The organism is Allobosea sp. NPDC055594 (assembly GCF_053618995.1).
Genome location: NZ_JBSHIO010000006.1, coordinates 114044 through 169322 on the forward strand (window position 1 = coordinate 114044; position 55279 = coordinate 169322).

Below are 55279 nucleotides of genomic sequence, written 5' to 3' on the forward strand. Positions count from 1 at the left end.
GGCGATCGAGCCGGGCATGTCCTTGGCGCAGAGCGTCGTGCCTTCCAGCGGATCGACGGCGATGTGGACCTTCGGACCCTGCTTGTTGCCGACCTTCTCGCCGATGAAGAGCATCGGCGCCTCGTCGCGCTCGCCCTCGCCGATGACGATCTCGCCGTCGATCGGCAGGCGGTTGAGCTCGCGCCGCATCGCGTCGACGGCGGCCTGGTCGGCAGCCTTCTCGTCGCCATGGCCGCGCAGGCGGGCAGCGGCGACGGCGGCGCGCTCGGTGACGCGCACCAGTTCCATCGAGAGATAGCGCTCAATGATCTGGTCGGGCGAGATGCGAAGATCGACGGACATGGTGTTTCCTCTATTTTCGGCGGTCGGCGGCGCGGTAACCGGCAGCGGAAGCACTCCGCGACCGCCCGGCCGCCATCCTATTCGCGTTCGATGCGGATGACCTGAGGTGCTTCCGAAATATGACCATCGGCGCCGACCTTCTCCAGCGCGCCGCGGATCGCGCGCTCGCTGGTGGCATAGGTGATCAGGACGACCGGAACCGGCGCACCGGAGCGCCCGCCGGGATCGCGCGCCGCAGCGGCCTCCGAACGGCGCTGGACGATGCTCTCGAGCGAGATGTTCGCCTCGGCCATGCGGGTCGCGATCGCGGCAGCTGCGCCCGGCCGGTCGGCGACCGCCAGACGGATGTAATACCCGCCCTCATGGCGCTGCATCTCGGCACGAACCGGAGCCTCCAGCCGCGCGACCGGCAGGCCGAAGGGCAGGCCAGCGGTGCCGCGGGCGACATCGGCGATGTCGGCGATCACCGCCGAGGCGGTCGGGCCGCCGCCGGCACCCGGACCGACCAGCGTGATCTCGCGCACCGCATCGGCGTCGATGGTGACGGCGTTGGTGACCCCCATCACCTGGGCGATGGCAGACGACTTCGGCACCATGGTCGGGTGGACGCGCTGCTCGATGCCGGTCTTGGTGCGCTCGGCGACGCCGAGCAGCTTGATCCGGTAGCCGAGCTCGTCGGCCATTTTCAGATCGAGCGGCGTGATCGAGGAAATGCCTTCGACATGAATCGCTTCGGCGTCGATCTTCGTACCGAAGGCGAGGCTGGTCAGGATGGCGAGCTTGTGGGCGGTGTCGAAGCCCTCGACGTCGAAAGTCGGGTCGGCCTCGGCGTAGCCGAGCCGCTGGGCGTCCTTCAGGCAGGCCTCGAAGGTCAGCCCCTCCAGCTCCATGCGCGAGAGGATGTAATTGCAGGTGCCGTTGAGGATGCCATAGAGCCGGGAGACATTATTGCCGGCCAGCGCCTCGCGCAGCGTCTTCACCACCGGAATGCCGCCGGCCGAGGAAGCCTCGAAGGCGAGCGCCGCGCCCTTGCTTTCGGCGAGTTCGGCGAGCGCCACGCCATGGGCGGCGAGCAGCGCCTTGTTGGCGGTGACGACCGGCTTGCCGGCGGCGAGAGCCGCCTCGACTGCCTGCTTGGCAGGTCCCTCGGAGCCACCGATCAGCTCGACCAGACAATCGATTTCCGGCGAAGTCGCCAGCGCCACCGGATCGTCGAACCAGCTCAGGCCGGCAAGATCGATGCCGCGGTCGCGATTGCGATCGCGTGCCGAAACCGCGGTGACGCGCACCGGCCGGCCGCAGCGCGCAGCGAGCGCATTCTCCTGCCGTTTCAGGATGGTGGCGACCGCCGCACCGACGGTGCCGAGGCCGGCGATGCCGACGCGAAGAGGCCGGAAGTCAGGTGGCGGAGCGTGCATGGTCATGTCGCGCGGGGTCGCATGAGGCGTGCGGGGAGTCAACGGCGAAGGGCGATGGAATCCGCCGCGATGCGTCGGATTATGCCGATGAGGGCAGGTATTGCGATCGGACCGGACCACGCTCCGCCTCAGCCAGGCGCGGCGAGGCGCCCTCCTCCGCTCTCCCCCCATGCCGTCTTGCGACCGGCGGCTCACCGAAAGCGCGCTGATAGGCCCGCGAGAAGGCGGCCGCGCTGCCATAACCGATGCGCCGGGCGACCAGCTTGACGAGCCCTCCGCGCTCGAGCTCGCGCCGGGCCAGCACCATCCGCCAGCCGGCGAGATAGGCCATCGGGGTCGCCCCCACCACGCGCGGGAACAGGGTCATGAAGCGGGTGCGCGACATGCCGGCGATCGTCGCGAGGTCGTCGACGCGCCAGTCGCGCGCCGGCGCATCCTGCATGGCGACGAGCGCCGGAAAGAGCTGGGGATGCGACAGCCCGGCCAGCAAGCCCGGCTGGGTTGTGCCGCGCTCGATCATGTGGCGCAGCAGCAGGAGCAGCAGCAACCTGCACAGATTGTCGAGCGCGACCTGACGGCCACAGCGCCGCGCCGAGGCCTCGACCGTCAGCAGCTCGGCAACAGCCAGCAGCGTCGGAGCCGCCTCGAAAGCGAGCTCGACCCGGCTGGGCAACGCCGCGATCAGCGGATTTTCCCGGCCGCCGAAGTCGATCCTGACCGCGGCCAGCACCTCGCCTTCGCCGTCATGAGCCCCCGGCCCATGCGGCAGGAAAACCAGCGAGCGCAAGACCTGCTCCTGCCCGGTGACCTGCCCGGTCAGGATGAGATTGGCCGCGGCGGGCGCGACCTGCTGCGCGGCGACATCGAAGGCCGCGAAGAAGCTCGACAGGCGATCCCGCCCCAGATCGGAACTTTCGATCATGCCATTCGAACTTTCCATACTTGAGAATATGAACAAGGTCGGGCAGCTGCAACAGCAACCAGGAACAGCCCATGCTCATACCCCGCCAGCCCGCTCCCGCCCTTGCCGTCGACACGCTCGCTCATGGCCGCTTCGACCTGAGCACGGCCTCGCCGGAGCGGTTCACTCTGGTCTGCTTCTATCGGGGGCTGCACTGCCCGCTCTGCGCCACCTATCTGAAGGAACTCGAGCGTCTGGTGCCGGAGTTCGCCAGCCGCGGCGTGGAGACGATCGCGATCAGCAGCGACGGCCAGAGCCGTGCCGCCGAAATGGCGGAGAAGATCGGCGCCGAAGCGCTCAGGATCGGCTACGGGCTCGCCCTGGAGACGGCGCGCGCCTGGGGGCTGTACATCTCGGCCTCTCGCGGCAAGACCTCGATCGGTATCGAAGAGCCGGCGCTGTTCTCGGAGCCCGGCGTGTTCCTGATCCGATCGGACGGGACGATCTATTATCTCTCGGTCCAGTCGATGCCGTTCGTTCGGCCGAGCTTCGCCGAGATGGTCGCAGCGCTCGATTTTGTCATCAAGAGCCAGTACCCGGCACGCGGCGAGTTCACCGGTGCAGTCTGATCTCGCCTATTCGAAGCGGCAGATCACCTCTGCCGCGAGGCGCTTCAGCTTGCCCTCGCTGAAGCCGAGATAAACGCGCAGGACCTGATTGCCGAAAGCCGTGATCTTGATGGTGCGCAACGCCTCGAGGCTGTCTCCATGCGAGACAGTCGAATTTTCGTTGACCGGCTTCCAGAACCAGGGCTTCGGCGGGCGGATCACCGTCTCCGCCAGGATCTTCTCGGCCTCGGCCTGTCCCGTACCGATCGGCAGATAGCGTTCGACGATCCCGGTGGCGTCACGGCCGCATTCGCGCGCCTTGGTCGCCTCCAGCAGCTCCCCGATCAGAGCCGAATCGGTTTCGGTCGCGCGACCACGCGAGAAATCATAGGTCGCGAACAGGCAGACCAGTGCGAAGAGACCGAAGATGACCCCGATCACGCGGCCTTTCGAGACCATATCCCCCTGCCTCTCCTCAGCCAGCCATTCCGGCCGCTCCGGTTCCCATGTTTTCGCGATGCGGTCCAGCCCCGTCGCGCCCCGGCGCCGTTACGCCGCAGCGACATCGTCGAGACGCGGAATGCGCAGGGGGCGGCGCAACGCCGCCCCGGGGATCGATAGATCGGAGGGCGGCCGATCTCAGCCGGCCTTCGGGATCTGGATGACGTTGTGCAGCGTCTGGTCGGCGGTCTTGAGGAAGCGGGCGATATTGCGCGCCGCCTGGCGGATGCGCTGCTCGTTCTCGACGATGGCGATGCGGACGAAATCATCGCCATGCTCCCCGAAGCCGATGCCCGGAGCAACCGCGACCTCGGCCTTCTCGATCAGGAGCTTCGAGAATTCCAGCGAGCCGAGATGGCGGAATTTCTCCGGGATCGGCACCCAGGCGAACATCGAGGCCTGCGGCGCGGGGAAATCCCAGCCCGCCTTGGTGAAGCTCTCGACCAACGCGTCACGGCGCTTGCGATAGATCTCGCGCATTTCGCGGATGCAGTCGTCCGGGCCGTTCAGAGCCGCCGCGGCGGCGACCTGGATCGGCGTATAGGCGCCATAGTCGAGATAGGATTTCACGCGCGCCAGCGCGGCGAGAAGCCGCTCATTGCCCACGGCGAAGCCCATGCGCCAGCCGGCCATGGAGAAGGTCTTGGACATCGAGGTGAACTCGACGGTGACGTCGATCGCGCCGGGCACCTGCAGCATCGAGGGCGGCGGGTTGCTCTCGTCGAAATAGACCTCGGCATAGGCGAGATCCGAGAGCAGGATCAGCTCGTGCTTCTTCGCGAAGGCGACGAGATCGCGATAGAAATCGAGCGAGGCGGTATAGGCGGTCGGGTTCGCCGGATAGCAGGTGACGAGCGCGATCGGCTTCGGCACCGAATGCATCATCGCGCGCTCGAGCGCCGGGAAGAAGGCCGGCGTCGGCTCGGCCGGAACCGAGCGGATGACGCCGCCGGCCATCAGGAAGCCGAAGGCATGGATCGGATAGCTCGGATTGGGAACGAGCACGACGTCGCCCGGTCCGGTAATCGCCTGCGCCATGTTGGCGAAGCCCTCTTTCGAGCCAAGCGTGGCGACGATCTGCGTGTCCGGATTGAGCTTCACGCCGAAGCGGCGCTGATAGTAATTCGCCTGGGCACGGCGCAGGCCGGCGATGCCCTTGGAGGCGGAATAGCGGTCGGTGCGGGGCTTGCCGGCGGTCTCGACCAGCTTCTCGATGACGTGCTTCGGGGCCGGCAAATCGGGATTGCCCATGCCGAGATCGATGATGTCGACGCCCTTGGCTCGCTCGGCTGCCTTGATCTTGTTGACCTGCTCGAAAACGTAAGGCGGCAAACGCTTGATGCGGTGAAAATCGGTCATCTTGCTAAACGGTCCCTGGCCGAGCCGGCATTGAGGCGCGCCGAATGCGTCAAATCACATTCCTTGCGCCAAGATGCTCTAGCACTGCAACTTTCGGCGCGACAGGCCCAAAAACGCAAGAATCGTCGAAGCGCGACGCAAGGTCTCAGCCGCGGCACCAGCCTCCGCCGGAACGCCACGGCGAAGCTGCGCTCCAGCGCCATCGTCGCCGATACGTTCGGCTTTGCCCGAGACCTGACCGAACATTAATTTGCTCGCCAACGCCCCGACATGCGCCGGCGCCTATCTGTCGGGATGGCTGAGGCGAATCGCAGGCTGAAGGTTCGCAGTGCCCGTGCCATCGTCCTTGCAGGGCCCCGCGACCTCCCGCCCCGGCATGGCGAGGCGCGACCGGCATGAGATTATCCGCAACGATGCTCGATCGGATCGGCCAACGGCTCGCCGGGTTTCTCCTGCGCGAGCGGCCGGGCCGCGAGCCTTTCACGCCATCCGATCCCGAGGAACTGCGGCGCAGCTTGCGACCGGGAGATGTCGTGCTCGTGGCCGGCTCCAACCGGGTTTCGACGGCCATCAAATATCTGACGCATTCGACCTGGTCGCATGCCGCGCTCTATGTCGGAGACGTCCTCGGCCCGCCGAAGATCGGGGACGAGCCTCATACGCTCATCGAAGTGGTTCTCGACGCGGGCTGCCGGTCGATTCCCCTTTCCAACCTCGAACATTTTCACACGCGCATATGCCGGCCGGTCGGACTGACCGACGCCGACCGGCGCAGCCTGGTCGATTTCATGATCTCGCGACTCGGCATTTGCTACGACACGCGCAACATCATCGACTTGGCGCGCTACCTGCTGCCGACGCTGCCCGTGCCATCGCACTGGCGCCGCCGCATGATCGCACTCGGTTCGGGGGAGCCGACGCGGGCGATCTGCTCGACCTTGATTGCGGAAGCGTTCGAGCACGTCGGCTATCCGATCCTGCCGCGCATCGAACTCGGCCCGGCGATCCAGCGCGGCCCCAATGACTGGCGCCATCAGGAACTGCTGCATATCCGGCATTTCAGCCTCTACGCGCCCGCCGATTTCGACATCTCGCCCTATTTCCAGATCGTCAAGCCGGGGCTGGACGAGGGCTTCGACTACAAGGCTCTGACATGGGGCGACGGCCCTTGAGGCCGAACGCGCGACAGGACCTCCATGGGCCCATCACCGTCCGCCATCCGCGGACGGTGACCGGCAGACTCGCCCAGGCTCAGTTGCTTGGCTGCGCCTCCGCCGGCGCGGGCGGCGGCGTCTTGCCCAGGCTCTGCGCCTGCGCTCCGGCGGCTTCGTTGGAAATCCGCTTCGCTTCGAGCTCAGCCTCGAGCTTCTTGAATTCCTCAACGGTCTTGCGCTTGGCGTCGCGCGTGACCGCCGAGCCGACCGGCACGTATTTCGGGTCTTGCGGCCTGGTTTCGAGCACGAAAGGCTTGGGCTCGGCCGGCTTGGTGGCGAGATCGGTGAACTCCGCGACGCCGCGCGCAGCCTCACAGCCGCCGAGCAGCATGCCGAGCAGCGCAGCTGCGCAAACGACCTTCAGCGAGGTCCGGACCAGGGCTTGGGGCATTGCCGGGGCTCTCACGATTTTCCTTTGTCACTCTTATCAGTTAGGTCCTTAATGGGTCCGCAATGCGGAGTTCAACTCCCGCAGAACGCAATCGCAAGGGAGCGATACCATGAGGCCACCGGCCGGCAGCAAGGGCAAGAGTGCGCAGGCCCAGGCCGAGCCGCCGGTGCTCGACGCGCCGACGCTGCCGGATTTCGACGCAATGGCGCAGAACATGGGCAAGCTGGTCGAACAGGCCGGCAAGGTGACCGCCGCCTATCTGAAGCCGATCGAACGCGGCGAAGCCAAGACCGGCGCCGCCGACGAGGCCAGCGAGATGGTCAAGGTGCTCGGACGGGTGGCCGAGCGCTGGGTCAGCGATCCCCATAAGATCATCGAGGCCCAGGCCTCCATCACGACTGATTTCCTCAGCCTGTGGAGCGCGACGCTGAAGCGGCTGGGCGGCGAGCCGGCCGAGCCGGTGATCGAGCCGGAAAAGCGCGATGCTCGCTTCTCCGATCCCGAATGGCAGAGCCATCCGGTCTTCGATTTCGTCAAGCAAGCCTATCTGCTGTCGTCACGCTGGGCCGAGAGCATGGTCGAGCAGGCCGAGGACCTCGACCCGCACACCCGCGACAGGGCGCGCTTCTACGTCAAGCAGATCGCCGGGGCCCTCTCCCCCTCGAATTTCGTCGCGACCAACCCGGAGCTGCTGCGCGAGACCCTGGCCCAGAACGGCGAGAATCTGGTGCGCGGCATGAAGATGCTGGCCGAAGACATCGAGGCCGGCGGCGGCGAGCTCAAGATCCGGCAATCCGACACGCGCGCCTTCGAGGTCGGCGTCAACATCGCGACGACCCCTGGCAAGGTGATCTATCGGAACGAGATCATCGAGCTGATCCAGTACGCGCCCGCGACGCCGAAGGTGCTGAAGCGGCCACTGCTGATCGTGCCGCCCTGGATCAACAAGTTCTACATCCTCGACCTCAACCCCGAGAAGAGCTTCATCCGCTGGTGCGTCGAGCAGGGTCTGACGGTCTTCTGCATTTCCTGGGTCAACCCCGACCATCGCCATGCTCTGAAGGATTTCGAGAGCTATATGCGCGAAGGCATCTTCGCGGCGCTCGAGGCGGTCGAGCAGGCGACCGGCGAGAAGCAGGTCTCCGCGATCGGCTATTGCGTCGGCGGCACGCTGCTCGGCGTCACCCTCGCCTATATGGCGGCCATGCGGGACAAGCGCATCGCCAGCGCCACCTTCTTCACCACGCAGGTCGATTTCTCCAATGCCGGCGAACTCTCGGTCTTCGTCGACGAGGACCAGATCCGCACTCTCGAGGAACAGATGGCCGAGCGCGGCTATCTCGATGGCGCACGCATGGCCGGCGCCTTCAACATGCTGCGACCGAACGACCTGATCTGGTCCTATGCGGTCAACAACTACCTGAAGGGCAAGGCTCCGACCGCCTTCGACCTGCTCTACTGGAATTCGGATTCGACGCGGATGCCGGCGGCGAACCACTCTTTCTATCTGCGCAACTGCTATCTCGACAACAAGCTGACCAAGGGCGAGATGCGGATCGGCGGCAAGCTGCTCGACCTCGGCAAGGTCACCATCCCCGTCTACAATCTCGCGACGAAAGAGGACCATATCGCACCCGCGAAATCGGTCTTCATCGGCTCGCAATCCTTCGGCGGCCCGGTCGACTACGTCATGGCCGGTTCCGGTCACATCGCCGGCGTGGTCAACCCGCCGAGCAAGGTGAAGTACCAGTACTGGACCGGCCCCCGGCCCGAAGGCGCCTTCGAGGACTGGGCCAGGCAGGCGCAGGAGCATCCGGGCTCCTGGTGGCCGCATTGGTTCGCCTGGCTCGCGGAGCAGGCGCCCAAGCAGGTCGAGGCCCGGATCCCCGGCGACGGCAAGCTCACGCCGCTCGAAGACGCGCCGGGCAGCTATGTGAAGGTCAGGGCCTGACCCAAGTGCCCCCGCGGTCTGTGCGCGACCTTCGCGCCGACCCTGACCGAACGAACGCTCGCACGGGCCGGCCAAGCAAAGTGGTCTCGGCCCGCCGCTCCCGGCTCTCTGAACGAAAAAGCCGGCCCGAAGGCCGGCTTTCGCGTCGCTCTCTGGCGAAGATCAGTATTTGCGGACGACCGGGCGAACCGGAACCGTCTCGGTCGGATTGTCCCAGCGATAGGTGAGAGCGGCCGAAACGATGTGAACGTAGGGCTCGGCCTCGGCCGTGTAGGAGATCGCCCGCAAGGCCGGGTTCACGACCTGCTGGGGATGATTGCCGGTATAGTTCACCTTGGCCTTGTTGACGTGGATATAGGTGTAGCCGACATCGACCTTCAGCTTCTCGGTGAGCTGATAGCTCGCACCAGCGCTGAGCCAGAGCCGGTCATTGTCCGAGATGAAGATCTGGCGGTTGTAATCGTTGACGGCCGAGAGCTCATAGGCGACGCCGGCGCGGAGCGTCAGGTCACGGTTGTACTTGTATTCCAGACCCGCCGAGAAGTACCAGCTGTCGTCATACTGGAAGTTCAGGCTGGTGACCGGCGCCCCGGTGAGCTGGCTGACCACCGGGATGTTGCGGAACCGGCTCCAATTGGTCCACTCGACGCCAAGATGGGCCTGCCACTGGTCGTTGATGACCTGAGAAACACCGAGGACCACGGAATCGGGCAGGTTCAGATTGGCCTTGACCGGGAAGGCGGCCGTCGGCGTCGGCCCCGTCGAGACGCGCATGGTGCCTTCCAGCGTCTGCCGGACCGAGGAGCGATAGCCCAGGCCGATCGTGGTGCCGTCGAACGGCGTCAGCGTGAGGCCGAGGCGATAGCCGAAATCGATCGTGTCGCCTTCGATGATGATCGGCGCGGCGTTCGCGGCGATGCCATTGGCCTGCTTCAGACTGGCGTTGAACCACTGGATCTGCATGGCAGCGCCGACGGAGAGCCAGTCATTGACCTTGTAGCCGACCGTCGGCGCGACGTTGAAGGTCTGCACCTTCGCCGAACGGCCGAAAGCCTGCGCCGCATTGACCTGGTTGTCGGGCTTCGAACGCAGACCGAAGGGCGCGCCGGTGGTGAGGCCGATCCAGAACCGGTCGGTGAGCTGCCAGGCGGAATAGGAGGCCGGGATGAAGCCGCCATCGCCGCCGATATTGCCGGTTCCGAGCGGGCTGCCGCCGGCTGCCTGGATCGGCACGCGACCGCGCGGGGTCAGGACCGTGGTCGTCGAGGTCGGCTGATAATCGCCGCTGGCATAGAGATAGGTGAAGTTCCACTGGCTGTGGCGGCCGGGAAACATGGTGATCGTCGCCGGGTTCCAGGCCATGGAGCCCATGCCTATGCCGCCGGCGGCGGCGCCGGCATAGGCCATGCCGAGGCCCTCGGCGCTCTGTCCGCTGCGGATCGCGAAGGAACTGGCCGACGCGGCACCAGCCGCCAGCAGTGCGGCGAGCGAAACCGTTGCAGCGGCAGTGTATCTCCGAAGGCTCGTCATCGCGGCGTCTTTCCCCAGGCTGAGGTTCTTGTTGGCACCGCCTCGGCCATGCCGGACGGAATCTGACAGCCAGCATGCCGTGAGCCCCCGCCTGCCGCAATCCCGCCGCGTTCGCCGCAATTTCGCCATGCCTCGCCCTGGCTGTCGCAAGGGAAGCGCGAAAAACGGGCAGAAACAGCGGTTTTAGGGAGACCGAATCCGAGTCGGGTCGCGGAATAGATAGTTTATATAAGAACTATTGCCGGTTTTGCGTTGTGCACCGCAAAATGCGGCATTTTCTCCCCTCCACGGTCGATTGTTCTTTGCTGAACAGCGTTGCAAAAGCATCACAGCCACCGGCTCCCCGCCGAGCAGGCATGCCATGCGCGCGCGCGGGCTTGCGCAGCGCGCCCCGTCCGCACAGGATCGGCGCGGCCCTCGGCCCTTGGCGGCCGCTCACTTTGAAACGATTGAACTAGGGGGAAACGACGTGAAATTGGTTCGTTATGGTGCGTTTGGTCAGGAAAAGCCCGGTCTGATCGACGCGGCCGGAAAGCTGCGGGACCTGTCCGCGCATGTGTCCGACATCGCCGGTGCGGCGCTGAAGTCGGCCTCGCTCGGCAAGCTGAAGGGCATCGCGCCCGAATCGCTGCCGCTGGTCGAGGGCGAACCGCGAATCGGCGCCTGCGTCGGCGATGTCCGCAACTTCATCGCGGTCGGCCTCAACTTCGCCGACCATGCCGAGGAAACCGGCTCGCCGATCCCCAAGGAGCCGATCCTGTTCAACAAGGCGCCGAACTGCATCGTCGGCCCGAATGACGACGTCATCATTCCGAAGGGCTCCGAGAAGACCGACTGGGAAGTCGAGCTCGCGATCGTCATCGGCGACGGCGGCTCCTATATCGAAGAGAAGGACGCGATGGCGGCGATCGCCGGCTTCTGCGTCTGCAACGACGTCTCCGAGCGCGCCTTCCAGATCGAGCGCGGCGGCCAGTGGGCAAAGGGCAAGGGCTGCCCGACCTTCGGTCCGCTCGGCCCCTGGCTGGTCACCCCGGACGAGATCGCCGATGTGCAGAATCTCTCCATGTGGCTCGAGGTGAATGGCGAGCGCGTCCAGAACGGCTCGTCCAAGACCATGATCTTCGGCGCCGCCTATCTCGTCCACTATATCAGCCAGTTCATGCGGCTCGATCCAGGTGATGTGATCACCACCGGCACCCCGCCCGGCGTCGGCCTCGGCTTCAAGCCGCCGCGCTTCCTGAAGGGCGGCGAGACCGTGACGCTCGGCATCGAGGGGCTCGGCACGCAGAAGCAGAAGTTCAAGGCTTACGGAGCCTGATAAAAAAGCGCCGCCGGGGCTGTTCGACCCAGCCCGGGCGGCGCACGTCCCGACAACGTCTGGCGCAGCGGAGACAGTTCCGTTCGCGCCCTTGCCGAAGATCGGCATGCGGACGCGACCAAGAACAGGCTATGCGCGTCAGCCCGGCGCCCCTCATCCCCCATTTGGGGGGTCGAGACGAAAAAATTCACGAGCAAACCGCAGATGCAGATTTGAACTGCGGGGACCCGGCATGAAAATGGCCCGACTCGCGCCGGGCCATTCGTCAAATCGCCGGCCGATGCCGGGCCCGGTCAGGCCTCGGGCAGACCGAGCATCAGGCGGATGTTCTGCACCGCGGCCCCGGACGCCCCCTTGCCGAGATTGTCGAGCCGCGCCACCAACACCGCCTGGCCGAGCTCGTCGTTGCCGAAGACGCGCAGTTCGAGCTTGTTGGTGTCGTTCAACGCCTGCGGCTCGAGCTTGCCATCGGCGGTAGCCGGCAGCACCGAGACGAAGCTCGAGCCGGCATAGCGGGACGACAGAGCCTCATGCAGATCGGCAGTCTTCGGCTTGCCCGGCAGTGCGCCCAGATGCAGCGGCACGCTGACCAGCATGCCCTGCCGGAAATTGCCGACCGACGGTACGAAGATCGGCCGCCGCTCCAGCCGCGAATAAAGTTGCAGCTCCGGCAGATGCTTGTGCTTCAGGCCGAGGCCGTAGAGTTCGAAATCCGGCGCCGTGCCGGCCTCATAGGCCTCGATCATCGCCTTGCCGCCACCGGAATAGCCGGAGACGGCATTCACCGTGATCGGATGGTCGGCGGGCAGCAGGCCAGCGTCGACAAGCGGGCGCAAGAGCGCGATGCCGCCGGTCGGATAGCAGCCGGGATTGGAGACGCGGTTGGCGTTGGCGACCTTCTGCGCGAAGCCGGGCTCCAGCTCGGCGAAGCCATAGGTCCAGTCCGGCGCGACGCGGTGCGCGGTCGACGCATCGACGATCTTCGGCGCCTGGGTGCCGAGCTCGTCGGCGAGCGCGACCGATTCCTTCGCCGCATCGTCGGGCAGGCAGAGCACGACGAGGTCGACGCCAGCCATCATCTCCTTGCGGGCGGCCGGATCCTTGCGCTTTTCCGGCGCGATGCTCTTGACCACCACCTCAGGCACCGCAGCGAGGCGATCGCGGATGCCGAGCCCGGTCGTGCCGGCCTCGCCGTCGATGAAGATGGATTTCAGGTTCTGGCTCATCGGACCCTCGCAAGGTGTCTGGTGGAAGCGGGCGGAACTGGTTGGCTGGCTTTGGAATTCGCCCTTGTCGCAAAACCGGACATCACTTTTGCGACGGGCATAAAAAAACCGCGCTCTCTGGCGCGGTCGCGGGCGTTCGGACTTCTAGCCGAGCGTCATCGCGGGCGCGCCGGGGCGGCCTGTTCGGTGCGACGTCGGGTCGGGTTCATGGTCATGCGGCGTATATGTTCCCTGCCCGGCCGCCTGTCAATCGGCGCGACGCTTGACGAATGACAAGCGCTCTTCGATCAGCCGCAAGGACTCTTCCACCGACAGAACGGCCGTATCGACGATCAGCCTGTCGCCCGACCAAGGCTCATAGGCATGTGCCTCCACCGAGTTCCAGTCCGGGACCACAAATCCGGCGATATCAGGGGTTCGCTGCTCCACCCTGCGGCGATGCTCCGCCTTGTCGGAACAGAGGACTTCGATGTCGAGATGCGACACGGCTGATGTGCGGGCGAGCTCGCGCCAAGCTGCCCTGCTCTCGGACACAGGATTCACGCAGTCGGCCACCACGGCCTTGCCGAGCGAAAGGTTCCCACCCGCGATGGCGAGAGCGACGACATAACCCGCCGGCCCGATATCGCTGCCGGGGGACGCGGTGCGAAGCGCATGCTCAATGCTGTCGATACGCAGATAGGTCGCCGACTGCCTTGCCGAGAGCTCGCGGGCAAGGGTCGTCTTGCCACTGCCAGGAAGTCCACTGAAGACGATCAGCACAGGAGTATCCGGTTGGCGAGATTGATTTGCCCAGAGTTTCGAAGCGCTTGAGCCATATCCCTGCCAGGATGATTCAAGTGCCTCGAAATCCGATTCAGCGCGCGGCCTTCTTCAGCGCCAGCGCCTGAATGTAGTGCTGCGCCACCGCCGCCCCTGCGATCGCAGTCGCATCGGCGTGATCGTAGGGTGGCGAAACCTCGACGATGTCCATGCCGCGGAAGTCGAGATCGCGGATCGCCCAGACCATCTGCAGCGCCTGCGCCGACGAAAGCCCGCCGGCGACCGGCGTGCCGGTGCCGGGCGCGAAAGCCGGGTCGACCGCGTCGATATCGAAGGTGAGATAGGCCGCCCCTTGCCCGACGCGCTGCTTGATCCGCGCCGCAACGCCCTCGACGCCGAGGGCGTGGGCCTGGTAGCCATCGAGCACCTCGATGCCGCAATCGCGCGGCGCGACAGTGCGGATGCCGACCTGGATCGAGCGCTCGACATCGATCAGATCCTCACGCACCGCCTCGAGCACGAAGGTGCCGTGGCTGATCGCTCCGACTCCGTCATCCCAGGTGTCCTGATGCGCATCGAACTGCACGAGCGCCAGCTTGCCGTGCCGGGCGACATGGGCGCGCAGCAGCGGCAAGGTGATGAAATGGTCGCCGCCAAGCGTGACGAGATGGGCGCCGGTCGCGATGATCGCGGCGGCCTCGGTCTCGATCGCCCGGGCGCAGCCCTGAAGGTCACTGCGGGGCAGCATGCAATCGCCATAGTCGACGGCGGCCAGGATCTCGAACGGATCGACCCGCGACGGGTACTGCGCGTCACCGTCGAAAATCGCGCTGACGCGGCGCATGGCCTGCGGTCCGAAACGGGTTCCGGGCCGGTTCGAGACGGCCAGGTCGAAGGGGACACCCCAGATCGCGAGGTCGCAGCCGGCGACGTCCTTGCTGTAGCGCCGGCGCATGAAGGAGAGCGCGCCGGCATAGGTCGGATCATGCGCCGGGCCCTTGCGGCCGCCGGTGAAAGCGTGGTCGATCGTCGGGGTTTCGGCAGGTTCGGTCATGGTCGGTTCCTGAAGAAGGCTCAGCGGCGGCCGCTCAGCCAGACATGGAGACACCAGGGCAGGATCAGGGCGAGCCCGGTGAGAACGAGGCGAAGGGTCGTCCAGGCGATCGGATGCTGCAGCGCCCGGCCGTCGAGCTCGGGCACGCCATGGATCAGGCCGAGCGCGAAGGCCGGCGCCAGGAAGATCACCAGCGCATTGAAGATCCGCCGCCCGCGCGGCAGATCGGTGCGCGCCAGCGCCAGCAGAGCCGGCACGGCGACCATGCCGAAAGCGATCAGGACGAGCAGGACGCGCATGAGCAGCCTTCTGCCGGGTGAATGAGCAGCCGCTTTAGCACGCCGGCCGTCCGGTTCCAGCCATGAACGGCCGGAAGCGGGCGAACAACCTCTTCTGCCCGGCTATGGCATCGGACCGAAAAGCGGACTCCACTTTTCGGAAAATTCCGATGCGATAACAAAAAGATAGATCGCCGTAACCGCGTCCGAACGGACGCGCGGCGATCTAGCGCCCGCCGCCGACCCGAATGATCGAGCCGACCATGTAGGACGCCGCCTCCGAGAGCGCGAACAGCACCGCTTCGGCGATCTCCTCGGGCTGCGCGACGCGCTTCAGCGGGATCGTCGGGGCGATGCGGGCGACGCGGCCGGGATCGCCGGTCGAGACGGCGTGGATGTCCGTCTCGGTCATGCCGGGCGCCACCGCATTGACGCGGATGCCCTGCGGCGCGAGTTCCTTGGCGAGGCCGACGGTGAGGGAATCGACTGCCGCCTTCGAGGCCGCGTACCAGACATATTCGTCGGGCGAGCCGAGACCGGCGGCGATCGAGGAGATGTTGACGATCGAACGGTTCTTCGCGGCCGTATTGGCGAGCAGGGCCCGCGCCGCCTCGCGCGCCACCAGGATCGCGCCTGTGACGTTGAGATCGATGCAGGCGCGGATGACCTCCGCCTGCGCCGCGACGAGCGGGCTCGACTTGCCGGTGATCGCGGCATTGTTGACCACGGCGGTCAACGGCCCGAGCGCGGCCTTGGCCTCGGCGAAGACGCGGACGATGTCGGCCTCCAGCGCCATGTCGCCCTGCAGCGCCACGGCCTTGGCCCCCGCCCGCTCGCAGGCAGCGACGACCTCTGCCGCCGCAGCGGCATTGCCCTGATAGTTGACGGCGACGTCATAGCCGCGCTCGGCGGCGAAACGGCAGATGGCGGCACCGATGCCGCGGCTGCCGCCGGTGACGAGAAGGACGGGACGGGGCATGGAAAGCTCCTTGGCGCGGTCTCCGGCTCGGATCCTGCGCGTCATCGTGAATGGCGAGCCATCAAAACGAAAAAGGGCGGCTCTTGCGAGCCGCCCCGATGCATGGCCGGCAGAAAGCCGGCGAGTGCCTTGCCGATCAGCGCTTCGAGGACAGGAATGTTTAAAAACGCAATTATTACAGCTACTTACGAAGCGATAAATACCATGTCAATTCTTTGTCAATTCAACCGAAGCCGATTTGGCACTCATCCCCCCTCATCGGGCTTAGGCTGATCAGCACTTTCAGCTATAAATTTCCTGAAGCTCCCAGTCGGCCTCGCTTCGATCAGGGCGGAAATCGCTCGCTCCAACTGCATCGCCGAGCCATGCTTGCCAATTCGCTGTCGACGAATGAGTTCCGTGGTTACTGCAAAGCCGATAAAAGCACATTTCTCATTTGAAAGCGCCATTATCTTTTATCGCTTCCACTACTATAGAATTTCTTGATGATTTGCCTTATGATAAACGCCTTTGAACGAGCCGAATTACCTGCATCAAATTCTATTAATTTTAATATACCTTCACCTATTGAAATTGTTATTCTTTTCATTTTCGATATTTAATCATCCTCTACTATATCGATTGCATTACATATTTTTTCTTGAACTTCTCTTCCACCTGAAATTCTATATCCCTTCGAAACTGATTGCCTTATCACAGCTGCCAGATAAGGATCACATCTTAAATCAAGCGCATCAACTAACTGTATTATTGCGTCTGCGTCGAATTTCTCTAATACGATATACTTTATTTTCAAAAATCTCTCCTATTTTTGCATTAAGATTCACTCCTCTAGAATCTGTTGTTCTAGAAGGTTCATTTTTATCGTTTAGCTTGCCCATGATAACCCGCTTAAGCCTAGGTCTCCGGGCCGTTACTCTTCCTAAACTCCAGTTGTCAAAGGAGTAAATCAAGGAATCGTCAGTTCCGGCATGCTTTGCGCAATACCCGCAAACCTTTTCATAATCATCATCTATAGATACACAGCTATAATCATCTTCATTCGTAGAATTGATTAGTGAAAGCCATTTTTTCTGTAACACGTCGTTGCCAGTTGCGATTTTGGCCAGATAAGAATCCAATGAAACTAAGATATGATAATGACCATAACAACTACGACCGAATTTCGTCCTATTCTCAAAGAAAGCCATAAATGGAGGCCATTCTTCGTAACTTCGCATGAATACGTCTTCTGGCAACAGTACCTTGAAAAAATACTTCAGATATATCCCCGCAGCCTTGCAAAGTTTCTCGTAAGATTCCGCATCTCTATCGCGAGTTGAAATCCAATCAGAAAGCCGCTTCGAATTGATGGTTATCATTATGTTTGGCCGCATACCAACAGCCTGCTCTAATATGAATTTTGCAACATTCACATTTTGACTATTATTATATACATTGTAAAATTTCGAACTGATGTACTCCAGTTTGCAATCATGTTTTAAATCAATAATACTATCACTCAATATTTCACCAAACTCCTTTCATTATTATTTATCTATATTCATCACTCAGATGAGATGATAATTCATGATAATTTTGCATGACCACTTGTTCTATAGTCATGACAGCTAAAACTAGGCGCCAATGTCACGCAAAATTCGCGAAACAGAAACGTGCGACACGCGGTGCCCCCGCTGACGCAAAGCATCGGCGATTGCGCGAAGAGAACTACCCGAAGCCTTCATCTGGAGAGCGAGACGTACAGCAGATTGCTGCTCGACATCGGGAATGAGCTCCCCCTCATCACTACGAACGAACCCAAAAGGCACACTGCCTCCGAGATACCGGCCTCGACTCCTCTGGTCCCTCTTAACCTCCGCGATCCGCTCCCTTATGCGGTCACGCTCCGCTTCAGCGACGGCGGATAGGATCGTAAAAACCAGCCGCGAAATGCCGTTGCCCGTAACATCTCCGCCGAGATCGATCATATGGAGACCAACCCCGCGCTCTTTGAGCTTGCCGAGAACGTCAAGCGCGTCCAGCGCGGATCGGAACATGCGATCAAGCTTGGCAGTGATGACCACATCACCCGGTTTCAGCGAAGCCAAGAGCGCAGCGCCTTCCAGCCGATCACCAATCGGCTTGGCTCCCGAAACCCCTCGTTCAACGAAGAAGCGCTCGACCACCAGCCCATGCATCATGGCGTAGCCTTCGACAGAGCGCCGTTGCGCCTGAAGACTCTCGCCTTCTGAGGCCTGTCGATCCGTTGAGACCCTCAGATAACCATAGGCGGCCATCAACTGCGTCCCATCGTGATCATCATTGTTAAGGTGTAACACAACAGCATCCGCTTGTAAAGGTGCTTTAGCACCTTTACAAACCGCACGACGGTCAGAGCTCGCCTATTGCGTTTGCAACTTGCACAAAATTAACTTGATACTGACGAGAGCTGGACGAGGGTCCCCGGGGGGTGTCAATTTGGCCATCAGAGCAGTCATATCGCAAGACGAGCCCAAGCCCACCGACAGGCTAGAAGACTTCTGGGTGGGAGACCTCGAAATCGATGGCGACGACGGCGCGGGCGTTACCGTTAGCGGAATAGTCTCCACGCTTTCGGGAATCGACGCAGCAACTTGGTATCGACTGTCCGACTTTGTCGAGGCCGTCGAAAGTACCTCTTGGAACGAGCTTGAGGAGCAATGGACGTCCCTTCAAATAGAAGAGGACTCCGTCAAAGGCTCCTACTCAACTCCAATTCAAGTTCGAATGAGCGACGCCGTTAGCTCAATCTGCCGGGAAACGGCATCATTCCTTAAATCGTTCAACGATGATAGAATTTGGATTCGCTTCGAATGACTGTTTTTTTATCTCAAAGGGAGTTCTCTTCTCATCCTGAGAATCGTGATCTTCCACCGGGTCAATATTTTGTTGAGTACAATGACACCTCGCACCTCAGCAAAGATGAGTGGAGGCGCATAATTTCTGTATCTATTGAGTCTGACGGATCACTTCTGGATGATAGTGACTTTCATTTCAAACAGAAGGTCGACATAGATCGAAAATTCACAGAAATTACAAAATCAAAGCCATCAAAATTATCACAATCTGAGAATTCAGGAGAAATAATCACCTCCAACCAAGGCGATAAGATCGTCGACATACTATCGCAGAGTTTTTTGAGAACAGGAATTCTTGCGCCGAATATAAACACACAGACCGCAATACAAATTTGTGAACTTATTAAATCAAAAGGCGTAATCTTAATACCAGATACGAACAGTTTGTGCAATGGAACATTGCATTGGCTTCTTCGAGTATTAAGGGGCAGCTCAGTCTGGATTCTTCCTTTTGTTATGTCTCTTACCCAAATGCAGCAGCGAGAGGCTAATTTGAAAAGTCTCGCGCGAAATACGCGAGCATCCAATTTATCACAGGCGCTACGCTCACGGACTATGGTTAGCGCAGGGCTCGGTCTTCTAGAGCGGAATCGTCATCGCTACCAAGTTCTCGAACTCGACCCGTCACTCCTTCGGTATATGCGCGCCGGAGGGAAAAATGGATTCGACCAGGATGAGGGTGATGTACTTGAAGATCGTCTGCTTATCGAAGGCGTCCATGCGATCTTTCGGAACTCACGGACTAGAACCACACAATTGGTCGTTACTTCAGACGTTCTTCTTGCGCGCGTGCTCGGAGCCGAGGGCATTCCTTATATATGCCTGCCAGTTCCCGCAGTTAGCGAGCATGAGATACTGAACGTCCGCTACGACCCTTGGGCTCGAACCTACGTCGGCGCATCCCTGTCGGCTCAGCTATGGGATTTAGCGCATACATTCTCGGCGGTTCGCCTGACGGCCTCCGAAAAGTCCACTTCGCGCTTTTCACTCTCCTGCTACTGGGCTGGGAAGCAGCCACAGGACTGGACGGCGGAGCATTTGGAGTTGAAGAGCTTCAGCCATCCTACATCGTCGTTGGCCAAACCTCTTGGTGAGGGCGACGATGCGAAGGAGGCAATGCCTGCCGACAAGCCAAATGAGTCAACGTCCCAGCCCCAGCCATCGGCTGATATCCCCACCCCACCACCTGCAATAGCAGCTGGATTCTCGTCGGCGTCACTCCCTCAAGCTTCCCTGCAATCGACGTTAAGGATCGCCGGCCACATCTATAACTCGGGAGCAGCTGCTGTAGATTCCTTTATTTCAGACACAATCAGCCGTCACGGCGGGTCAAAGGGGAACATTCAGCGTAGCCTTGAGATACTGCTACGATCAAAAATTATTCAGTTTGACGGGGTTAGGATAAGTCCAACAGACGAACTAGATAGACTTGATTCCAATATTAGATCGTCGGACTTGGATAGCGTAAGCCAACAGCTTGAAAACTTTGAACCATATCGCTTATTGCTAAATCTTATTCGAGAAAGCGGCATTGTTGGACGTGACGACATTCACCCAGCGTTGGAAGCCGCTCTTCGAGAATCAGTAGCCCACGAGGCCGCCATTCGCTTGGTTCGCTATCCAATCCTGCTCGGACAGTGCTGGACAGATGGAACTGTCTGGCGAGATGGATCAAGTCGGCCTTCGGATGATGAGTTCGTCGAGGCATTTGGAAAGGCCTACGACGTCGTCGCAGGTGACAACATCGCAAAAATCTCCGATTTTTTGCCGGAGCTATGCCGAACCTTCCGCCTGTCACCGTGGGCCGCACAGCGTTTGGCACAGCGTCACGCTAGAAGGCTTTCAACGAGCTATTCATTCCAGTATGCCGTCGGTGGTAAGCCATCGAGCATAGACCAGGTCCTGACGGGATCGTTGGTCGACCTACACGAGATTCCAGTCCCTATGGACAGGATCGAAATTGGAGGCAGACCCGTTTTGACAGTCGGAAGGGTCAAAGAATGAGCTCACTCGCAGAGCTTTTGGGCAACGTTCCCGAGACTCGTCATCAGGGCGACCCCTTTTTCGCGCAGTACGGGTTTCAGAGGAATCCGTTCCCGGCGGCACGGACGATCATTGAGCAAGTTCTCTATAATCAGGTCGAAGCCCGCGACAAGTTCGTTGGCTTGGTTCGAGACGTACTCAGCTCCGATGCCCCACAGCGTCGGGCTATCGGAGTTATGGGAGGCACGGGCGGAGGAAAGACTCACTTTCTTCGCTACTGTCAGCACCAGATGCGCGAGTATCGCGTTCAGCTCAAGCGACCGTTTGTGGTGGCAGAGGTCCTCGCAGGCTCGACATCGGCTATTCAAGTGCTGCGTGAAATTTTGCGAGAGGCTGACGAGACCGCAAGGCTCGCCGGCGAGTTTGATCTAATTACTGCGATCATTCGAGCCGCCGAATCTCCCTTCGATTTCAGCATCGTTCGGCAGCCCGAATTAAGAGCTGTGTTGGAGCTTCTATATTCGTCAACGCAGGGCGGTTTTGTTCCTCCGGATCGAGACCAGAAGATGGGCTTCGAACCGCTCCGCGATCTCGCTAAGAAATGGCTGAACGGCGCCCCGCTTTCGCAGACAGAAAAGCGCTACCTGGGCGTATTCTCAAGATTGGGAAGCGCGGCGATGATGACGCGCTTTGTTGCCGAACTGTTTTCGCTCGCAAGAAAAAAAGACCTTATTGAAGGCGTAATGCTGTGCATCGATGAAATTGAGACCCTTTTTTCCGGAAGCTTTAGCTCATCGAAGGTACAAGGATTTTTACAAGACCTTAGATATTTTTTCGACGAAGCAGTTCGCGGACAAGAAGGATACTCTCTTCTCGTCATGTCTGCTTCAACACCGTTTGGTACAGCAAATCTAAGGAATTACAATTATCCTTTATACCAGAGACTTGGATTCGAAGAAGGAACAAGAGCAGAACTTAGACCAATATCGAATATTCATGAGGTTAGAGAGATTGCACAATTATATATCGACTATGAAATAGATCGAGCACAACTGAGAAAATCCTCAAACCGCAAGCAGATTGTTACGGATATCGACCTTGAATCTGCTTACGGGTCGGCCGCATCTACAGATAGGCAGTCTCATTCCGCACCGGTTCAGCGTGTAAATCAGGGGCAGCTTTTGCAGGCGCTTCACGAAATCGTTGAGCTAAAGCGGCAAGGCGCGCGTGACCCGTGAACGCATGGAGCAGAGAGTTCCTCTGCTCCATGCCTTGTGCCTACTCTGCTGTCCGATGCATTCGCTTCGAGGTTGCCCCTCGAAGACCCCTCACCCTCGATTGAATCCGCCGGAAGGATGCGAGGAGCCGCCGGTGCAGAGGGCCGACGATTGCAAGCCGTGACTTCGCTGATCACGCCCGCCACAATCGCTATGGCGATGCAGTCATCGAACTCAATTAAACACCAGCCAAACCTCAAAAATCCTTCTTGAGTTGACTGGCGGCTGGGCCATTGCCCATCGCGCTTAGGATGGCCTCCGCCCCCGATTTAACCATCGCAGATGCGCGTGCACAGCTCGGCGCAGCCTTCCGTCTGTCGCTGGGAAGGCTAAACCCGCCCATTGAATCAACGCTCTCAATCATTTTCAGCTGCGGACCAAAATCGGCATCGTACAGGGTGCTTGCCGCCTCTTTCCAAATCGTATCAGTATCTATTCCCCTTGTTTTGACAGTTTTATCAACTTCAGCCATAGCCCTCTTCACTTCCACCGGGCTATCTGCATATTCCTTGATAATATTGCATATCTTTGTTCGAAACATATACAACTGATACAGAGTCTTTACTGCATTTACCTCACCCTCAACGGCACCTTTTTTTAGCCGTTCGGAGCTAGATTGCTCAGACGAATCTGATGGTGATGGTTTTTCTGGCTTTAGTGCACTTGGAATAGGGCTTGCCACCTTCTCCCTACTCGAAGCTTTAGGGCTTGCGACGCTGGGTGCTTCCACCGGTGGCCTCACAGGATCAGAGCTTGGAGGCACGCAAACGGCTCGCCAGACCGCGAGCGCTTCTCCTACCAGCTTCTGCCCCTTTCTCTGCTTCTCTTCGTCCGCATCCGATATCTCGACCGTCTTTGATTTCTGGGGCCAGTAGACGGTAGGCACGCTATCCGAACAGTAGACAAACATCGTCTCTGCCGGTGTTGCGCGCCCAACCACCAACCGAACCAGCCCTCGCATCGGAGCAAGCCCTGGATCGGCTTGGACCTCTGCGATCTGCTCAGCCCCCTCGACGAGGAACGACAGCTTGCTGGAAGTCAGTTGCTGCCTTCCGTCCACGCCGCGCTTTGAGAAGCGCCCAAACTGCTTTCGGCAGCTCGCGAACCAAACTCCATAAGGCAGAACTTCCGCCTGCGACGGCCGCCCGCCAAGAGAGATTTCCGTCTTTCTGTCAGCTTGATCAACGACGTGCGGATTGCCCGGATTGCAGTTCGCCAGAAACTCGACGTCCCTTGCTAGGCCCTCGTTCGTAATAAACGAGACTTTGACATCGCGAATGGCCCCAACGCCCGCACTCTCGTCGCTCAGTAAGAACGCCTCCCAGTAGAAACCCTGCCTACCGCCACCTGCGATGTAACGAGGTTCATTTGCCGCATGCGTCGCCGACGTAGCAACACAGGCCACGATTAAGGCAGCTTTACGGGCAACGAACATAATCGAACCCGCCTTTTACTTTGATTTCGTTTCTAGATATTTGTTCAATATCGATGTTACGTCGCTCCGTTTCTCCCTCCGCTTCGCATATAGTGCTTAAAGCGAACGATGAACCTGTCTTTTTTACAGACCGAATCCGACAACTAGCTTCATAAGACTCGACTTCATTCTTCCGAATCATGAGAATTCTCTCATCGGACGAGTCCTTGATGGCTTTGCAGCTTACGCCTTTTCCGACCCAGTTGCCGACGATGGGGGTAATCTCCTGCGAATAAGACGGCGCCCCAAGCAGAAAAGAAGGAACAATGGCAAGTGACAGAAGTCTAAAAATCTTCATTTTTCCCCCCGACAGGCAATAATTGATAACGCCCCATCACTTTGTTCAACATGGCAGAAAGGTAACTCAGAGACAATTAAAGGTATAAGCCTTTTCTGCTTTGGTCGGCATGAAGCTTTCCACCCAACTTGTCCGCTATGTCGGGGTTCGGAATATGTCGGTAGTGCCTAAATAAAATCGTCGGCGAAGTCCCCATATTCGAAGCTAAATCATCGAATTCTAATCCGCCATATCGTATTCTAAACGTAGCATACGTGTGCCTCAGACTGTATATTGTTCTATCCTTTCCAAACCGGCTCTTCAGTATGCCTATTTTTTTTAGAATTGATTTAAAAGTCTTTCCAAAATTATCGACAGCCTCGCCCTTTTGATTGCAGAATATTAAATCATCAGGCTGAGTATGGTTCGAACTTGCTTTGAGCCGCTCAAGAAGCATCGGCACATTCCTCAAGGGCACACACTCACGCGCACCCGTTTTCGTGTCGGGCGCGATATGCAAGATGACATTGGCGTTGCCCTTGGCATCCTGATGGTTCGTGACGTCACGCCACCTTAACTGCCGCGCCTCGTTAGGTCGCAGGCCGCTTGAACACATAAAGACGACGTAGTTTCGCAGAAGCTCGCGCTGCCACCGGTGAAGCTCATGCGGGCCCTTCCTCGCGGAAATTCCGTCCTGCGGAGCCCCTTCTCGCACCCACTCGCGGAGAAACCGATATAGCGACTTCCATTCTTCCAACTCGAATGCAGGCCGCCTTTCAACCCCCCTGCCCGTCTTGATTCTTGGGGGCTTTAGCTCTGGAAGGCGATTGATCATGCCATTTCGATGCGCCCAGCCTAGAACTTGCCCGAGCACAGTGCGCTCCATATCGAGCGTTTTCTGAGATGGCGTTTTAGCGACATTTCCAAGCTTCTGCTTGTAAGGACGCTTTGCAGTGGTGCGCGACCTGGAGGCCTTTGCGATTTTCGCCTCGCCTTCCTCCGAACGCCAATAGCTGATGCGCCATGTCCAATACTGCGCAATCAGTTTGTCGTTGATTTCTCCAACCACCTTCTGACCCAAGAACGGCAACAGGTAACGCGTTGCCGTTCCTGTGATGTACCGCTTGCGGTGCAAAGACAGCGAATCTTGATGCGCCTTAAGCCAGCGATCCCAAATGGTTCGAAACGAATGGGCGCCAATCTCCTCCCCATGGCGGACCTTGTACCGGAGGTCGTCATAGAGGTCTTCGGCAAACTCGCGAGCCCGATCCAATGACCGATGCTTGGTGGACTTCACCACATAGTCAGAGACGCCCTCAACCGATAGGCGCACATGATAAATTCCGCCCCCATTACGCGTGTATAGGACGATGCGCCCGTCCCGGAGCACATGCTTGTTTTCATAAGCCATCCCAGCCTCACCCCTAACGGATCATGTCCGGTAGACGTCAAAAACTGAGACTGGAATCTCTGACACGTCAAGCCGTTGCCAAGGTTGTGTCAATGAAAAAAGGGGGTTGGCATTTCTGCCAACCCCCTGATTTGTAGACTCTTTTGAAGAGTGTAATTAGCGCTTCGAGAACTGGAAGCTGCGGCGAGCCTTGGCCCGGCCGAACTTCTTGCGCTCGACGACGCGCGCGTCGCGGGTCAGGAAGCCTTCCTTCTTGAGCGGGCCGCGCAGCTCAGGCTCGTAATGGGTCAGAGCCTTGGAGATGCCGTGGCGCACCGCGCCGGCCTGGCCGGAGAGGCCGCCGCCCTTGACCGTGACGACGACGTCGTACTGGGTCAGGCGATCGACGATCTGCAGCGGCTGCTGCAGGATCATCCGCAGCACCGGGCGGGCGAAATAGACTTCCTGATCACGGGTGTTGACCGTGATCTTGCCGGTACCGGGCTTCAGCCAGACGCGGGCGATGGCGTTCTTGCGCTTGCCGGTGGCATAGGCGCGGCCATGGGCGTCGACCTTCTTGACGTGCACAGGAGCCTCGGGCTGGGTGCCCTTGGCGACCTGGCCGAGCTGATCGAGCGACTGCAGGACTTCGGCCATCGTCAGACCCTCGCATTCTTGCGGTTGAGCGCCGAGACGTCGAGGGCCTCAGGCGACTGGGCGGCGTGCGGATGCTCCGAACCCTTGTAGACACGCAGGTTCCCGAGGATCTGGCGGAACAGCGGGCCGCGCGGCAGCATGCGCTCGACCGCCTTCTCGACGATGCGCTCCGGGAAGCGACCCTCGAGGATGAAGCGCGCCGAGCGCTCCTTGATGCCACCCGGATAGCCGGTGTGGTGATAGTAGTTCTTCTGCTCGCGCTTGCGCCCGGTCAGAACCACCTTCTCGGCGTTGATGACGATGATGTTGTCGCCGCAGTCGACATGCGGGGTGTAGGCGGCCTTGTGCTTGCCGCGCAGACGCATCGCCACCACGGAGGCGAGACGGCCGACGACGAGCCCGGAGGCATCGATCACAACCCACTTCTTTTCGACATCGGCGGGCTTGAGCGAGATGGTCTTCATCGCGGCACCCTTCGGCTGCTTGAAAAAGGACAAGCCGCCGGAAGGCCGGCGGCGGTGTGGGGCGGTGGATAGGCGGCAAGCCTCGCCATGTCAAGCGGCGATAACGCCGATATCAGCCAAAAAAGACATTGTTTTCAGCGCAGTGCCGGAAACGGTATTTAGATACCGCACTCAATGCCTCAGCGTCATGACCGAGCTTGACCGGACCATCTCTGCAACCAGCGAGATCCGGTCAGGAGATTGCCGGATCTCCGCTGCGCTCCGCCCGAGAATGGCGCCAAGTCAGCGCTAGCTCGGGATCGAATAGGTGCCGGTGGCGTGGCAGACGATCTCGCTCTCGCCCTGCGAGTAGAGGGAGACCTCGCCAATGGCGAGCCGCTTGCCGAGCTTGAGGAGCCTCGCCTCGGCGATCAGCGCCGCCTGGCCGGGCTTGCGCAGGAAGTTGTAGTTCAGGCTGGTGGTCACCGCGAGGGCGACCGGGCCGATCTGGGCGAGGATCGCGACATAGAGCGCGAGATCGGCCAGCGCCATCATGGTCGGGCCGGAAATCGTGCCGCCCGGCCGCAGATGCCGCTCATGATAGTCGCAGCGCATGCGGGCGCTGAGCGGCCCGACCTCCTCGACGAAATAAGTCCGCCCGCCATAGTGGAGCTGCGGAAAGATCCGATCGAGATAGGCCTCGATCTCGGAGGCGCTCATGCGTGTCGTCATCGTGCGGAAAACCGAAAGCTGGCAGGACGCTACGCCCCTTGCAGCATGGCCGCCGCACTCCGACAATAGGCGGAACATCGAAAGGCCCATGCCATGAACGCCCATATCCGGCCCGAGGCCGCGCCGGTTCTGCTCCGCCAGGATGCCGACGGCATCGCCACGCTGACGCTGAACCGGCCGCAGGCCCGCAATCCGCTGAGCGAAGCGATGCTGGCAGCGCTCGCCGAGAGCTTCACCACCATCGCCGCCGACCGCAGCATCCGCGCCGTGGTGCTGACCGCCGCCGGCCCGGTCTTCTCCGCAGGGCACGATCTCAAGGAGATGAGTGCGCGGCGCGCCGATCCGGATCGCGGCCGCGCCTATTTCGCCGACATTCTCGGGCGCTGCTCGCGGGTGATGCAGCAGATCACCGCCCTGCCCCAGCCGGTCATCGCCGCCGTCGAGGGCACGGCGACCGCGGCCGGCTGCCAGCTCGTCGCCAGTTGCGACCTCGCTGTCGCCGGTGCGGAAGCGCGCTTCAGCACGCCCGGCGTCCATATCGGCCTGTTCTGCTCGACGCCGATGGTGGCGCTGTCGCGCAACCTCTCGGCCAAGCACGCCATGGAGATGCTGCTGCTCGGCGAGATGGTCCCGGCGCAGGATGCCGCACGGATGGGGCTGGTCAACCGCGTCGTCCCGGCCGGCGAGGCGCTGGCGGGGGGCCAGGCGCTTGCCGCGATCATCGCCTCGAAATCCGCGGCGACGGTGAAGACCGGCAAGCGCACCTTCTATGAGCAGCGCGAAATGGGGTTGAAGGCGGCCTATGACCATGCCAGCGCCGTGATGGTCGAAAACATGCTGGCGCGCGACGCCGAGGAAGGCATCGGCGCCTTCATCGAGAAACGGCCGCCAGTTTGGGAGCGATGATCGCCTTGGCGCGCGCCGGCCGGGCTTGACCCGCCTCGCCGATGACCGCTATCCGCCGACCCCCGGACTTCGCGGGCCTTGCACCCTGTTTCGACCGAGAATGACGAGACAATGGACCACGAATCCTACGCCGACAGCCTGATCCGCGACATCCTGAAGAGCGTGAAGCGCATCGCATTGGTCGGCGCCTCCGCCAACGAGGCGCGCCCGAGCTGGATCGTCACCAAGTACCTGCTCGACCGCGGCTATGAGGTGATCCCGGTCAATCCCGGCCTCGCCGGCCAGACCCTGCTCGGTAGGGCCGTCTACGGCTCGCTGAAGGACATTCCCGGCCCGGTCGACATGGTCGAGATCTTCCGCAACTCGGAAGCCGCCGGCCCGATCACCGACGAGGCGCTGACGCTCGATCCGCTGCCGAAAGTGATCTGGATGCAGCTCTCGGTGCGCAATGACGAGGCCGCCGCCCGGGCCGAGGCGAAGGGCCTCACAGTAATCATGAACCGCTGCCCGAAGATCGAATATGGCCGGCTCTCCGGCGAGATCGGCTGGCAAGGCATCAATTCGCGCATCCTCTCGTCGAAGAAGCCGGCGCTCGCCGGCAAGGGCTTCCAGAAACTGACAATCAACCGGCCGGGGACATAACTTCATCTCGGCCGCACCGGCTTGAAGGCGGTGCACGTTGCGGCCTGCCTCCCAACTCGTCCCGGGCGAGCGAGCTGGTGCTGAAGACCGGCATCAAGCTCGGCGCGTCGCGCCTGCAGCCCGCCGGCATCCGAATTGACGGCGACGAGAGCGTTCTTTAAATCGAACGACTTGTTCGAAGACAGAATTTTGCAGGGAGCACGCCATGACCGATCGCATTCCGGGTTTCAACACGCTCGCCATCCATGCCGGCGCAGCCCCCGACGCGGCGACCGGCGCACGCGCGACGCCGATCTACCAGACCAGCAGCTTCGTCTTCGACGATGTTGACCACGCCGCCTCCCTGTTCGGCCTGCAGGCCTTCGGCAACATCTACAGCCGCATCGGCAACCCGACCAATGCCGTGCTCGAGGAGCGCGTCGCGGCGCTGGAAGGCGGCACCGCGGCGCTCGCCGTCGCCTCGGGCCATGCCGCCGAGTTCCTCTGCTTCCACGCTCTGCTGCAGCCCGGCGACGAGTTCGTCGCGGCCAGGAAGCTCTATGGCGGCTCGATCAACCAGTTCAACCACTCCTACAAGAATTTCGGCTGGAACGTGATCTGGGCCGATTCCGACGATCTCGAAGCCTTCGCCGCGGCGGTGACGCCGAAGACCAAGGCGATCTTCGTCGAGTCGATCGCCAATCCGGGCGGCGTCATCGTCGACCTCGCCGGGATCGCGGCGATCGCCAAGAAGCACAACATCCCGTTCATCGTCGACAACACGATGGCGAGCCCCTATCTCATCCGCCCCTTCGAGCACGGCGCCGACATCGTGGTGCATTCGGCGACCAAGTTCCTCGGCGGCCATGGCAACTCGATCGGCGGCCTGATCGTCGACGGCGGCTCGTTCAACTGGGTCGGCGACGAGCGCTATCCAATGCTCTCCAAGCCGCGGCCGGAATATAACGGCATGGTGCTGGGCGAGACCTTCGGCAATTTCGCCTTCGCGATCGCGACCCGCGTGCTCGGCCTGCGCGACATGGGCCCGGCCCTCTCGCCCTTCAACGCCTTCATGATCCTGACCGGCATCGAGACCCTGCCGCTGCGCATGCAGCGGCATTGCGAGAACACGCTGAAGGTCGCGACGCACCTCGCCCAGCATCCGGCGGTGGCATGGGTCAACTATGCCGGCCTGCCCGCCAACAAGTACCATGCCCTCGCCCAGCGCTATTGCCCCAAGGGCGCCGGCGCGGTCTTCACCTTCGGCCTGAAGGGCGGCTATGACGCCGGCGTCAAGCTGGTCTCGAACCTCAAGCTGTTCTCGCACCTCGCCAATATCGGCGACACCCGCTCGCTGGTGATCCACCCGGCCTCGACGACGCACCGCCAGCTCAGCGACGCGCAGAAGACGGCCTCGGGCGCCGGGCCGGAGGTGGTGCGCCTCTCGATCGGCCTCGAGGATGTCGAGGACATCATCGCCGATCTGGAGCAGGCGCTCGCCTGAGCCGGGACGACGAAACCGACCTAGGGATGGCCGGCCTCGCGCCGGCCATTTTCATTTCCGCTCACAAAGCGCGTTCAGAGTGGGACCTCCCCTGCCGCGGCAGGCCTGACAGGCGGGTCAGGCGCCTTCCGGACGCAGGCCCTGCTCGGTGCGGGTGACATGAACCACGCCCATCGCCAGCACGGCGAAGCCCAGCGCCTGATGGGCGAGCCCCGCCCAGAGCGGCACCACCAGCAGCAAGGTCACGATCCCCAGCGCCGACTGCGCCAGCACGAGGCCGGTGATCGCGCCGGCGCGCTTGGTGCCGCCGGAACCGGGAGCGGCGCGGCGCAACGCGAACAGGTGCCAGAGCGCCAGCGCCAACAGCAGATAGGCGCCGATGCGGTGGTTGAACTGCACCAGCGCGACGTTGTCGACGAAGTTCTCCCAGAGCGGGCTGCCGGCGAACAGCGTCGAGGCCGGCGGCATCAGGGCGCCGTCCATCAGCGGCCAGGTGTTGAAGGTGAAGCCCGCCTTGGAGCCGGCGACGAGTCCGCCGAGCGCGATCTGGACGAAGAGCATCAGGAGCAGGAACCGGGCTCCCGCCCGGCCCCGGCGCGGCTCGACCCGGCGCAGCGGCGTCAGCCAGGTGGCGTAGGCGACGACGCTGGCGAAGAACAGGCCAGCGAAGGTGAGATGCAGGGTGAGCTTGACCGGGGCGACCGCGACCATGCCGGGCTCAAGGCCGGAAGCGACCATGATCCAGCCGATCGTGCCCTGCAGGCCGAGTAGCAGGCCCATGCCGAAGAGCAGCGCGACCTGCGGCCAGGGCAGCAGGCGGCGCAGCGCCACCACGAAAAAGCCGGCGAGATAGAACAGGCCGATGAAGCGGCCGAGCTGGCGGTGACCCCATTCCCACCAGTAGATGAACTTGAAATCGGCCAGAGCCATGCCGACGTTCAGCAGCTGATATTGCGGACTGGCGCGGTACTTGTCGAATTCGAGCGCCCAGGCGGCATCGGTGAGCGGCGGCAATGCGCCGGTCACCGGGCGCCATTCGGTGATCGAGAGCCCGGAACCGGTGAGGCGCGTCGCGCCGCCGACGACGATCATCACGAAGACCAGGAAGGCGGTAGCCCAGAGCCAGCGGCGGATGCCCGGATGACCGGAAGCGGCGGCGGCCAGCCGGGGATGTTCGAGCGCGATCGTCACGGAAGCGGGACCTCGGGTCGCAGGTGAAAGGCCGGAATGCGCTTCACAAGCGCGGCGTCGGGTGACAGATAGTCCGGCGGGCAAGCCCGAACAACGCCCGCAATGCCGCAGCCGGAAAGCAGATCCCATGACCCAAAGCCATCGCAAGCTCGTCGGCACGGTGGTGATCCTGGTCTTTGTCTGCGTCTACGCGCTCATCGCCATGGCCCTGGCGCAGGGACGCGTCACCGAAGCCTCGAAGCCGGTGCAGACCATCGTGTATATCGTGCTCGGCCTCGCCTGGGTCCTGCCGCTGCTGCCACTGATCAAGTGGATGGAGCGCAAGGACGGCTAGATCGCCTCCTGGCCGGAGCGCAGCGCAGAGCGGGGAAGCTTCGGCTGGAGAGGCCCGGGGCAGGCCCGGGCATTACGCCGCTCAATCGACATTCAGCTTCCGGCCCCGGTTCCAGAGCAGGAATGGTAGCCCCGACAGCAGCGCCCTGAGCGCCGCCTCGTTCTGGTGCAGCCCGTTGAGCGAGACGCGCGGCAGCGCGTAGAGGTGCTCCGCATGTTCGGGGAAGAGGTGTCCCGGTCGCGTCGTCACGGCGCTGGCGAAACCGGCCTCCTTCGCCAGGGCGAATTCGCACGGGCCGGCCGAGCCGGGGTCGCCGACCGGATAGGCGAAATGGCGGATCGAAAGGCCGAGCTTCTCCTCCAACCAGGCCTTGCTCGCGACGATCTCGCGCCGCGCCACCTCCTCCGGGTGCTTCGCCAACATCGGATGGCTCATCGTATGGGCGCCGAGGGTGACGCCGGGTGCGCCGGCGAGCGCCCGCAGCGTCTCCAGCGGCAGGCATTCGCGCTCGACCAGCGCGACCGGGTCGACGCCGGCCTGCCGCGAAAGATCAGCGATCGCCGATAGCAGGCTCGCCTCCGGCCCCTTGCGCAGGCGCCAGTAGAGCTGGTCGAAGGCCTTCTGCTTCTCGGCGTCGGTGCCGGCGGGCGCACTGAAGCGGTCATCGGGCAAATCGAGCGCGACCTGCGGCAAGGCGCGGATCGCCTCCTCCAGCTCCAGCCACCAGAGCCGCGCCGTGCGCTCGGCGAAGCCCGGCGTCACAAAGAGCGTCCAGGGCGCCTGATGCCTGGCCAGCACCGGCCAGGCATGATCGAGATTGTCGCGATAGCCGTCGTCGAAAGTCAGGGCGACGAAGAAGCGACCGGGCCTGGGATCGGCGAGCCGTGCCGGAACCTCGTCGAGCGGGACGATGTCGTAGCCCTCGGCCCGGATCAGCCTGATGGCGCGGTCGAGGAAGCCGGACGTGATCTCGAGCAGGCGATTGGGCTGGAAACCGCCGTTCCGGGCCGGACGGACATGATGCAGCATCAGCACCGCGCCCCGCCCTTGGGCGAGCCCCCGGCCCCAGCGATCGGCGCCGGTCAGCGCGATCGCCTTGAAGGCGGCGGAAAAAGCCTTGTGACGCCAGCTCATGCGGTTTCCAGATTCTTCCGGCTCATCGACGTGCCCGATTCAACCGATCGCTAACGCTATTCGGCAATCGCAGGATGCAACGCCCGCACAGTGGCAGCTCCGTTCACAATGCCGGGTTAAGGAAGGACGTCGCGGCGAAAACAGGAGCCTGATCGCGGAATGTCTGCCCTCGCCGCAAGCGCATCGGAGCTGCCGGCCGACGCTGTCTCACAGCAGACGGGCATTCGCGGCTGGAGCCGGATCTGCGTCAGCAGCGAAGTTGGCGAGCCCGAGGCCGATTGGCGCCTTCTCGAAGCCACCGGCCTGACCACGCCCTATCAGGCCTATGACTGGATCCGCCCCTTCATCGAGACGGTCGGCCGCGCCAGCGCGATGAGCTTCCGCTTCGTCCGCGTCTGCGATGGCGAGGGTAAAGCCCTCGCCTTGCTGCCACTGGTGATCACGCGCCGGCACGGCACCCGCTTCGCCGAGTTCATCGGCGGCAAGCACGCCAACTACCATATGGGGATCTACCGCCCGGACTTCGCCGAGGCCCTCGACGCCGACATGACGCGGCTGCTGCTGTCGGAGATCGGCGCAGCCATCGGCGGGATCGACGCCTTCGTCTTCGTCAACCAGCCGACCCATTGGCAGGGCATCCACAACCCGACAGCCAGGCTCGCCGCCGGTGCGAGCCCGAGCCCCGCCTACAAGCTCGCCCTCCAGCCGAACGACTGCGACGGCACCTTGCGCCGCTCGATGAGCAAGCATGCCCGCAAGAAGCTGACCACCAAGCGCAACCGCTTCGCCGAATTCGGCCCGTCCGAACTGGTGCAGGCGCAGGATGAACCGACGGTCGAGCGTGTGCTCGATGCCTTCCTGGCCCAGAAGGCAGCGCGCTTCGCACAATTGCGCCTGCCGGACCCATTTGCCGACCCGGCGATCCGGGCATTCCTGCGCCAGGCCGCGTTCGGTTCGCCCGGCAGGCCGCCGGTGGTCGAGCTCTATTCGCTGGATCTCGACGGGCTCTCGGTCGCGACCTATGTCGGTGCCGTGCAGGGCTCGCGCTTCTCCGGAATGGCGACCTCCTTCGACCTCGACACCGCGGCCGCACGCACCAGTCCCGGCGAATTGCTGCTGGTCGAACTGATCAAGCGCAAATGCCGGGACGGTCTGACGATGTTCGACCTCGGCGTCGGCGAAGCCCGCTACAAGACGACGATCTGCGATGATCGCGACGACCTCGTCGACACCTTCCTGCCTTTGACCGGCAAAGGCCGAGCCTATGCCGGCTTCAGCCGCTTCAAGCGAGCACTGAAGCGGCGAATCAAGGCCTCGCCGCTCGCATTGAAGGCGTCGCTGCGCGTGCTCGGCTGGCTCAGGCGCCGCCCCGGGAACGTGCCTGAGGACTGACGGAAGGCCGCCCTCTGTTGCTACGTACGCAGCGGCCTGGTCAGGCCATGGCCGGCTTGACCTCGGGGCTCTTCTCCCCGAAGCGACCTTCGCCTTCGACCATCACCAGGGCGATCGGCGCCTTGGTCAGATCGGAGAGGCGATAGGCGGCCTCGACCGCGTGGCCATTACCGACATGGCCGGCCATGACCAGAGCGGCCTGGGCCTGGGCGACGAGGGGGGCGAGCACGGCCGCCTCGTCGCTCGAAGCGGCGGCGACCAGCACCCAGTCATAGGTCTCGCAGAGCGCGGCGAGCGCGACCTCGACGATATCCGGCGCCGCCAGCACTGCGGCGCGGCCGGCATAGCCGGGTCCGATCTCGTGCAGCCGCGAATTCGGCTGGCGGGTGATGATGTCGGAGAACAGCGCCTCGCCGGCGAGCAACTCCGAGAAACCGGCCTGGTTGCGTGCCGCATCGCTGCCGAGATCGACCAGCACACAGCGGCAGCGCTCGGACAGCAGGCTCGCCAGCGCCCGGGCAGAGACGTCGCCGGGAGCCGCTCCGTCGAGCACGACCACGAGCGGCGCATAGCCGGGGCGCCCGTCATCGACACGCTCGGCGAGGTCGGCGAGGCTTCGGTCGGGATCCGACAGATCGAGCTGGAGCTGGCCGACGCGACCGCCATGGGTGAGCAGGCCGGCGACGCGCGCCTGGCGCGGGTCCACGGTCTTGTCGTCACCAGGATCGGCCTGCGGCTCGCGGGCGGCGGCGGCGCCGACCCAGCCCGGCGGCTTGCGCGGCGGCTGGCGACTGCCGCTCGAGCCCGGGCCCGATCCGTTGAGCAGCTCGCGCGAGATGATCGTCGCCAGCGCGATCAGGAAGGTCGCGAGCGTCGCGACGATCATGGTCGGAATCTTCTTCGGGAAGGAGGGCTGCGTCGGCTCGACGGCGCGCGAGATGATCCGGGCATCGGCCGGAGTCGCGTTGTCGGCGTCGCGGGCCAGAGCCTCGCGATATTTCAGCATGTATTGTTCGAGCTGTTCGCGCTGGGTGCGCGCCTCGCGCTCCAGCGCCCGCAGCTGGACCTCGCTGTCATTGGCGCCGGACACCGTCTTCTTCTGGCCTTCCAAAGCGGCGGTGAAGCTCTCGACGCGCTGGCCGGCGATCTTGGCCTCGTTCTCGAGCGTCCGCACCGTGCGCTCCGCCGCGGCGCGCAACTGCCCCTCGAGATCGGCGAGCTGGGCATTCAGCTCCTTGATGCGTGGATGCTCGGAGAGGAGATTGCGTGATTCAAGCGCGATCTGGGCGCGCAGGTTGACGCGCTGCTCGATCAGCCGGCGCACCAGTTCATTATTGGCGACGTCGGGAATCTCGAAGGTCCGGCCGCTTTTCATCGCATCGCGGACGATCGAGGCCTTGGCCTGCGCCTCGGCCTGCTGGGTGCGCGCACTGGAGAGCTGCGTCGAAAGATCGGCGAGTTGCTGGGCGGTGATGGTGGTGTTGTTGGTGCCGACGAGCAGGCCGTTGCGCGAGCGGAACTCCTCGACCTTGGCCTCCGATTCCGCCAGCTTCTTGCGCAGCGGCTCGATCGTGGTCGAGAGCCAGGACGAGGCGCTGCGGGCGGTATCCTGCTTGGCTGCGCCCTGCATCTCCAGATAGGTGCTGGCGATGATGTTGGCCGCCTTGGCGGCAAGCTCCGGGTCCTGCGAGGTGAACTCGATCGCGACGATGCGCGAACGGCCGACCGGGTAGACCAGAAGCCGGTCGTAATACTTCTCGAGCACGCGCTCTTCGGGCGAGCGATCGGCCGGGTGGGCCCCGAGGCCGAGCAGCACCCCGACCTTCTTCAGCGCCCCCAGGGCGCCGGCGCCCGAATCGAATTCGGAATTGCCGACAAGGCCGATGCGCTTGATCGCCTCGCGTGCGAGATCCCGCGACATGACGACCTGGACCTGGCTCTGAACGCCCTCGCTGTCGAACTGGGCGCCGTAATTGTCCGCAGTCGGCCCGGGGCGCGTGTAGAAGCTGTCCCCGTTCTCCAGCAGGATCCGGGCCTCGCCGGTATAGCGCGGGGGGATGATGTTGACGGCGATGAAGGAGAGCCCGAGCGCTGCCAGCGTCGGGCCGATGATCCACGCTTTCCTCGCCTTGATCGCGGCCCAGAGGGCGGCCAGGTCGAGCATGTCGCCGGAGCGGCCTTCACCGCCTGCCGGAGCAATGTCATCGCGAGTGGTCATGAGGCTTCCATTCACGCAAAACTCTCGCGTCCGAGAACAGGACGCAGCGTCAATGAGAACCGATTAAGGTTAGTGGTCGGTAAACGCCGCGCGGAACGGACGAACTCGGCAGCGCCACCTTTCCTGAAGCGACGCAGCGCGCCGACCGGGAGGCACGCCTCGCCTCGCGCACAGGCGCGCGCTCAGCAGAAGCCAGCGCCGCTCGCCCCTCGCAAGCCCGCCATGGTTAATCCGGTGCAAATTTTAACCTGCCCTTAAGCATGTCAGCCTAACCCTGAGCCCGGATTTTGGATGGGTTCAGCACGCGATGATGAGTAGACGCCCCGTCTGTCTTGCGCTGGTGGTCGCGCTTGCGGCGGCAAGTTGCGCACCTCGCATCGTGGCGACGGAATTCGCGATCGAGAATGCCGGCCCCTATCAGCTCGCCAGCGGCGACCGGCTGCGCATCATCGTCTTCGGTCAGGACAATCTCTCCAATGTCTATGCCGTCGACGGCAGCGGCCGCATCTCGATGCCGCTGATCGGCGCGATCGACGTCAATGGCCGCACCACCGCCCAGCTCGAGCGGGCGATCGAGGCGCGTCTGCGCGCCGGCTATCTGCGCGAGCCCAGGGTCTCGGTCGAGGTCGACGCCTATCGTCCCTTCTTCGTGCTCGGCGAAGTCACGAATTCCGGCCAGTTCCCCTTCGTGAACGGCATGACGGTGCAGACCGCCGTCGCCATTGCCGGCGGCTTCACGCCGCGCGGCCAGCGCAACTTCGCGGAAGTCACCCGGATGATGGACGGGCAGCTCGTCACCGGCACGGTGCCGATCACCTATGCGGTGCGCCCCGGCGATACCATCGTGATCAAGGAACGCTGGTTCTAGTCCCGGCGCGGAGCCCATCGTCATGCCTGCCGCGACCGACGCCGCCCCCCTGAAGATCCTGCATGTCTTCCGCGCCCCGCTCGGCGGTCTGTTCCGACATGTGCTCGACCTCGCGCGCGGCCAGGCCGAACGCGGCCACGAGGTCGGCATCTTCTGCGATTCGACGACCGGAGGAGCCCGTGCCGACGAGGTCTTCGCCGAACTCGGGCCCAGGCTCTCGCTCGGCGTGACGCGCGTGCCGATGTCGCGCTATCCGAGCCTGACCGATGCCAGGGCGCAGATTTCGGCGATCGGGAGTCGGCGGCGAGCCGCACCGCAGGTCGTGCATGCGCACGGCTCGAAGGGCGGCGTCTATGCGCGGCTGCCGGCACTGCTTTCGCCCGGCCGCCGCTATATGACGGCCTATACGCCGCATGGCGGCAGCTTCAACTACAAGCCGGGCAGCACGGAACACCGCATCTATATGGGCGTCGAGCGCCTGCTCGAACCGGCGACCGACATGTTCCTGTTCGAGAGCGCCTTCATCGCCGGGCGTTTCCAGGCCTGTACCGGCCACCTGCCGCGCACCGACCATCGCATCGTCCTCAACGGTATCTCGGAGGCCGAATTTGCTCCGATCGATCACGCTTCGGCGACATTCGATCTCGTTTATCTCGGAGAGCTGCGCTCGGCCAAGGGCGTCGACACGCTGATCCAGTCGCTGGCGCTCCTGAAGACAAGCGGCGGGCTGAGCCCACGCGTCCTGATCGTCGGCTCCGGGCCGGACGAAGCCCTGCTCAAGCAGATGACGGTCGATAACGGCGTCGCCGAGCAATGCGTCTTCGAGCCGCCGGGACCGATCCGCGCCGCACTGGCCAAGGCCAGGGTCATGGCGATTCCCTCACGCGCCGAATCGCTGCCCTATGTGATTCTCGAGGCGGCGGCCGCGGCACAGCCGCTGATCGCGACCGATGTCGGCGGCATCAAGGAAATCTACGGCCCGCGGCATGCGCCGCGGCTGATCCCGCCCAATGATCCGACGATCCTCGCCGACACGATCAGCAGGACGCTGGCCATGCCGGAGGCGGCACGCCGCGCCGAAGCCACCGATCTCGCGAACTATGTACGCGCGAATTTCTGCCTCGACACCATGATCGACGGTGTGCTCGACGCCTATCGCAGCACCCTCGCCAGGCGCTTCGGCTGAGCGTCGGCGGCCTTTCCGCGCAGGCGTCGAAAAGCGGTTCGACTTTCGCCAGTCCTGCGATATAGGCTGACTTCTCCCTCACTGCGGCGCGCTGGCGATGGCCTGCTTTCCGCCGCACGAGAACTGGTTCGGATGGCGCGATCATGTGGCGCGACGGACGCAAGTCGGCGCGCAATGCGCGGCTCGAACGCGAATGGGCTCGGCTCTTCCGCTATGCCTGCGCTCTGACGCGGGATCGCGAACGGGCCGGCGACGCCGCCCAGGAGGCGGCGCTGCGTGTCCTCAGCGCGAAGAGCGAGCCCGCAGACGACGTCGCCTATCGGCGCTGGCTCTACTGCATCCTGCGCAACCTGCTGGTCGACCAGAGCCGGCGGCAAGCGCGCGAAGCAGGCAGCGAAGCGCCTGAACCGATCGACTGGCGTGTCGCCGAACGCGCGCTCAACGCCATCACGGTGCGGCAGGCGCTGGAGCAATTGCCGCTCGCGATGAAAGAGGTGGTAGTCTTGGTGGATCTCGATGGCTTCAGCTACGCGGAAGCGGCGGCGATCATCGGCGTGCCGACCGGCACGGTGATGAGTCGGCTGGCTCGTGCCCGGGCCACCATGCTCGCCATCATCGGCGAGACCAATATCCGTATGCTGCCCCAGCGCCATGTCGCGGCGCGCTGAGATGCCCGGCCCGGCCGATTGGGAGCGGCTCAACGCCTTCGCCGATGGCGAACTGGCGGTCGCCGATCAGCGCGAGGTCGCGGCCCTGCTCGGCGCCTCGCCTCCGGCGGCGCAGGCCCTGCGCGGCATCATCGGGCTGAAGGAGCAATTGCGGGCGCTGCCGACGGACGATGCGCCGCCCTTCCCCCGAGCCAAGGCGCCGCCGCAGCGACGCCAGCGCAACCTCGCCGCCGCAGTGGCTCTGGCGCTCGTCGCCAGCGCGGCCCTCTTCGCCCTCCGACCGACCGGCAACCCGCAGGAGGACCGCTTCCTGGCCGCGTCGCTCGCCGCCCATGAGCGCCACGCCGACATCGTCCCGGTCGAGGGCGTGATGCAGGTTTTCTCCGACCCGATCGCGAGCGAGCTGGCACGGCTCGGCCTAAGGCCGGCCTGGCGCAGCGCGGTCGCCGCAGGTGAGGAGCATGCCGGCTTCACCGGCGCGCGCGGCTGCCGCCTGAGCCTGCACGTCACGACGCAGCTTCAGCCCGAGCGCCCGCCCGGCGGCAGCGAGACGCCGCATGCGCTCGCCCGCTGGAACGCCGACGGCAAGAGCTATCTCCTGATCGCGACGGGCATGCCGGCGGCGCGCTTCGCCATCATGGCCGGCTTCCTGAGGGACCTGACGGTGCGTCCCGGTCCCGGAATCGAGCCGCTGCGCACCGCGCTGCGCCAGGACTGGAGCGCAGCGCCGTCCTGCCTCGCCTGAGGCTGCTTCACAAAAAGACGGCGCAGCATGGAATGATTCCAGCCGCTCGAACGTCTCATCCTCCAGTGGCGCCTTTTGGTGATGCGCCTGAAGGAGGAAACTGATGGCGAAGGCTGAACGCTCCCTGGCCGAACTTTATCGCGACGATCCCGAGCGGGCCGATGCGCAGGCCTTCGGCCGGCGTACCGACGCCTCGCGCCGCGGCTTCCTGGGCGGTGCCGGCCTGGCGGCCATGGGCGCGGCCGTCGGCGGCGCGATCCCGTTCTCGGCCAATATGCCGGCCGGCCTGATCCCGGCCGCGATGGCGCAGGGCACCGCGGCTCCGGCCGGCGCACCGCCGTCCGCAGCACCAAAGGGCCCGCAGCTCCTCGACTTCCCGGGCAAGGCCAAGGGCCTCGTCGTGCTCGGCGACCGTCCGCTCGTCGCCGAAACGCCCGAGCACCTGCTCGACGACGACACCACGCCGACCGAGAAGTTCTACATCCGCAACAACGGCCAGACGCCGGAAGGTTTCACCGAAGGCGATGCCTGGGAGTTCAGCATCGACGGCGAGGTCAACACCCCGCTCAAGATGAAGCTCGGTGAGCTCAAGCAGAAATTCGCCGCCAAGACCTACCGCATGGTGCTGGAATGCGGCGGCAATGGCCGCTCCTTCTTCCAGCCGACCGCCCGCGGCAACCAGTGGACCAATGGCGGCGCCGGCTGCGCCGAATGGACCGGTGCCTCGCTCGCCGAGGTCTTGAAGAGTGCCGGGCTGAAGTCGAGCGCGGTCCACACCGGCAATTATGGCGCCGACCAGCACCTTTCGGGCGATCCGAGCAAGGACGTGCTCTCGCGCGGCGTGCCGATCGAGGCGGCGCTGGAGCAGCATGCGCTGCTGGTTTGGGCGATGAACGGCCAGCCGCTCAGCAACATCCATGGCGGGCCGCTGCGGGTCATCGTTCCCGGCTTCCCGGCCTCGGTCTCGCATAAATGGCTGAAGCGGATCGCGATCCGCGACAAGGTCCATGACGGCCAGGGTATGGGCGGAACCTCCTATTCGGTCGCGATCAAGCCGATGATCCCCGGCGGCAAGACCGACGAATCCAACATGCGCACCATGACCTCGATGCCGGTGCGCGGCATCATCACCAACCCGGCCAACGGCACGCGCCTTCCGGCCGGTACCCGCAAGCTCGCTTTGCGCGGCGCCGCCTGGGACGGGCATGACGGCGTCTCCCGCGTCGATGTCTCAATCGATTTCGGCGCGACCTGGCAGCAGGCCAAGGCTGCCGAGCCGCGCAACCGCTTCGACTGGCGCCGCTGGACGACCGAGGTCGAGCTGCCCTCCGACGGCTATTACGAGCTCTGGGTCAGGGCGACCGACGGCAAGGGCCGCGCCCAACCGCACATCGCCGGTGGCTGGAACCCGCAGGGCTACGGCGCGAACCCGATGCACCGGGTCGCGGTGCTGGTCGGATGAGCCTGATGAATGCGTATTTGCGCCGCGCCGGGCTCACGCTCGGCGCGGTCATGCTGCTCGGCGCCTCGCTGGCGCTGGCGCAGGCGCCCGCTCCCGCCGAGGAGACGCCCGAAATGTTCCCGGACGCGCCGCATCGCGAGGAAGCGTTCTACGCCTGCGTCGCCTGCCATAATTTCAAGCTGGTCGCGGCCCAGGGCATGACCCGCGACAAATGGAACGAGACGCTCGCCTGGATGGTCAGCAAGCATAATATGCAGCCCCTGGCGGACGAGGACCGCAAGAAGGTGCTCGACTATCTCGAGGCAAGCTTCCCTCCCAAGGCCCCCGCCCAGCGGGGCGGCTGGACGAACCCGTTCCTGCAGTGAGGGGCGCGATCAGGCCAGCTTGAGCGCCGCCACCCCAGCGACCACCAGCGCGATGCCGAGCCAGCCGGCCGGGCGGATAGCCTGGCCGAAGGCGAGCGCACCGACCACGGCCGTCACCACCAGACCTACGCCGCCCCAGGCGGCGTAGGCGACAGAGAGATCCATACCGCGTATCGCCTGGGCCAGCGCCCCGAAGGCGCCGATGACCAGGATGACGCCAAGACCGCCGATCAGGCGGCGCTTCAGCCCATCCGAGAGCTTGAGCAGGGCCGTGCCAAGAACCTCGAGCACGACTGCGAGCAGGAGCCAGAGCACGGCCAGCCCCTGCGGCGAAAAGAGGGCACTCATGCGAGCCTCCTCTTTTCCTCCTCTTCATGGCCGGCACCTTCATGGCCGACCCCGCGCTCGAGCAGCACGATGCCGCCGACGATCATGGCGAGCGCCGCAAGGCGCCCCGGCGTCAGATGCTCGGCGAACATGACATGGCCGATCACGGCGATGCCGACGATGCCGAGGCCTTCCCAGACCGCATAGGCGACCGCCATCGGGATGACGCGCAGCGCCAGGCTGAGGAGGGCGAAGGAAAGGCCGATCAGCACAAGCGGCAGAAAGGCCAGGAAGAGTGGCGCTGAAACGAAGACCTTCAGCGCCGACGTAGCGAAAATCTCGACGGCGACCGCCGCGAGCAGAACAATCCAGTGAAAAGACACAGGTCACACAATTGGCGCGGGCCCAGGGCGCCGGCGACGCGGGTGCGACGTCGACGGGGTGCGCATCGTTGGCGTTTTAAAGACGAAACAAGAGAGCATAAGGAACTCTTCGGTTCTCACCGAAGGTCAGCACAGCATCACGCCCATTTCCCGTTAGACCGGGGGCGGAAGCCAGGAAATATGTGCTTCTCAGTCGCTCATCGCAACTCTGAATGCCTGAAATTGTGCTTTCTGTCAACGCTGGCGCGACTTCCAGCGATCTCATACGTGTTTTCACAGCTGTTCGGATACCATCGAAACACGGGCTATCACCCTGAAGGCCCAAGCGAAAATCCCACTGCGCCGGAGCGTGTGCCGAACCTCGTGGCGGCAGGCCTCGCAGGTGCCGAAAACGCTCCCGCCTCCACTCAAATCGCTTCAGCTTTCGCAGCGGCGGGTTAAACCTTCCGAGAGCAATTTGCGCTAGTCGAATGCCGATGCCCGAGCCTTTGGCGCGAGCAGGCGGAGAGGATGGACGAGATGGGCGCTTTCGACGTTCGCGACCTGATCAAGGCGGATTCGGCCGGCCCTGCGCAGGACGGCTCGCCCGCTTCCGGCTCGACCCGCGCCTTCCACCCGCTGGCCGAGCGGATCGCCGCCATGCCGGTCAAACGCACGCTGTCGCCGGTGCTGATCGAGGGGCTCGTCCGGCTCGCCGACCTGCTCGTCGTCGCCGGCACCGGGGGCCTGATCTTCTGGCTCTATGCCGCCGGCCGCGTCGACAGCGCCCTGCCCTACCAGCTCAGCATCCCGCTGATGGCCATCGGCACTCTCGCCGTCTTCCAGGCGCTGCATCTCTATCATGTCGGCGCGCTGCGCAATTTCGTCAGCATGGCGGTGCGGGTGATCGCCGGCTGGACCATGTTGTTCCTGCTGGCGCTGGCTGTGTTCTTCTTCCTCAAGATCGGCGACCAGGTCTCGCGCGTCTGGCTGGCCGGCTTCTATGCCGGCGGCCTGGCGCTGCTGCTGGCCGAGCGGCTGGCGGCCTCGCTGACCGTGCTGCGCCTGACCCGTCTCGGCCGGCTGGAGCGGCGTACCGCAATCGTCGGAGGCGGCCCGGCCGGCGAGGAACTGATCAAGGCGCTCGAAGCCCAGCGCGATACAGGCCTGCGAGTCTGCGGCGTCTTCGACGACCGCAATGACGATCGCTCGCCCGATCTCGTCGCCGGCTATCCCAAGCTCGGCACCATCGACGACCTCGTCGAATTCGCCCGCCGCACCAAGCTCGATCTCGTGATCTTCACCCTGCCGATCTCGGCGGAGGCGCGGCTGTTGACCATGCTGCGCAAGCTCTGGGTCCTGCCGATCGACATCCGGCTCTCGGCCCATATGTCGAAGCTGCGCTTCCGGCCACGCTCCTACTCCTATATCGGCGCCGTCCCGGTGCTCGACGTCTTCGACCGGCCGATCGCCGACTGGGACATCGTCGTCAAATGGCTGTTCGACAAGGTCGTCGGCATGCTCGCCCTGATCCTGCTCTCGCCGCTGATGCTGGCGACGGCGATCGCGGTCAAGCTCGACTCCAAGGGCCCGATCCTGTTCCGCCAAAAGCGCTACGGCTTCAACAACGAGCTGATCGAAGTGCTGAAATTCCGCTCGCTCTATCACGAGATGAGCGATTTCGCCGCCGCCAAGCAGGTCACCAAGGATGACCCGCGCGTCACCCGTGTCGGCCGCTTCATCCGCAAGACCTCGATCGACGAGCTGCCCCAGCTCTTCAACGTCGTGTTCAAGGGCAACCTCTCGCTGGTCGGCCCGCGCCCGCACGCCATCCATGCCACCGCCTCGAACCGCGCCTATGAGCAGGTGGTCGACGGCTATTTCGCCCGCCACAAGGTCAAGCCGGGGATCACCGGCTGGGCGCAGATCAATGGCTGGCGCGGCGAGACCGACACCGAGGACAAGATCCAGCGCCGCGTCGAGCACGACCTGTACTATATCGAGAACTGGTCGGTGCTGCTCGATCTCTACATCCTGATCAAGACGCCGCTCTCGCTGCTGACCAAGAACGAGAACGCCTATTGAGCGCGCTGGCGGAAAGCGGCGAGGCCGGAGGCCGCGGCCGAGGCGGGCTGCAGATTTCCTATGCCGCGATCAAGCGCAGCACGCTCTGGCTGCTGACCGCCTCGAGTGGCTTTGCCCTGATCGAGCCCTCGCCCTACGAATTCGTCTTCCTGATCACGCTGTTCGTCTTCGCGCTGACCGGCATCCGCTTCTCGCAGAAGCTGCTGCCGCTGGCGTTGCTGCTGCTGCTCTACAATCTCGGCGGCGTCTTCTCGCTGCTGCCTTGGATGGACGAGGCTCCCTCCGTCCGCTTCACCGCCGTTTCGGTCTATCTGATGCTGACGGCGATCTTCTTCGCCGCAATCATGGCCGACGACCCGCTCGGGCGCCTCGACACGCTGCGCAAGGGCTATCTCTTCTCGGCCTGGTGCGCGGGCTTTGCCGGTCTGCTCGGCTATTTCGACATCGCCGGACTCGGCAGCGTGCTCGCGCTCTACGGCCGCGCCTCGGGCACCTTCAAGGACCCGAACGTGCTCGGTCCCTTCCTGGTGCTGCCGATCGTCTACACGCTGCACGCCGTACTCACCGGGCGGATCGGCCTGATCAAGGGCTTCCTGCTGATGAGCGTGCCGCTGCTCGCGCTCTTCCTCAGCTTTTCGCGCGGCGCCTGGGCCAACCTCGTCGCCGCGACGATGATGATGACGGCGCTGGCCTTCCTGACCTCGCCGAGCAGCACGCAACGCACGCGCATCGTCTTCCTGACCCTGGTCTCGCTGGTGCTCATCATCGTCGCGATGCTGATCGCGTTGTCCTTCGAGAACATCCGCAGCGTCTTCGAGATCCGCGCCAGCCTCGACCAGGACTACGACCAGGGCGTCACCGGCCGCTTCGGCAACCAGCTGCGCTCGATCCCGCTATTGCTCGATCTGCCCAACGGCTTCGGCCCGCTGCGCTTCCGCTGGTATTTCCCGGAAGACCCGCACAATGTCTACATCAACGCCTTCGCCTCCTATGGCTGGCTCGGCGGCGTGTCGTTCCTGGCGCTGATGGCCGTGACCTGCCTCGCCGGCTGGCGTGTCGCCCTGCGTCGCTCGCCCTGGCAGGGCCATGCGATCGTGCTCTGGTCGGTGCTGTTCGTCACGATCCTGCAGGGCCTGCAGATCGACACCGATCACTGGCGCCATTTTTACCTGATGCTCGGCCTGGTCTGGGGCCTGGCGGTGCTCAGCCCGGCGATGCCGCCACGCGGCGACTAGATTGTCGCACGTCCATACGGACGCGATCACGGTGATCTATCTCAGTATTATCGCATCGGAGTTTTCGGAAAAGTGGAGTCGACTTTTCGGTCCGATGCTACAAGCCTTGAACCCATTAATTTCAGCGCAATGAAGCTGCCGAGTTTGATGCCCGGAGGTCGGCCAATCAGCTCGAATATTCCAAGTGGATGAGTGGGTATGGCCTGCCCTGTCCGTCGATCGGCGAACGGCCCGTCTGCCTAAATCCCATTCGTTCATAAAAGCGAACAGCTTGTTCGTTCTGCTCGTTGACATCGGTTGTCATTTTTGGATGAAGCGTGAGGCCATGCTGCACAAGGGCGGAACCAATACCGGTTCCGCGCCGGGCGGGATCGACGAATAGCGCCTCCATGTGCCCGTCGTCGATCAGCATGAAGGCCAGCGGGTAGTCATTTTCATCAACTGCTACCCAGAGCGGAGCGTGCGGAAGGAACCCGCACACCATTTCATCAATGGCGAGGCGATCTTCAGGCGTTAGAAAGTGATGAGTAGCGTCAACTGCGCCTCGCCAAATTTCAATGATGCGGGCGCCCTCGTCGGGGCGGGAAGGTCGGATCATAATCATAGTCTCCGGATACAATGCCTTGACCAAGCGAGTAGAGCGAGTTGCTGAATAGACCTACATTTCGCCGCCAATTCTGATTCGGGCTCGGCATGAGCCGTTATGACTTGACCGACTTCAAGTGGCGCGTGATTGAGCCGCTGCTCCCAAACAGGCCGCGACAGCAAAAAGGGGGATCGAGATCACTGTCTCGGTCGCTCCCGAGGTGGACTCACGACCAAAATCCACGCGGTCGTTGACGGGCAAGGCCTCCCGATCCGACTGAGGCTACCCGCCGGGCAAAGCCATGATGGCCAAGCCGCTGGCCATCTGCTGGACCGTGTTGATGTCGGAACAATCGTGCTCGCGGACAAGGCGTACGATGCTGATCGCATCCGGGCATCTCTCCGCGGGAAAGGCGCGTTCGCCAATATCCCGCCCAAGGCCAACCGGCGGTCGAAACTGTACTTCAGCCCATGGCTGCATCGCGAGCGCTATCTGATCGGCGCTTCTTCTCCAAGCTGAAGCGCTTCCGCAGGGTCGCAACCCGCTACGACAAGCTGGCCGGGAACTTCCTCGCCATGGTTCGGTTGGCCTCAATGCGCCTATGGCTACGAGTTTATGAGTCTACGGCCGCGATCGCCGAGCGTCCGATCGGATGCGAGATGGCGAACCATCTTTTCGTCGGAGCATCAGATTGCTCCGAAAGCCGGATTCCGCTTCTCGATCCGGTATCCTGACCTCAGCGCTCCTTGCGGACGACCACATAGGCATAGGTCGTCACGAACTCCCAGCCGGTCCTGGCCGCGAGCCGGTTGAAGAGGTCGTCGACCTGGCGCAGCCCCGGCATCCGCTCGAAATAGCCATGGCCCCAGAAGGGCTGGACATGGATATCGCTGAAGCCGGCGCGGTTCAGCATCGGCGCCAATCTGGAACGGCTGCCGCGGCACCAATCGTAGAAGGCCGGGAATTTCGGGTCGCCGCCGCCATCGCGCCTGGCCGGGAAAAGCGCGTGCACGATGGCGCGCGAGGCCTTCTCGGGCAAGACATGGTTGAGCGCGAAGACCGGCGCCCAGAGCGTCGGCACGAAGGCGAGGCCAATGCCGCCGGGCGCCAGCAGGGCGTGGATGTTGCGCCAGGCGCGCTCGACGTCGTCGACATGCTCGAAGACCATGCGCGAGACCATCATGTCATAGCCGCCGCGTGCGATGTCCGGCTCCGAAAGATCGCCGGCGATGTCGAAGCGGGCGGTTCGCAGGCCTTTCGGCGCCAGGGCGAGCTCGCCGGCATCGATGTCGTTGACCACCAGATCGAGGCCATAGCGCTGGGCTTCCTGCGGCGAGAACAGCGGATCACGCCCCCCACCGATCTCGCAGAGTCGCGTCAGGCCGAACTGGTGCGCCAGCGCCAGGATCGTCGCTTCATAGTGGTCCCAGGCCCAGCGCGAATGCCAGTCGGGAGCAAGCCCTGTGAAGAAGCTCTCGAGCGAGCCCCCGCCGGCCCCGGCCGCGGCACGCGCCGGATGCAGTCCGCGATCAGCCAGTGCCATCGACATGACGATGTCCTCGCATGTTCGGTTTCAAGGACCGAACATGCGAGGACATCGGCGCGGGCGCAACCGGATGCTTAAGAAAAGGTAAAGATCCATGGTTAAGGAGCGGCAGCTCCCTGTGGAGACGCGGTGTCGTCCAGCCCTCTCCGCGCGCCTCAGGCTGCGAGCTTGACCTGATTGCGGCCAGAGGCCTTCGCCGCGTACAGAGCCTCGTCCGCGCGGCGCAAGAGCGCATTGAAATCCGCATCCTGCGTCCGGCAGACCGCCACGCCGACGGAGACGGTGACGGGCACGCTGAGCGCCCCGACGGCGAAGGGATCGAGCCGCACGGCAGCGCGAAGACGTTCGGCGGCGGCTTCGGCTTCGACCGAGCCAGCGCCCTCGAGCAGGACCACGAACTCCTCGCCCCCGGTCCTGGCGACCAGATCGCCATCGCGCAGCGCCGCCTTGAGCCGTCGGCCGACATGCCGGAGCGCGATATCGCCGACCTCGTGTCCGTGCTGATCGTTGACCGCCTTGAAGCGATCGATATCGATCACCGCGATCGCGAATTCCTCCCGGCGGGCACGCGCTGTCTTGAAACGCTGCGCGCCGGCCTCCGAAAGGGTGCGCCGATTCGGAAGCCCGGTCAGGTAGTCGGTCGACGCAGCGCGCTCCCATTGCCGGCGGATACGGTCCGAGCACATCAGCAGGAAGGCGGTGGTCCCGATCACCGGCAAGGTCGCCGCCAGCATCGGCGTGGCGAGGTTCATCCAGCTCGCATTGTCGGCGATGCTGAAATCAGGACCGATTCTCAGCGTGACATAATGGACCAGCCGCAGGGTCGTGAACAAAAAGACGCCCACGAAAATCCCGAGAAGCATGCGCCGACTCAAGGCGTCGTCTCGACCGGCGCCCTGCCAGAGAATCAGGGCGCTCTTTCCCATCAGAACCAGCCAGGCTGCGGAAATGATCACGATCCGGCTCTCGGTATCCGGCTGAAAGGCGGAAAACCAGAAGACCCCGAGCGTCCCCAGAGCCGCCGGAAGCCACAGCAGGGCGCGCGGTGCGCGCTCGTAGAAGGCGCAAAGCGCCCGATAATAGGCGGTCAGCCCCAGCAGGATCAGGGCGTTCGAGAGCGTCACGGTCAAGGTCAGCGGCAGGAGCGGCTGGACGGCGAACAACGAGCAGCCGCAGGCAACGAGCAAGGTACCCGACTGCCAGTTCCGCGCGGCCGGCCGCAGGGTAACCGGCAGATCGCCATGCATGAACCCCAGCACCGTGCCATTGGCCAGCATCATCAGGGAGGCCGCGATAAAAGCAGTACTGGAGTCCATGTCGAATATCGCTCCTGGACCGCGCTGTCCCGTGCCTCGTAGGGCAGCGTCTTCCAGCATCCCCTGTATCAAGCCATTCTTTCCGAGACCTTGCCGGCTCGCCTCGACATCTCGTCCTTCCCCTTGAGCAGATCGGTGGCAGAGAAGGCGACGCGTCCGCATCCGCCGTCGCTTGGCGGAGAAACCCACCATGCCGCGCCGGCGCGGCGCTTCGTCCCAACGAAGATTTGCCTGCCATGCCCATCTGGTGCGTTGCATCGCGGCGGCAGCGCCTCTATAAGCCGACGCGTCGGAGCGTAGCGCAGCCCGGTTAGCGCACTTGTCTGGGGGACAAGGGGTCGGAGGTTCGAATCCTCTCGCTCCGACCATATTACCGGCCGAAATTTCCGGCTGGTTCGAAAGCGGCGCCGTCAGGCGCCGTTGTCGTTTGTGGGATCGATCAGGTATTCCTGCCGCCAGGGCCCGCCAAACCGCTGGGACATAGCGAGTCGAACGGTCTGTGGCGCGGCTCCCCTGACGGAACTCCCGTCCCACGACGCCTTCGTCCTGCAATCCGGGCACGCTGCCCGGCCGCCAGCCCTTCCCACCCCTGCCGCTCCTGCCGCCTCGCCCGCTGCCGAGCCCTCGACCCGTGCCCAGCCTGCCGAATCACGACATGCTCACAGCGAAAAGACTGCCGTGACAAGGAGACAAAATGCAGCCCCCCACTCTCACGGGAGCCATATCCATAATATAAATCGCACGATAATCGCGGATAATGTCTAATCCAACATCAAAATACGCTGCCGTTACGGTACTAATCCTTGCCTTCCTGACTTTAAATGCCCCAAAGTCATATGCAGAAACTATAGATCTGCGTGAAGATAATCCCAGCGGCGTTGAATTATACCTTCCTCAGATCGTACCGGACTCCGAGCTGTCCACATCTCCAACGCGCCGGCCTGCCCTAAAGGCGCTCTTCGCTAGAGTTGCCGGAGAGGGTTCTGACCGGGACAAGATCATTCGCGTCACGACATTCCTTCAGCGCCACATGTTTCATCCACGCTGGCCGCCGCTCGATACCGCCGGCGTCCTGGTCTTCGATCCGACCTGGCTCCTGGAAACACGGCTCGGACAATGCGGGCAGACCAACCGCTTGCTGACCGACATCCTGTCGGCGGGAGGGTATCGCACACGGGTCGTCCAGCTGTTCGGGCATGTCGCAGCCGAGGTGCGCTATGGCGGCAAGTGGCACTTTCTCGACGCCGATGCGCTTTCGGTCGGGACATTCGTGATGAATCGCAGCGGCGAGATCGCTTCGACCATGGAAATCGTCAATGATCCCAGCCTGCTGGATGGGATCGAAGCCTATGATTTCACGCGCAGCTATCCCGTAGAGGTGCAGCATGAAGCGCTCTCGCTCCGAGAGGCGTTCTCCCGCAGGAAATACACGGAAGACGGCCTTCTGACCCCGTTCGCCTACGTCAAGACCGCAAAGCCCGAGCAGGAGCATGACGAGTATTATGGCTGGACGCATTACGATACCGTGCCGATCGACGAGGGAATGAATCGCTGAGCCCCCCCCCCCGGCACATAATTCCGAGGTCGGCCCGGTTCGGGTCCTCCGGCCTCCGCAGCTTCGCCTTCGCCCCCCGGAACGCGCTTCTGGCGCAAGCTCGGCGACCCGGCAGGTTCGCCGCCTCCCTTTGGCGACGGCTTCACCGAACCGCCGAAGTGTATAGTGCCGTGCCGCGACTTCCGCCGCCGACACGGCGATTGACGCAAACCATTGAGCGTACTAGATTTTTCTAGAACTCTCTGACTGCGCGCCCCCTGAAGCGTGGCAGGAGGTTTCGTTTCGAGCGCCTTGCGGAGCTTCAGACCCAGATTGCTGGGGTCGCATCCAGCTGCTCAGATCGACCAGATTCGACACGGCCGGCCGACTCCGGAGGAGCTCGGCCGCTGCACCCGCACCAGAGGCACGGACCATGAGCCAAGACAGAACCCGCCGGCCGAGCGACCCGCGCAAACTCGCCGAGGCGCTGTTCAAGCCGGCGCCGCCCAAGGCGCCGACGCCAAAGCCGGCAGCCCTGCCAGGCGCGCGCGAAATGGTGACGCTGCGGATCGAACGCGCGGTGCTCGAGCATTTTCAGAGCACGGGGCCAGGCTGGCAGGACCGGATCAATGCGGTGCTGCGCGAGGCTGCCGGCATCGGCGGCAGCGAGGGGCTGACGCCGGAGGAACTCAACTCCTCGAATGACGGCTGAACACCGGGCGCACGCCGCCGCCGGCGCGTGCCCTGCCGAGACGCGTTTGCGCCTGAATCACCGCCTCCTGGCAAGCACCGCCGGCACGGTCGTTCGGCAGGCCTTTCGGCGCGCGGCGCATTCAGGCGCCATTCAGCGCCCTGGAACAATCATCCTCACAGAAGGTTGGCAAACCGACGGGGCCACCAGCCGCCTCAAGTGAAGGGTTAGACATCCGATGAACCGACGCCTTCTGATCGTGGGCCTCGTTGCCGGGCTCGCCGTGGCCGCCCCCGCTCTTTCCGGCGGAGCGCTTGCCACGCCCGACCGGTCAGCCCCGGTCCGAATCGAGGAACTCAACCAGCTTCCTGCAGCCTATGCCCGCCACAACCGCGAGCACCGGATGTGGGAGATCCAGCGGAATCTGGAGTTGCAGCAGCGCGCGCAGGGACGCCACCAAGGCTACGGACCTCGTCGAGGCTATGGTTACGAACGCGGCCGCTATGGCTACGAACGCGCCCCGCGCCATTACCGCCAGCCGGGCTATGAGCGCGGCTGGGGCAGTGGCTACGGGCCGGGCTTCAACAACCCGAATTCGGGGTCGGGCTACAGCCGCTAGATGGCCGCGAGTCCTGGCGGATGCAGGTTGACCCCATAGCGATGCGCGGGCGGCCAAGCCCGAGGCTACAAACGCAACCTGCCCGCCGCTTGCCGTCGATCAGTCGGGCTCGCGCCTTGGCGGGCGTTTGGCGATCTCGGCCGGCGTGATGCCCAGGCGCCGGCTGCGGCGCACCAGCGTCCTGAGCAGGCCGGCGAAGACGATCGCCAATGGCAGCGCCATTACGGCATTGCCGTCGAAGGCCAGCCAGAGCGCCGTCGCGACCGTGGCCAGCATCGCCAAGGCGATGGACAAGGTGACCATGGCAGCAAGGTGGACCCGAGGCGGGCCAGCCGCAAGCAGGCGCCTCGCTGGGACGGCGCGGCCGGCCCGCCTTTGCCAGCAGGACGGGAATCAATTTCACTGAGGGCCTCGCGAAAGGCCACCAGCGATGACCCTGCCCTGCATCGTCACAGTCGCGATCACCGGCTCGCTGCCGACGAAACGCGACAACCCGGCGGTGCCGATCAGCATCGCCGAGCAGATCGAGTCGACCCAGGCCGCCTTCGAGGCCGGTGCGAGCCTCGCCCATTGCCATGTCCGCAATGAAGCAGGCCTGCCAACCTCCGATCCCGAGCGCTTCGGCCGGCTGCTCGAAGGGCTGCGCCGGCATTGCCGCGGCATGATCGTGCAGTTCTCGACCGGTGGCCGTTCCGGTGCCGGGCGCGAGCGCGGCGGCATGATCCCGCTTCGTCCCGACATGGCTTCACTCTCCACCGGCTCCTGCAATTTCCCGACGCGGGTCTACGAGAACAGCCCCGAACTGGTCGACTGGCTCGCCGCCGAGATGAAGGCCTATGGCGTCAAGCCGGAGATCGAAGCCTTCGATCTGTCGATGATCTTCAAGGCGGCTGAGATGCGCGCCGCCGGGGCGATTGCGGGGCCGCTCCATGTGCAGTTCGTGATGGGCGTGAGGAACGCCATGCCGGTCGACCGAGCCGTGTTCGAGTTCTACATCGCGACCCTGAAGCGCCTGGCGCCGGATGCGACCTGGACCGGTGCCGGCATCGGCCGCGACCAGATCACGCTCAATCGCTGGTCGCTCGAGCTCGGCGGCCATTGCCGGACGGGCCTGGAGGACAATGTCCGGCTCGATCGCGAGACCCTTGCCCCCTCCAATGCAACCCTGGTGGAGAGAATCGTCGCGCTCTGCCCGGAATACGGCCGTCGCCCAGCGACCGCGGCGGAGGCACGGCAACTGCTGAGCCTGCCGCCACCAGTTAAGGAAATGCCCGCAAATGCAGGATTTCGTTAACTTGTTTTGTTCAAATGCGGTTCAGCGGGTCAACTCTATCTTTATGATGATGCCCTATCAGAGGAGGTTGTCATCATGATCCTGGATTGGCGCAACGGCCTCATGCTCGGCTTCATCGCGGCGGTGTTCGTCGCCTGCCTGTTCGGCCCCTATATGATCTCGGTCATTCTCGGCGGGCTCGGACTGATGTGCTATCTCTCGAAGCACGCGTGACCGAGCCCCCGCCGGGCAAGTCAGGCCCGGCGGCATCCCCTGACAACCCGACGACGCAGCCCTATCAGGCTGCCTGCACCCTGCGACCCTGCAGCCAATTCTCGACGAGACCGATATCCGCCTGCGAGAGGCCGTGCCCCGCTGGCAGGACATGATGCTCGACGTCGGCCCCAGCCCTTTCCAATGTCGCAGCAAGACCGGCGGCATTGTCCGCCGGGATGATCGGGTCGAGCCGGCCCGAGAGCAGCAGCACGGGCTTGCCTGAAAGCCTGGCCTCCGGCGCCTTGGCGAACGGCGCCATCGCCCGCAGCAGGACCGCGCCGGCGAGCGCCTCGGGGCGGAGCAGCAGCAGCGCTGCCGCAATGTTGGCGCCATTGGAGAAACCGAGCGCCATCGGCGCCGGCAAACCGTATCGCGTCCGCGCCTCGGCGATGAAATCCGCCAGTTCATGCGTGCGCCGTGTCAGATCGGCCTCGTCGAAAACCCCCTCCGAAAGCCGGCGGAAGAAGCGCGGCATGCTGCCCTCGAGCACCCGGCCGCGCGGCGAGAGCAATGCCGCTCCCGGCAGGACGGCGCGGCCGAGCGGCAAGAGATCGTTCTCGTCGCCGCCGGTGCCGTGGAGCAGCAAAAGCGGCGACAGGCCCGGCGCGGTCGCCGGCTCGAAGCGATGGATGAAGCCAGTGGGTTCGCCCATGACAGGGTTTCCTTCGATGCTGGAACGGTAGGATCGACGCCTCATCAGAGGCGGCGTGCGGGTCTGGTTCAGGCGAGGGCCGGCAGCAGGGCCTCGATCTCGCCGCGGCGCTTCTCGTATTGCGGCGGCAGCTTGAGCTCATGGCCAAGACGCTCCGCAGGCTCATCGGCGGCAAAGCCCGGCGCATCGGTCGCGATTTCAAACAATACGCCGCCGGGTTCGCGGAAGTAGACGGAACGGAAATAGTTCCGGTCCCTCTGCCCGGTGGTGCGCAGGCCGAACCTGTCGGACAAGGCCTTCACCATCCGCGCCTGCTCGGCATCGTCATGCGCGCGGAACGCGACATGGTGGACCGAGCCGCCGCCGAGGCGGGCAGGCAGAGAGCCGCGGCCCTCGCGCAGGTCGACGATTCCGCCATGGACGGTGCCGGCGGCCTGCATCCGGACGATGCCGTTCTCGCGCCCGCCCTCGGCAAAGCCGAAGACCTCCGAGAGGATCGCTGCCGTCGGCCCGGTCTCGGCCAGCAGCAGGGTGACGCCGTGCAAGCCGCGGATCGCGGATGGGACAGGCACCTCACCATTGTCCCAGGCCGGCTCGCTGTCGCTGCCGGGAACCGCGACGAGGGCAAGGCGCATGCCGTCCGGATCGCGGAAGGCGAGCACGGCTTCCCCGAACCGGCGCTCCGGCGCCTCATGCACGACGCCATGGGCGGCAAGTCGCTGCGTCCAGTAGTCGAGTGCGGTCGCGGGGATGCTGAACGCGGTCTCCTGCGTCTCGCCGACGCCGAGCCGACCGGGCGCGACATGCTCCCAGGGGAAGAAGGTCAGGATCGTGCCGGGCGCGCCATCGGCGTCGCCGAAATAAAGATGCCATGTCGTCGGATCGTCGAAATTGACGGTCTTCTTGACCAGGCGCAGGCCGAGGACACGGCTGTAGAAATCGAGATTGCGGCGCGCCGGGCCGGCAATGGCGGTGACATGGTGAATGCCGTTGATCTGCATTGTGGCGGTCCTTCCGGGCTGCAGAGCGCCGCCCTCATTGACGCCAAGATGGTGATCACGAGGCTCCTGGCTAGCCCGATAATATTGCGATTTCGCAATTGAATCATCGTAACATTCCAATTTGAATTGCACGACAGCAGCATGCATCTTCCTCCGCAGATCGACCGGCCTTCCCTCTCGACCTTCGGAGCACCATCATGATCGACACCCGTCTCGCCCCCTATGGCGCCCTTGGCCT

55 protein-coding genes, 1 tRNA gene and 1 pseudogene (2 of these 57 cut by a window edge) are annotated in these 55279 nt (G+C 63.5%); 27 read left to right on the plus strand and 30 right to left on the minus strand.

What is annotated here, in order from left to right; translation table 11 throughout:
• From glpX to ACWGRX_RS14090, 3 genes are all read right to left on the minus strand, one after another.
• A protein-coding gene (glpX, locus tag ACWGRX_RS14080; RefSeq protein WP_291636401.1) for a class II fructose-bisphosphatase crosses the window boundary here: on the minus strand, positions 1-342 show its 5' end (the start). It extends 657 nt beyond the left edge of the window; only the first 342 of its 999 coding nucleotides appear in the window; the start codon lies at positions 340-342; its stop codon lies off the left edge, out of view.
• A 77-nt stretch (positions 343-419) separates the two neighbouring features.
• Positions 420-1760 (minus strand): homoserine dehydrogenase, encoded by a 1341-nt coding sequence (locus ACWGRX_RS14085; protein WP_452118219.1) that lies wholly within the window; start codon positions 1758-1760, stop codon positions 420-422.
• 79 nt (positions 1761-1839) lie between these two features.
• Positions 1840-2682, minus strand: coding sequence for a helix-turn-helix transcriptional regulator (locus ACWGRX_RS14090; protein ID WP_452118043.1), 843 nt, complete (start codon positions 2680-2682; stop codon positions 1840-1842).
• A gap of 71 nt (positions 2683-2753) precedes the next feature.
• On the opposite strand from ACWGRX_RS14090, the gene ACWGRX_RS14095 reads away from it, so the two are divergent.
• Positions 2754-3290: a peroxiredoxin-like family protein gene (locus tag ACWGRX_RS14095; protein ID WP_452118044.1), complete on the plus strand. Its 537-nt coding sequence runs from the start codon at positions 2754-2756 to the stop codon at positions 3288-3290.
• A gap of 6 nt (positions 3291-3296) precedes the next feature.
• On the opposite strand, the gene ACWGRX_RS14100 is transcribed toward ACWGRX_RS14095, so the two are convergent.
• Both ACWGRX_RS14100 and ACWGRX_RS14105 read right to left on the minus strand, forming a co-directional pair.
• Positions 3297-3728, minus strand: coding sequence for a hypothetical protein (locus ACWGRX_RS14100; protein ID WP_452118045.1), 432 nt, complete (start codon positions 3726-3728; stop codon positions 3297-3299).
• Positions 3729-3908: 180 nt separating this feature from the next.
• Complete coding sequence (locus ACWGRX_RS14105) at positions 3909-5129, minus strand: LL-diaminopimelate aminotransferase (RefSeq protein WP_291636408.1); 1221 nt, start codon at positions 5127-5129, stop codon at positions 3909-3911.
• Between the two features lie 395 nt (positions 5130-5524).
• Here ACWGRX_RS14105 and ACWGRX_RS14110 point away from each other — a divergent pair, with 395 nt between their 5' ends.
• Positions 5525-6301 (plus strand): C40 family peptidase, encoded by a 777-nt coding sequence (locus ACWGRX_RS14110; protein WP_452118046.1) that lies wholly within the window; start codon positions 5525-5527, stop codon positions 6299-6301.
• A 79-nt stretch (positions 6302-6380) separates the two neighbouring features.
• Here ACWGRX_RS14110 and ACWGRX_RS14115 read toward each other — a convergent pair whose 3' ends face one another.
• The gene (locus tag ACWGRX_RS14115; protein WP_291649858.1) at positions 6381-6734 is read right to left on the minus strand and encodes a hypothetical protein; all 354 of its coding nucleotides are present in this window, start codon (positions 6732-6734) and stop codon (positions 6381-6383) included.
• A gap of 109 nt (positions 6735-6843) precedes the next feature.
• Between ACWGRX_RS14115 and phaC the strand changes: the two genes are divergently transcribed.
• A complete protein-coding gene (gene phaC, locus ACWGRX_RS14120; RefSeq protein ID WP_452118047.1) occupies positions 6844-8685 on the plus strand; it encodes a class I poly(R)-hydroxyalkanoic acid synthase in 1842 nt (613 codons plus the stop codon).
• 162 nt (positions 8686-8847) lie between these two features.
• On the opposite strand, the gene ACWGRX_RS14125 is transcribed toward phaC, so the two are convergent.
• Positions 8848-10215 carry an OmpP1/FadL family transporter gene (locus tag ACWGRX_RS14125; protein WP_452118048.1) on the minus strand — a complete coding sequence of 456 codons (1368 nt, stop codon included), beginning with the start codon at positions 10213-10215 and terminating at the stop codon, positions 8848-8850.
• A gap of 469 nt (positions 10216-10684) precedes the next feature.
• Here ACWGRX_RS14125 and ACWGRX_RS14130 point away from each other — a divergent pair, with 469 nt between their 5' ends.
• A complete protein-coding gene (locus ACWGRX_RS14130) occupies positions 10685-11533 on the plus strand; it encodes a fumarylacetoacetate hydrolase family protein (RefSeq protein ID WP_452118049.1) in 849 nt (282 codons plus the stop codon).
• A gap of 293 nt (positions 11534-11826) precedes the next feature.
• On the opposite strand, the gene argC is transcribed toward ACWGRX_RS14130, so the two are convergent.
• The 7 genes from argC to ACWGRX_RS14165 form a co-directional block, all read right to left on the minus strand.
• Positions 11827-12759 carry an N-acetyl-gamma-glutamyl-phosphate reductase gene (argC, locus tag ACWGRX_RS14135; RefSeq protein ID WP_452118050.1) on the minus strand — a complete coding sequence of 311 codons (933 nt, stop codon included), beginning with the start codon at positions 12757-12759 and terminating at the stop codon, positions 11827-11829.
• 246 nt (positions 12760-13005) lie between these two features.
• A complete protein-coding gene (locus ACWGRX_RS14140; protein WP_452118051.1) occupies positions 13006-13521 on the minus strand; it encodes a P-loop nucleotide/nucleoside kinase family protein in 516 nt (171 codons plus the stop codon).
• A 94-nt stretch (positions 13522-13615) separates the two neighbouring features.
• On the minus strand, positions 13616-14575 hold the full coding sequence (speB, locus tag ACWGRX_RS14145; RefSeq protein WP_452118052.1) for an agmatinase: 960 nt from the start codon (positions 14573-14575) through the stop codon (positions 13616-13618).
• Positions 14576-14595: 20 nt separating this feature from the next.
• The gene (locus ACWGRX_RS14150; RefSeq protein WP_291636422.1) at positions 14596-14874 is read right to left on the minus strand and encodes a hypothetical protein; all 279 of its coding nucleotides are present in this window, start codon (positions 14872-14874) and stop codon (positions 14596-14598) included.
• Between the two features lie 205 nt (positions 14875-15079).
• Positions 15080-15832 carry an SDR family oxidoreductase gene (locus ACWGRX_RS14155; protein ID WP_452118053.1) on the minus strand — a complete coding sequence of 251 codons (753 nt, stop codon included), beginning with the start codon at positions 15830-15832 and terminating at the stop codon, positions 15080-15082.
• 734 nt (positions 15833-16566) lie between these two features.
• Entirely contained in the window at positions 16567-17337 is a 771-nt protein-coding gene (locus tag ACWGRX_RS14160) for a hypothetical protein (RefSeq protein ID WP_452118054.1), read from the minus strand.
• A 111-nt stretch (positions 17338-17448) separates the two neighbouring features.
• Positions 17449-18111, minus strand: a complete 663-nt coding sequence (locus ACWGRX_RS14165) for a recombinase family protein (protein WP_452118055.1) — start codon at positions 18109-18111, stop codon at positions 17449-17451.
• A 555-nt stretch (positions 18112-18666) separates the two neighbouring features.
• Here ACWGRX_RS14165 and ACWGRX_RS14170 point away from each other — a divergent pair.
• Together ACWGRX_RS14170 and ACWGRX_RS14175 are read left to right on the plus strand one after the other, a co-directional pair.
• Entirely contained in the window at positions 18667-20715 is a 2049-nt protein-coding gene (locus ACWGRX_RS14170) for a hypothetical protein (RefSeq protein ID WP_452118056.1), read from the plus strand.
• Positions 20712-21932: a hypothetical protein gene (locus tag ACWGRX_RS14175; RefSeq protein ID WP_452118057.1), complete on the plus strand. Its 1221-nt coding sequence runs from the start codon at positions 20712-20714 to the stop codon at positions 21930-21932. Before ACWGRX_RS14170 ends, ACWGRX_RS14175 begins: the two co-directional genes overlap by 4 nt.
• A gap of 235 nt (positions 21933-22167) precedes the next feature.
• Here the strand turns inward: ACWGRX_RS14175 and ACWGRX_RS14180 are convergent, their stop codons facing one another.
• The 5 genes from ACWGRX_RS14180 to ACWGRX_RS14200 form a co-directional block, all read right to left on the minus strand.
• The gene (locus ACWGRX_RS14180; RefSeq protein ID WP_452118058.1) at positions 22168-23406 is read right to left on the minus strand and encodes a hypothetical protein; all 1239 of its coding nucleotides are present in this window, start codon (positions 23404-23406) and stop codon (positions 22168-22170) included.
• A 413-nt stretch (positions 23407-23819) separates the two neighbouring features.
• The gene (locus ACWGRX_RS14185) at positions 23820-25133 is read right to left on the minus strand and encodes a tyrosine-type recombinase/integrase (RefSeq protein WP_452118059.1); all 1314 of its coding nucleotides are present in this window, start codon (positions 25131-25133) and stop codon (positions 23820-23822) included.
• A 156-nt stretch (positions 25134-25289) separates the two neighbouring features.
• Positions 25290-25769 carry a 30S ribosomal protein S9 gene (gene rpsI, locus ACWGRX_RS14190; protein ID WP_291636425.1) on the minus strand — a complete coding sequence of 160 codons (480 nt, stop codon included), beginning with the start codon at positions 25767-25769 and terminating at the stop codon, positions 25290-25292.
• Positions 25770-25771: 2 nt separating this feature from the next.
• Positions 25772-26233: a 50S ribosomal protein L13 gene (gene rplM, locus ACWGRX_RS14195; RefSeq protein ID WP_066474843.1), complete on the minus strand. Its 462-nt coding sequence runs from the start codon at positions 26231-26233 to the stop codon at positions 25772-25774.
• A gap of 288 nt (positions 26234-26521) precedes the next feature.
• Complete coding sequence (locus tag ACWGRX_RS14200) at positions 26522-26932, minus strand: PaaI family thioesterase (RefSeq protein WP_452118060.1); 411 nt, start codon at positions 26930-26932, stop codon at positions 26522-26524.
• Between the two features lie 105 nt (positions 26933-27037).
• On the opposite strand from ACWGRX_RS14200, the gene ACWGRX_RS14205 reads away from it, so the two are divergent.
• The 3 genes from ACWGRX_RS14205 to ACWGRX_RS14215 all read left to right on the plus strand — a co-directional run bounded on the left by ACWGRX_RS14205 (position 27038) and on the right by ACWGRX_RS14215 (position 29975).
• Positions 27038-27850 (plus strand): enoyl-CoA hydratase, encoded by an 813-nt coding sequence (locus ACWGRX_RS14205; RefSeq protein ID WP_452118061.1) that lies wholly within the window; start codon positions 27038-27040, stop codon positions 27848-27850.
• A gap of 111 nt (positions 27851-27961) precedes the next feature.
• The gene (locus ACWGRX_RS14210; RefSeq protein ID WP_452118062.1) at positions 27962-28492 is read left to right on the plus strand and encodes a CoA-binding protein; all 531 of its coding nucleotides are present in this window, start codon (positions 27962-27964) and stop codon (positions 28490-28492) included.
• A gap of 205 nt (positions 28493-28697) precedes the next feature.
• A complete protein-coding gene (locus ACWGRX_RS14215) occupies positions 28698-29975 on the plus strand; it encodes an O-acetylhomoserine aminocarboxypropyltransferase (protein WP_452118063.1) in 1278 nt (425 codons plus the stop codon).
• A 117-nt stretch (positions 29976-30092) separates the two neighbouring features.
• Here ACWGRX_RS14215 and ACWGRX_RS14220 read toward each other — a convergent pair whose 3' ends face one another.
• A complete protein-coding gene (locus ACWGRX_RS14220) occupies positions 30093-31166 on the minus strand; it encodes a COX15/CtaA family protein (RefSeq protein ID WP_452118064.1) in 1074 nt (357 codons plus the stop codon).
• Between the two features lie 127 nt (positions 31167-31293).
• On the opposite strand from ACWGRX_RS14220, the gene ACWGRX_RS14225 reads away from it, so the two are divergent.
• Positions 31294-31500 carry a DUF2842 domain-containing protein gene (locus ACWGRX_RS14225; protein WP_291649874.1) on the plus strand — a complete coding sequence of 69 codons (207 nt, stop codon included), beginning with the start codon at positions 31294-31296 and terminating at the stop codon, positions 31498-31500.
• A gap of 81 nt (positions 31501-31581) precedes the next feature.
• On the opposite strand, the gene ACWGRX_RS14230 is transcribed toward ACWGRX_RS14225, so the two are convergent.
• On the minus strand, positions 31582-32634 hold the full coding sequence (locus tag ACWGRX_RS14230; protein WP_452118065.1) for a polysaccharide deacetylase family protein: 1053 nt from the start codon (positions 32632-32634) through the stop codon (positions 31582-31584).
• Between the two features lie 159 nt (positions 32635-32793).
• Here ACWGRX_RS14230 and ACWGRX_RS14235 point away from each other — a divergent pair, with 159 nt between their 5' ends.
• The gene (locus ACWGRX_RS14235) at positions 32794-34026 is read left to right on the plus strand and encodes a GNAT family N-acetyltransferase (protein ID WP_452118066.1); all 1233 of its coding nucleotides are present in this window, start codon (positions 32794-32796) and stop codon (positions 34024-34026) included.
• A 40-nt stretch (positions 34027-34066) separates the two neighbouring features.
• Here the strand turns inward: ACWGRX_RS14235 and ACWGRX_RS14240 are convergent, their stop codons facing one another.
• Complete coding sequence (locus ACWGRX_RS14240; RefSeq protein ID WP_452118067.1) at positions 34067-36244, minus strand: GumC family protein; 2178 nt, start codon at positions 36242-36244, stop codon at positions 34067-34069.
• A 310-nt stretch (positions 36245-36554) separates the two neighbouring features.
• Between ACWGRX_RS14240 and ACWGRX_RS14245 the strand changes: the two genes are divergently transcribed.
• The 6 genes from ACWGRX_RS14245 to ACWGRX_RS14270 all read left to right on the plus strand — a co-directional run bounded on the left by ACWGRX_RS14245 (position 36555) and on the right by ACWGRX_RS14270 (position 41538).
• Positions 36555-37112 (plus strand): polysaccharide biosynthesis/export family protein, encoded by a 558-nt coding sequence (locus ACWGRX_RS14245; protein ID WP_291649882.1) that lies wholly within the window; start codon positions 36555-36557, stop codon positions 37110-37112.
• A 22-nt stretch (positions 37113-37134) separates the two neighbouring features.
• Complete coding sequence (locus tag ACWGRX_RS14250) at positions 37135-38298, plus strand: glycosyltransferase family 4 protein (RefSeq protein ID WP_452118068.1); 1164 nt, start codon at positions 37135-37137, stop codon at positions 38296-38298.
• Positions 38299-38441: 143 nt separating this feature from the next.
• Positions 38442-38966 (plus strand): RNA polymerase sigma factor, encoded by a 525-nt coding sequence (locus tag ACWGRX_RS14255; RefSeq protein WP_452118069.1) that lies wholly within the window; start codon positions 38442-38444, stop codon positions 38964-38966.
• On the plus strand, positions 38950-39711 hold the full coding sequence (locus tag ACWGRX_RS14260; protein WP_452118070.1) for an anti-sigma factor: 762 nt from the start codon (positions 38950-38952) through the stop codon (positions 39709-39711). Before ACWGRX_RS14255 ends, ACWGRX_RS14260 begins: the two co-directional genes overlap by 17 nt.
• A 103-nt stretch (positions 39712-39814) precedes the next feature.
• On the plus strand, positions 39815-41173 hold the full coding sequence (locus tag ACWGRX_RS14265; RefSeq protein WP_452118071.1) for a sulfite oxidase: 1359 nt from the start codon (positions 39815-39817) through the stop codon (positions 41171-41173).
• Between the two features lie 5 nt (positions 41174-41178).
• Complete coding sequence (locus ACWGRX_RS14270; RefSeq protein ID WP_291649892.1) at positions 41179-41538, plus strand: hypothetical protein; 360 nt, start codon at positions 41179-41181, stop codon at positions 41536-41538.
• A gap of 9 nt (positions 41539-41547) precedes the next feature.
• Here ACWGRX_RS14270 and ACWGRX_RS14275 read toward each other — a convergent pair whose 3' ends face one another.
• Both ACWGRX_RS14275 and ACWGRX_RS14280 read right to left on the minus strand, forming a co-directional pair.
• The gene (locus ACWGRX_RS14275) at positions 41548-41886 is read right to left on the minus strand and encodes an SMR family transporter (RefSeq protein ID WP_452118072.1); all 339 of its coding nucleotides are present in this window, start codon (positions 41884-41886) and stop codon (positions 41548-41550) included.
• Positions 41883-42248, minus strand: a complete 366-nt coding sequence (locus tag ACWGRX_RS14280) for a DMT family transporter (RefSeq protein ID WP_452118073.1) — start codon at positions 42246-42248, stop codon at positions 41883-41885. The genes ACWGRX_RS14275 and ACWGRX_RS14280 overlap by 4 nt, the downstream gene beginning before the upstream one ends.
• A gap of 519 nt (positions 42249-42767) precedes the next feature.
• On the opposite strand from ACWGRX_RS14280, the gene ACWGRX_RS14285 reads away from it, so the two are divergent.
• Positions 42768-44312: an undecaprenyl-phosphate glucose phosphotransferase gene (locus tag ACWGRX_RS14285; RefSeq protein WP_452118074.1), complete on the plus strand. Its 1545-nt coding sequence runs from the start codon at positions 42768-42770 to the stop codon at positions 44310-44312.
• Positions 44309-45547, plus strand: coding sequence for an O-antigen ligase family protein (locus ACWGRX_RS14290; RefSeq protein WP_452118075.1), 1239 nt, complete (start codon positions 44309-44311; stop codon positions 45545-45547). The genes ACWGRX_RS14285 and ACWGRX_RS14290 overlap by 4 nt, the downstream gene beginning before the upstream one ends.
• A gap of 166 nt (positions 45548-45713) precedes the next feature.
• On the opposite strand, the gene ACWGRX_RS14295 is transcribed toward ACWGRX_RS14290, so the two are convergent.
• Positions 45714-46151, minus strand: a complete 438-nt coding sequence (locus ACWGRX_RS14295; RefSeq protein ID WP_452118076.1) for an acetyltransferase — start codon at positions 46149-46151, stop codon at positions 45714-45716.
• A gap of 159 nt (positions 46152-46310) precedes the next feature.
• On the opposite strand from ACWGRX_RS14295, the pseudogene ACWGRX_RS14300 reads away from it, so the two are divergent.
• Positions 46311-46762: pseudogene (locus ACWGRX_RS14300) on the plus strand (IS5 family transposase); the annotation flags it as partial.
• A 107-nt stretch (positions 46763-46869) separates the two neighbouring features.
• Here ACWGRX_RS14300 and ACWGRX_RS14305 read toward each other — a convergent pair.
• Both ACWGRX_RS14305 and ACWGRX_RS14310 read right to left on the minus strand, forming a co-directional pair.
• Positions 46870-47682, minus strand: coding sequence for a class I SAM-dependent methyltransferase (locus ACWGRX_RS14305; RefSeq protein WP_452118077.1), 813 nt, complete (start codon positions 47680-47682; stop codon positions 46870-46872).
• A 152-nt stretch (positions 47683-47834) separates the two neighbouring features.
• Positions 47835-49253 carry a GGDEF domain-containing protein gene (locus tag ACWGRX_RS14310; protein ID WP_452118078.1) on the minus strand — a complete coding sequence of 473 codons (1419 nt, stop codon included), beginning with the start codon at positions 49251-49253 and terminating at the stop codon, positions 47835-47837.
• Between the two features lie 32 nt (positions 49254-49285).
• Between ACWGRX_RS14310 and ACWGRX_RS14315 the strand changes: the two genes are divergently transcribed.
• The 4 genes from ACWGRX_RS14315 (at position 49286) to ACWGRX_RS14330 (ending at position 51839) form a co-directional block, all read left to right on the plus strand.
• A tRNA-Pro gene (locus ACWGRX_RS14315) sits at positions 49286-49363 on the plus strand.
• Positions 49364-50025: 662 nt separating this feature from the next.
• Entirely contained in the window at positions 50026-50550 is a 525-nt protein-coding gene (locus ACWGRX_RS14320; protein ID WP_452118079.1) for a hypothetical protein, read from the plus strand.
• Positions 50551-50962: 412 nt separating this feature from the next.
• Entirely contained in the window at positions 50963-51241 is a 279-nt protein-coding gene (locus ACWGRX_RS14325; protein ID WP_452118080.1) for a BrnA antitoxin family protein, read from the plus strand.
• Positions 51242-51458: 217 nt separating this feature from the next.
• Positions 51459-51839, plus strand: a complete 381-nt coding sequence (locus ACWGRX_RS14330) for a hypothetical protein (protein WP_452118081.1) — start codon at positions 51459-51461, stop codon at positions 51837-51839.
• 99 nt (positions 51840-51938) lie between these two features.
• Here the strand turns inward: ACWGRX_RS14330 and ACWGRX_RS14335 are convergent, their stop codons facing one another.
• Entirely contained in the window at positions 51939-52142 is a 204-nt protein-coding gene (locus ACWGRX_RS14335) for a hypothetical protein (protein WP_452118082.1), read from the minus strand.
• 127 nt (positions 52143-52269) lie between these two features.
• Here ACWGRX_RS14335 and ACWGRX_RS14340 point away from each other — a divergent pair, with 127 nt between their 5' ends.
• Together ACWGRX_RS14340 and ACWGRX_RS14345 are read left to right on the plus strand one after the other, a co-directional pair.
• Entirely contained in the window at positions 52270-53133 is an 864-nt protein-coding gene (locus ACWGRX_RS14340) for a 3-oxoadipate:acetyl-CoA acetyltransferase (RefSeq protein ID WP_452118083.1), read from the plus strand.
• Positions 53134-53208: 75 nt separating this feature from the next.
• The gene (locus ACWGRX_RS14345; RefSeq protein WP_452118084.1) at positions 53209-53346 is read left to right on the plus strand and encodes a hypothetical protein; all 138 of its coding nucleotides are present in this window, start codon (positions 53209-53211) and stop codon (positions 53344-53346) included.
• A gap of 64 nt (positions 53347-53410) precedes the next feature.
• On the opposite strand, the gene ACWGRX_RS14350 is transcribed toward ACWGRX_RS14345, so the two are convergent.
• Both ACWGRX_RS14350 and ACWGRX_RS14355 read right to left on the minus strand, forming a co-directional pair.
• A complete protein-coding gene (locus ACWGRX_RS14350) occupies positions 53411-54040 on the minus strand; it encodes an alpha/beta hydrolase (RefSeq protein ID WP_452118085.1) in 630 nt (209 codons plus the stop codon).
• 68 nt (positions 54041-54108) lie between these two features.
• Positions 54109-55041, minus strand: a complete 933-nt coding sequence (locus tag ACWGRX_RS14355; RefSeq protein ID WP_452118086.1) for a ring-cleaving dioxygenase — start codon at positions 55039-55041, stop codon at positions 54109-54111.
• A gap of 197 nt (positions 55042-55238) precedes the next feature.
• On the opposite strand from ACWGRX_RS14355, the gene ACWGRX_RS14360 reads away from it, so the two are divergent.
• Positions 55239-55279, plus strand: the 5' portion of a protein-coding gene (locus ACWGRX_RS14360) for a DoxX family protein (RefSeq protein WP_452118087.1). Its footprint extends 385 nt past the window's final position; only the first 41 of its 426 coding nucleotides appear in the window; its start codon is at positions 55239-55241; its stop codon lies beyond the right edge, outside the window.

Coding starts and splice junctions, on each gene's coding strand:
- ACWGRX_RS14100 (WP_452118045.1), bottom strand. CDS start 3,728: ATGGTCTCGAAAGGCCGCGTGATCGGGGTCATCTTCGGTCTCTTCGCA.
- ACWGRX_RS14320 (WP_452118079.1), top strand. CDS start 50,026: ATGTTTCATCCACGCTGGCCGCCGCTCGATACCGCCGGCGTCCTGGTC.
- ACWGRX_RS14225 (WP_291649874.1), top strand. CDS start 31,294: ATGACCCAAAGCCATCGCAAGCTCGTCGGCACGGTGGTGATCCTGGTC.
- ACWGRX_RS14115 (WP_291649858.1), bottom strand. CDS start 6,734: ATGCCCCAAGCCCTGGTCCGGACCTCGCTGAAGGTCGTTTGCGCAGCT.
- ACWGRX_RS14230 (WP_452118065.1), bottom strand. CDS start 32,634: ATGAGCTGGCGTCACAAGGCTTTTTCCGCCGCCTTCAAGGCGATCGCG.
- ACWGRX_RS14295 (WP_452118076.1), bottom strand. CDS start 46,151: ATGATTATGATCCGACCTTCCCGCCCCGACGAGGGCGCCCGCATCATT.
- phaC (WP_452118047.1), top strand. CDS start 6,844: ATGAGGCCACCGGCCGGCAGCAAGGGCAAGAGTGCGCAGGCCCAGGCC.
- ACWGRX_RS14125 (WP_452118048.1), bottom strand. CDS start 10,215: ATGACGAGCCTTCGGAGATACACTGCCGCTGCAACGGTTTCGCTCGCC.
- ACWGRX_RS14170 (WP_452118056.1), top strand. CDS start 18,667: ATGACTGTTTTTTTATCTCAAAGGGAGTTCTCTTCTCATCCTGAGAAT.
- ACWGRX_RS14355 (WP_452118086.1), bottom strand. CDS start 55,041: ATGCAGATCAACGGCATTCACCATGTCACCGCCATTGCCGGCCCGGCG.
- ACWGRX_RS14240 (WP_452118067.1), bottom strand. CDS start 36,244: ATGACCACTCGCGATGACATTGCTCCGGCAGGCGGTGAAGGCCGCTCC.
- ACWGRX_RS14090 (WP_452118043.1), bottom strand. CDS start 2,682: ATGATCGAAAGTTCCGATCTGGGGCGGGATCGCCTGTCGAGCTTCTTC.
- ACWGRX_RS14285 (WP_452118074.1), top strand. CDS start 42,768: ATGGGCGCTTTCGACGTTCGCGACCTGATCAAGGCGGATTCGGCCGGC.
- ACWGRX_RS14325 (WP_452118080.1), top strand. CDS start 50,963: ATGAGCCAAGACAGAACCCGCCGGCCGAGCGACCCGCGCAAACTCGCC.
- ACWGRX_RS14350 (WP_452118085.1), bottom strand. CDS start 54,040: ATGGGCGAACCCACTGGCTTCATCCATCGCTTCGAGCCGGCGACCGCG.
- ACWGRX_RS14260 (WP_452118070.1), top strand. CDS start 38,950: ATGTCGCGGCGCGCTGAGATGCCCGGCCCGGCCGATTGGGAGCGGCTC.
- ACWGRX_RS14340 (WP_452118083.1), top strand. CDS start 52,270: ATGACCCTGCCCTGCATCGTCACAGTCGCGATCACCGGCTCGCTGCCG.
- ACWGRX_RS14305 (WP_452118077.1), bottom strand. CDS start 47,682: ATGTCGATGGCACTGGCTGATCGCGGACTGCATCCGGCGCGTGCCGCG.
- ACWGRX_RS14215 (WP_452118063.1), top strand. CDS start 28,698: ATGACCGATCGCATTCCGGGTTTCAACACGCTCGCCATCCATGCCGGC.
- speB (WP_452118052.1), bottom strand. CDS start 14,575: ATGACCGAACCTGCCGAAACCCCGACGATCGACCACGCTTTCACCGGC.
- argC (WP_452118050.1), bottom strand. CDS start 12,759: ATGAGCCAGAACCTGAAATCCATCTTCATCGACGGCGAGGCCGGCACG.
- ACWGRX_RS14310 (WP_452118078.1), bottom strand. CDS start 49,253: ATGCAACGCACCAGATGGGCATGGCAGGCAAATCTTCGTTGGGACGAA.
- ACWGRX_RS14345 (WP_452118084.1), top strand. CDS start 53,209: ATGATCCTGGATTGGCGCAACGGCCTCATGCTCGGCTTCATCGCGGCG.
- ACWGRX_RS14150 (WP_291636422.1), bottom strand. CDS start 14,874: ATGCGCGTCCTGCTCGTCCTGATCGCTTTCGGCATGGTCGCCGTGCCG.
- ACWGRX_RS14165 (WP_452118055.1), bottom strand. CDS start 18,111: ATGGCCGCCTATGGTTATCTGAGGGTCTCAACGGATCGACAGGCCTCA.
- rplM (WP_066474843.1), bottom strand. CDS start 26,233: ATGAAGACCATCTCGCTCAAGCCCGCCGATGTCGAAAAGAAGTGGGTT.
- ACWGRX_RS14245 (WP_291649882.1), top strand. CDS start 36,555: ATGAGTAGACGCCCCGTCTGTCTTGCGCTGGTGGTCGCGCTTGCGGCG.
- ACWGRX_RS14085 (WP_452118219.1), bottom strand. CDS start 1,760: ATGCACGCTCCGCCACCTGACTTCCGGCCTCTTCGCGTCGGCATCGCC.
- ACWGRX_RS14105 (WP_291636408.1), bottom strand. CDS start 5,129: ATGACCGATTTTCACCGCATCAAGCGTTTGCCGCCTTACGTTTTCGAG.
- ACWGRX_RS14330 (WP_452118081.1), top strand. CDS start 51,459: ATGAACCGACGCCTTCTGATCGTGGGCCTCGTTGCCGGGCTCGCCGTG.
- ACWGRX_RS14185 (WP_452118059.1), bottom strand. CDS start 25,133: ATGGCTTATGAAAACAAGCATGTGCTCCGGGACGGGCGCATCGTCCTA.
- ACWGRX_RS14335 (WP_452118082.1), bottom strand. CDS start 52,142: ATGGTCACCTTGTCCATCGCCTTGGCGATGCTGGCCACGGTCGCGACG.
- ACWGRX_RS14270 (WP_291649892.1), top strand. CDS start 41,179: ATGAATGCGTATTTGCGCCGCGCCGGGCTCACGCTCGGCGCGGTCATG.
- ACWGRX_RS14175 (WP_452118057.1), top strand. CDS start 20,712: ATGAGCTCACTCGCAGAGCTTTTGGGCAACGTTCCCGAGACTCGTCAT.
- ACWGRX_RS14235 (WP_452118066.1), top strand. CDS start 32,794: ATGTCTGCCCTCGCCGCAAGCGCATCGGAGCTGCCGGCCGACGCTGTC.
- ACWGRX_RS14210 (WP_452118062.1), top strand. CDS start 27,962: ATGGACCACGAATCCTACGCCGACAGCCTGATCCGCGACATCCTGAAG.
- ACWGRX_RS14180 (WP_452118058.1), bottom strand. CDS start 23,406: ATGTTCGTTGCCCGTAAAGCTGCCTTAATCGTGGCCTGTGTTGCTACG.
- ACWGRX_RS14155 (WP_452118053.1), bottom strand. CDS start 15,832: ATGCCCCGTCCCGTCCTTCTCGTCACCGGCGGCAGCCGCGGCATCGGT.
- ACWGRX_RS14205 (WP_452118061.1), top strand. CDS start 27,038: ATGAACGCCCATATCCGGCCCGAGGCCGCGCCGGTTCTGCTCCGCCAG.
- ACWGRX_RS14200 (WP_452118060.1), bottom strand. CDS start 26,932: ATGAGCGCCTCCGAGATCGAGGCCTATCTCGATCGGATCTTTCCGCAG.
- rpsI (WP_291636425.1), bottom strand. CDS start 25,769: ATGGCCGAAGTCCTGCAGTCGCTCGATCAGCTCGGCCAGGTCGCCAAG.
- ACWGRX_RS14110 (WP_452118046.1), top strand. CDS start 5,525: ATGAGATTATCCGCAACGATGCTCGATCGGATCGGCCAACGGCTCGCC.
- ACWGRX_RS14250 (WP_452118068.1), top strand. CDS start 37,135: ATGCCTGCCGCGACCGACGCCGCCCCCCTGAAGATCCTGCATGTCTTC.
- ACWGRX_RS14095 (WP_452118044.1), top strand. CDS start 2,754: ATGCTCATACCCCGCCAGCCCGCTCCCGCCCTTGCCGTCGACACGCTC.
- ACWGRX_RS14255 (WP_452118069.1), top strand. CDS start 38,442: ATGTGGCGCGACGGACGCAAGTCGGCGCGCAATGCGCGGCTCGAACGC.
- ACWGRX_RS14265 (WP_452118071.1), top strand. CDS start 39,815: ATGGCGAAGGCTGAACGCTCCCTGGCCGAACTTTATCGCGACGATCCC.
- ACWGRX_RS14275 (WP_452118072.1), bottom strand. CDS start 41,886: ATGAGTGCCCTCTTTTCGCCGCAGGGGCTGGCCGTGCTCTGGCTCCTG.